The following is a 56340-nucleotide window of genomic DNA, read 5'->3' as shown; positions in this document are numbered from 1 at the left end:
GCGCCAAGGCCGGCATCCCGCTGACGCTACGCATGCAGGACGGCTACGACCACTCGTATTTCTTCATTTCCAGTTTCATGGACGACCATCTGAGATGGCATGCGGAACGGCTTTCGCAAGCCGTGATTTGAGATTTACGGAGCTCGACATCTCGATAGAGCCGTTAAGCCTTGCGCAATCTATGCAGTCTATCCTGGCTTGCAGATTGTCGAGGGAACATGAAACGCAAGCCGCTTCTGCTTTTTGCCTTCCCGTTTCTCATTCTTGCGATCCTGGCTGGGGAGCGCATGGCGACCTTCCTGCTGGGCGCCTATCCGGCCAGCCCCACCGCATGGTGGCTATGGCTTGAGCTGCGCCCCTTGTCGGCGATGCTTTGGCAGCAGGTCGATGTCTGCCTGGGCAGCTCGATGGCTGTCGATGCCGCCATCCTTGCCGCCGCATCGATCGTCTGCTGGATAGCGTGCCACACCAGAAGGTCGGCGTTCTTCTTCCTCGCCAACCACGTCGCCCTGATTTTCGCCGGGCTGATGATCGCGGTCGGCAGTCATCCGGAAACGGCGAGCACGATCGCCGCGTTCACGTCGCCGAGTGGTCTTCCATTCTCGCTGACGGTCGATTTCACCTTGAAGAACAGCCTGGTGCTGCTTCTGGGCGTCTCGGCCTGTGCATACTGCCACATCGCCTTCCTTGGCGAAGCGCGGGCGCGGACCGAAGCCCGGTCCATCCGCAGCCTGGCCCTGCAGCGCGATCTCTAAACCGCAGTCTAGTTGATCCTGCGGTAATAGACCTTGCCGTCAGGCTGCTCCATGCGCTGGTAGTTGGAGCTTGGGGCAGGGGGCGCCGCCGGTGCGATCCTCTTCCTGGGCGCACGCGGCGCTTCGATGACGCTCGGTTCGCTCTCGCCGTCGAGGGCTTCGGGCGCTTGCGCCAGCGTGCTGGTGGTGATCTCGGACGGTTCCGCCGCACTCGACATGGCCTCGCCGCCGGCGACCGGTATATTCTTGGCCAACCGGGCAATGCTGCCATTGATCTCGTTGAAGCTGCCTTGCAGTTGGCTGTCCAGTTTCTCGAACCGGCTCTGGAAGCCGTTGTTGACCGTGTCGAGCCGTGCCGCGATCCGCTGCTCGAACGCTCCGAGTTGTTCCAGCCGCGCTTCGACGAAACGCAGATCGCTCATGCCGCGATAGAGATAGATCGCGGCCGCCATGTTGATCCCGGTGATCAGCAAGGCACCGCTGGCGATGAGAATGCCAACCGTCTTTGTCTTGCTGGGTCTCTCGATGGCGCCCTGTTCGCGCTGCTCATGGTTTCCGATGTCGATCGCCGGCATGTCCGGTTCGCTGATCGTCGTCATTGGACCACCACCTTTGCGCCGACCGCGACGCGCTTGAAAAGATCGATCACATCCGTGTTGGTGAGCCGAAAACAGCCTGACGTTCCGTCGAAGCCAACCCCCGACGGATCGTTGGTGCCGTGGATCCGGTAGAGCGTGTCGCGACCGTCCCGGGACAGATAGAGCGCCCTTGCGCCGAGCGGATTGTAGGGGCCGGCTGGCACCATTTTCGGCAGCTCCGGCTGGCGGGCCCTCATTTCCTGTGGCGGGCGCCATTCCGGCCATTTGGTCTTCGCCCCCACCTTGACGACGCCCGTCCAGCCGAACCCGTCGCGCCCGACGCTGATCTGGTAGCGCAGCGCCTGGCCCTGGCGGGTCACCAGGTAAAGCGCCTTCTCGTCCTTGCGGATGATGATCGTTCCCGGCTGCTCGGTGGTCGCCAAGGCAACGGCCTTGCGCAGGCTGGGCCCCATCGCCGGCAGCGGCGGCCGCTCGACCGATCGCGCTTCGGCGAAGTCCTGGACGGACAGCGCCAGCGCCGCGCCGAGCACGCAGGTGCCGGCCAGCCGCCCAGCGATCCGATATCTCGCGATCCGATATCTATCGGGCAGCGTCATCGAGCCGCTCTTTGAACATCCGCTTCAGATCCTTGTTGAAGCGCGCCCGCCCATCGACTTCCGATGGCGGGATGGCTCTGTTCAGCGCGTCGGTCAGAAGCGCGTTGTCCAGCGCCACCGACTTGATGTGCGGCGCCTTGAATATCTTTTCGAGCTCGCTGCGCGAAAAGTGGTTCCCGAACCATTTGCGCTTGTGCTTGTTGGCGACCAGCGTGATGCTGACCGCGTTGCCGCGCAGCTCGCGGATCTTCTTGTAGAGCCGCTTGCCTTGCCGCAGCGAAGCGACATTGAGTTCGAAGACGATGAAGATCTCGTCGCTCGTCGACAGCACGGAATTGTGCCAGGGCGTTTCGAGATTGGGCAGGTCGATGACGATGTCGTCGAAGCGGTAGGCGACGAGGTCCAGAAGCCGGAAGACGAAATCGCTGCCATGCGGCTCGAAGGGCAGTTGCGGCCGCTCGAACGCATAGAGGGTGAGGCCGGACGGGCGCGAAAGCTTGATGACATCCATCAGTTCGACATCGAGCCGTTCCGGCTGGCCGATGATGCCGGCAAGATCGAACTGGTTGAACAAATTGAGATAGGCGCCGCAATTGGCGGCCTGGAAATCGAGATCGACCAGACAGGTGGATGCCGCGCGCTCGGTCGATTTCGAAGCCAGGAATTCGGCCGCCGACAGCGCCAGCGTCGTTGCACCTGCGCCACCGCTGGCGCCGACAAAGGTGATGATCCGGCTTTTCGTTCCCTGGTTGCCGGTGTCGTGGAAGGTCACCGCGTTGAGCAGCTCCTTGCCGTCAAGCGGCTTGTGCAGCCAGTCCGAGGCGTTCATGCGCACCAGCACGCGCGTCTGCTCCGACGTCAGCTCGTCGGAAACCGCGATCAGCGGCACATCAGCCCACAGCGCGCGCGCCTCGACAATGCCCGGCCTGCCGAGCAACTCGCCATTGCCGAGATCGAGGATGACGATGCTCGGGCGCGTGTCCGCCGGCGGCCCCTTGAGAAAATCACCCGTCTCGGAAACCCTGACATCATAGATCGCCAACGCATCGAGGCGTGTCGCCACATCGAGCTTGAACTGCGGATCCGACGAAAACAGCGCCACCTGCTTTCGCTTGGTCGGTGTAACCTTGGTGTTGATGGCATTCATGGCGCGGTGCTCTTCATGTCTTCGCCCGTGACCGTGCTCAGCATGGAGGGCATGGTGATGTCTGCGAATCCGAGCAGTCCGCCCAGAAAGAAGAACTGGAAGGTCATGTTCTGAAGGCTTACGGTTATTGTCGGGACCGACCCGCTTGTACGGGTTTGATAACCGAGCCCGGTCGCGGTATAGCGGATGAGCACATTGGCCGGCTGTAGCCTGGAAAAGAATTGGCACATACCCGGCCGTTCACTCGCTGCACGCGTCGGACATATGCCCGCTCCCGCCGCATCTCCGCGAAAGATCCGATTGAAGTTCGCCGCAGTAAAGGTTCCGGCCACACATCCCGAGCCGACGCAACTACATGTGCTGGTAGCGCCGTTGCACAAATAGTCGTAGTTCCCAACGGGAATGGGGTTGCCTGGCGTTGTCGCGACGCCGGCCGCGGCGATCTCAGGCGCTACGGGGGTCGAAATGGAAGCCATGCGCGCGCCTATTTCCACGGCCTTGGTCGCGGCATTCCACTGATACAATGCGTAGCCGAAATCAACGAAGCCGAGGGTGAGCACCAGCAGCAGGACCATGCTGATAGCGAACTCCACGATCATGGCGCCGGCTTCGTCTGTTCTGAAACGGAATAGATGACGCATCTCACCACCCCATGTACCGTTCTTCGTGGGCAGCAGAAAAGGTGATCGGCCCAAGACCGAGATAATTAAGCAAAGAGGTTCCCGTATAAGTGAAGGAAGTCGAGAGTTGGACCACTCGGACATTCGACGATGAGCTTTTGTAGTTCTGCAAACCATCGACATCTGTAGTCACTGGTATGACGCGGTAATTGAGATTGACCGTAATCGCGTTCGGTAGCCAACTTGTGACGCGGCTGGCGATGCTGCAATTGCCACCGCAATTATACGTTCCAGTTGCGGCGATGTTGGCGGCGTAGGTGGCGCAATCCAGCGCTGTATTGAATGTCTGGTTGCAACGTGCTGCGTAACGAGCACCGTCGTTGAGGCCAGCTTCGATCAGAAGCTTCTGGTGCAGAAGATTGCCAAACTCGAAAACGCCAGCCGAAAGGCTGATCATCAAAGGGGTGATCAGCGTCATCTCGACGAGCACCGCGCCTCGCTCCTCGAGACCGAACCTGCGCAGAATTGAGCCTAACGCCGCCAGCATCACATCACCTGTAAAGCTGCACTTCGTCGCGCACCCGATTCGCCAGTGTGCCTCTGCCAAGTGTACCGTTGATATCGACGATTTCGGCCCGGACTTCACCGTTAGCCACTGCTTCGGTCAGAAAGACGCTTGCGAAACCCATCGCCGGCACGGCGCCGCTCTGCCCCTTCAATTGGTCTACGACGGCCTGGGAGCTGCAATCGACGATGGCAGCCTGGAACAGCCGGCGATCGGTCCCGCCAGTCGTCGGCGCGCAGCCCGGCGTACCCTTCTCACCGCCTAGTGACGTAGTGCCGACGAGATTGTGGTCTATCTCGTATTTATAAAGATCATAGCGGGACGGAGGGTTGGCATTGCTGTAGGCGTTGCCGTTTGCATCCTTGAAATCGGCCAGTCCCGCTGTCAGCTTGTTGACGCTGACATAGCCGTCATAATCCCAGCTCCCGTTGCCGATTTGGCCGGTGAAGCCCAGGTCCTGGGTCAGCCCACGGAATTTCGTTGTATCCGTCTGCAGGGTTCCGACACAGGGGCCCGTCATCTTGTACCCCTTTCGTATGTTTGGTGCCGGCGGCCACCGGCTGTCATTCTTGGAAGGGAACCCGTTGCCGTTTCCGTACCTGTCGAAGCGGGTATTGAAGGCATCCGTGACCTTATTGCTCAAAGTGCCGGTTTGCGTATAGATCAGCCTGGTGTTCACGCATTCGGGCACTTGACCGATTGCTACGTCAGTCGCGAGGTCGGTCTCGCCATAGCCGTGAGCATCCTTTGGCCGAAGGAAGCCGATATTCCCCGGTCCCCAATTGTTGCCGCCGGCGACAAGCTTGAGGCTCTTCCTCAACAGGCTCGCCGAACTCGCAATCTGGTTGAGATCCTGGCCTGGAAACGGATTGCATATGAACGTCGGCACCATCGAGCAAACAGTGGCGCCGGCATTGCCGGCGACAGCCGTCGACCCGATGTTCATGCTATTACTTGCGCTGTCCCCGGTCAGAAACGAAGCCGGAAACATGTTGGCGAAGCCGGTGGGGTTCACCGTTACCTCGACAAAACTCGCCAGTTTGGGATCTGTCGTGGCCCAGTTCGTGCCGTTCGCGTCGGTCCCGTTCGCATTTAGCGCGGTGCTGTCGTTGGCCGGAATTCCGGTTAAAAAAGTGACGGTTAAATCAGGTTGCCGAGCCAGCGTATGGGTGCCGGAGGTCGAAAATCTGCTTCCGTTGGTCAGGAGATTGTCGATGGCCCGGTATCCTCGGGTAATCGCATCCGCTCGTCCGTCCAATTCCGCCGCTGCGGCTAAGGCGAAAGCATCGGCGCCCTTCTGAAGGTCGTTGTGCAGGCTGTTGGCCCGGGACATATCGATGACCAGCAGAGCAAAACCGATGATCACCGGCAGCATGATGGCGACGAGAATCATCGCTATCCCCCGCTCATCGCCCCAAAATGCACGAATGGTCCTCAACATGACCGTACTCTCTGTTCCCATTGCGCCAGGATCCCTCGTTTTACCTGACGCGTCGAAACCGCATCCTTCTGTGCCTTAGTTTGTCGGTGTGCCGACATTGACCGTGATCGCTGGCGGTGGTGGTGGCGGTGGCGGAAATTTGTAGCTGTGGGCAACGGCGGCAGCGCGCGTGCCGTCGCCTTCGATGTGTGTGTTCCTGGAGGCCGGATTGAGCGGATCGACCGTCTGCAGCAGCGAATTGAACTTCTGCGTGTCGCCGGCGGCCAAGGTCACCGAGTCGTAATGGTTCAGATAGTCCGCGGCGCAGCCAGACAGCGCACCGGCGCACAGGATGAGGATCAAGACGCTATTTCTTGACATAGAGCATCTTGTCCTTCGATTTGAAGTCGAGCATGTGGCCATAAGGGCCGGTGACACCATCGCCAGTTTCGTATTTTCGGATCATGTCCTTGTTCACCTCGAGCTGGCCGAGCACGAAGAATTCCGGATCATTGGCGGGCCGTGTCTTGTCGAAAGGCGTCGCCAACTGCTCGCCGGGCTTCACCGGCCGCACGATGTGTGGCGTCACGATCACGACCAGCTCGGTCTCTTCCTTCTGGTTGCTCGAATTGCGGAACAGCGTCCCGATGACAGGCACCTGGCCGAGCCACGGCACCTGGTTCTGCTGCTTGATGGTCTTGCTGGACAGTAGGCCGCCGACCGCGAAGCTCTGGCCGTCGCGCAGCTCGACGACGGTGTCGAGCTTGCGGTTGGTGAAGATCGGGTCGCCCGCAGTGGTGAAGCCGGTCAGGTCGCTCACCTCCGGCGCCAGTTTCATATGGATCTTGTCGTCGGCGAGCACGACCGGCGTGAACAGAAGATTGACGCCGAACTGCTTGTACTCGATCTGGATCAGGCCATCGGCGGTGACGCTACGGATCGGGACCTGGCCGCCGGCATTGAAGCTGGCCGTCTCGCCTGAAAGAGTGGTCAGATTGGGTTCGGCTAGCGTGCGCACCACACCTTTAGCCTCAAGCGCCTCGATGATCAGATCGACCTTGATGTTGCTGTCGATGACGCGGGTGATCAGTGCCGCAAAGGGATTGCTGTTCGAAAGGAGGCCGCTGACAATATTACCCGCTCCGGCCACCACATTGTCTTCGTCGACGGCGGCAATGCCTGTTCCGGTCCGGGTTGTGCCGCTGCCGTTTGTGCTCCGGATCGACACGCCGAGATCGCGGCCGGCGTTGCGCTTGGCTTCCAGCACGCGCACTTCCAGGTTGACCTGCTGGCTGTCATCGACCGTAACGGAGTTGATGATGGCGTCAGGACCATATTGCTGCGCAACTTGCATGATGGCCTCCAGCGTCGCGCCGTCCTTGACATGGCCGCCGAGCCTGACCTTGCCGTTGATCGAGCCGATTTCGATGCGCGACCTGGGTGCCACCTGCCGGATCGCCTGCGCCATGTCGCTGACGTCGACGCCGACCTCGATCTGGAGGGCGCCAAGCGAGCGCTTGTCCGTCGAAAACAAATTGACCGTCGTGGTGCCGGCGCCCTTGCCGATGACATAGAGCGTGCGGTCGGTCATCGGCTGGGCATCGGCGATCTTCTCGTCGCCGACGACGATATCGCCCAGATTGGCACTCACCTGGACCGTTACCGATTGCGACATCGGCAGGAAAATCCGATGGACGCTGGGTGTCGATACATCGATGAAGCGGTCGGCTGCATCTGCAGCAAAGCCCGAAAGCAACAGCGCCGCCAGACAAGACAACGCGGCCGCCGCCACCCTCAACCTAGACCCCTGCATCCCCGTCTCCCCAATTGCTGCCGATGGCAGCCTCGTTTTATTAGCCGCACTCTATCATGGTTGTCGCGGCACGTCATATGTCTCGAGTTTCACGCCCCGAAAGACGCCGACCGTTGCCCGTGCCGGCGGCGTGGGGGTCACATATTTGACCACTTCCTTGACGACAGGCTGTGGTGCGGGTGACGTCACCACCACCGGAGCGGGCTTCACCTTACCCAGTTCGTCGAGGCGGCTTCCCACCCGCTCCACGGCCTGGGTCAACCCGGCTATCTTGTCCTCGGCGCGCTTGCGCTCGGCTGCGGCCTCCGCTTCCGCCGCTGCCCTCTTGTCGAGCTCCGCCTGTCTGGCGGCGACGTCGGCCGGCGTTTCGCCGATCAGGTCGGAAAGTGTTATTCGTTCGGTCGTCTCGCCCTTGTTGGCCGCGGCTTGCCGAAGTGCCAGCGACAATTGGCCGGCGCCAGCCGCCAGGGTCAGCTTTTGAGCATCCTTGGTGCTGGCCTCCAGCGTTACCGACTTCACAACTGTCGGGCTCTCCTTGCTCACATCGGCCACCTGGTCGATCGCGAGTACCTTCATGCTCTGCAGCAGCACATCGACGAAACTCTTGTCCGCGCCATCGTCGCCGCGCACTGTTCGTGTCAGCAAGACATCGACCCGGTCGCCCGGGAAAACGAAGCCGGCGACGCCGAGCACGTCGTTGACGCGGATGGAAACGGCCTTCATCCCTTCGCCAAGCACCGCCGAAAGTGTGGCACGCTGGCCTGGCCCAGTGATCTTGCTGGCGAGGACAGGTTCGTTGGCGCTAATGGTCTGCAGCGCCTGCCTGATGCCTTCGCCGGCCAGAGCCTCCTTCGTTGTCTTGAAGGCGCCGGTTGGAACCGCGCCCGCCGGCCATGCGACTTCGCGCAATTTGTCTGCGCTCAGCGTATCGCCGAATTTCAGTGGTATTGCCGCAACCACGACTGTGCTGGCTTGGACGATCCCCGTTTGCGCGATGGCGCTTCGCTGGCCAGCCAGCCAGATATTGACCAGAACTACGGCCAGGACGCCGAACACGCCGGCGAGCACGATCATGACAAGTGTGTTGGCGCGCATAAGCCCAAACCCCGAAAAAGGCAGCAGAACGGCCGAGTGACCTGAGTGATTTCAGGCCCGGATCTGATCCGGGCCTGAATCGGTAGTTGATCAGCTGCCGACGCCGGTTGCGGCATCGCACCCGCCGACGCCGGTGAGAGTGCTGGCGGCCTGCAGGTCACCGCAGAGGTCGCTGAACCGACCGCTCACCCAGCCGCCGATGGCGATGACGGTAAGAATCGATGCAGTGGCGATAATGCCGATAAGGATGGAATATTCGACCATGGCAGCGCCGTTTTCATCGTCGCGGAACTGCCGGGTCATCGTCATGAGCTTGTTCATGTCAATTTCTCCCTTGGAGGTTTGAACCCGACGAGACAGAGCAAAGGATGAAATCCATACCCAAGCATCCCCCGTCATCTCGATCCTAGGTCCCGAGAAAATGCAGAGTCAACGACATTAAGGGTTCCTTAACTTTCCTGTACATGATTCGGCAAGAATATTGCAAATCGAAATCTTCTCAAGGGTTTGATTTTTATCATTTTTCAATCGCCCTTAACCATCCGTTCACAATTTCGCCATGGGTGCGGCGAAATTAGGGAAGCATTAGCTATAACGCATATTCCTTTATATCTAGTGGGTTAGCGACCTTCCGGAGCGGTTTGGCGCCGAGAAACAGACGGATGCGGAAAGCGAGGTCGACGCTCTGACCGCGACCGGGCAGCCATATCAAATAAACCCGTTATTTCAGGCTTCTGATCTTAACTATGTAGAAAGTATTGGCTGTGCGCGAGCCATCCGGGCGCTTGTGCCCCTGGTGGTTAACAGTTAGTTTCCCCTAATATGAGTCCGAGGGGAGTATAAGCAATTATGCTGGGGCGGTTCATCAAAGGGCCAGGCGAGCAGCAGGCAGTGACAAAGGTCGAGCCGCTGGCGGTGCCGCCTGTTGCTCTAGCCCTTTCGCCAGCCGCTGATATTGAATCGCATGGCGACGATTTCCTGACGCTCAAGGTCGAGCTTCATCGCCACCTTATCGATCGGTTCAATCTGACCGCTCTTGAAAATGCCTCCAAGGATGAAATCCTGAACGAGATCCGTCCGATCGTTCGCGAGTTCGTTCGCGGCCGCAACGTGCCGCTGAATGCACGCGAGCTCGATCAGCTGACCAGCGACACCGCCGACGAGATGCTGGGTCTCGGGCCGATTGAGCCACTGCTCAAGGACGAATCAATTACCGACGTCATGATCAACACCCATAAGCGCGTCTTCATTGAGCGGCGTGGCGTGATCGAGGAGACGGCGATCCGTTTCCGCGACGAGGCGCATTTGTTGCGCGTCATAAACAAAATCGTTTCCGCCATCGGCAGGCGTGTCGATGAATCGTCGCCGATGGTCGATGCACGGCTGGAAGACGGCTCACGCGTCAACATCGCGGTGCGGCCGGTCTCGGTCGACGGCCCGCTGGTGTCGATCCGCAAGTTCTCGAAAAATCCCTATTCGCTCGAGCGTTTGATGGCATTCAATTCAATCCGCCCGCCGATGATCGACCTGCTGCGGATCGCCGTGCAGGCACGCAAATCGATCCTGGTTTCGGGAGGCACCGGCAGCGGCAAGACGACCTTGCTCAATGCATTGTCGAGTTACATCCCGTCCAGGGAGCGGCTGATCACCATCGAGGATGCGGCGGAACTGCAATTGCAGCAGCCGCATGTCGGCCGGCTGGAAACGCGCCCGCCCAATGTCGAGGGGAAGGGCGAAGTTCGCCAGCGCGAGTTGCTGAAGAATGCGTTGCGCATGCGGCCGGATCGTATCATCGTCGGCGAGGTTCGCGGCGAGGAGGCCTTCGACATGCTGCAGGCGATGAACACCGGGCACGAAGGCTCGATGACCACCATTCATGCCAACACGCCGCGCGACGCGATCTCGCGGCTCGAACAGATGGTCGGCATGGCCGGCATGCCGATGACGCACGACTCGATCCGGGCGCAGATCGCTTCCGCCATCGACATCATCGTGCAGACACAGCGTCTTTCGGACGGCGGCCGGCGTGTCACCTCCATATCGGAACTGACCGGCATGGAGGGCAATGTCGTCCAGCTTCAGGAAATCTATCATTTCGTTCGCCGTGAGGTCACGGCCGAAGGCAAAGTCATCGGAGATTTTCGCGCAACCGGTGTCCGTCCGCGCTTCGCTCCCGAGGCCGCGACTCTTGGCCATCATTTTGCCAAGGATGCCTTCAATCCGCAGGTTGCCCTCTGATGCCGACGGGTCAAACTCTGCTTTACTTCATCTACATGCTGGCGGCGGCTTCGGTCATTCTCGCCGGAGAAGCCCTTTATCTTTCATTTGCCGGACGCCGCTCCCGGTTTATGGCAATCAATCGCCGGCTGAAGCGGCTCGCTGGCGACGTTCCGGCCGAACAAACGTTACAGGGGTTGCTTCGAGAGCGCGGCCTCACGGACTCCGGCGACTTTCTTTTTGGACTGGTCTGGTTGAACAGGCTCTACACCCAGTCCGGCATCACCGGAAATCCGCTGACGTTCGCGGCGACGTTCCTGCTTGCGGGGCTGGCGATGGCGTTGCTGCTGGCAACCCTCCTCAATTTCTCTATCTTGGCGTCGCTCATTATCTTTCTGGTCGTAGGGCTTGTCTTGCCGCTTCTCGTTCTCCGGCGCGCCCGCAACAAGCGCATCCTGAAGTTTGCCAAACAGTTGCCGGATGCGCTCGACATGATTGTTCGTTCCCTGCGCGCCGGGCACCCCGCTTCGGTCGCGATCGGTCTGGTCGGGCGCGAAATGCCGGATCCGCTCGGCACCGAGTTCGGCATCGTCTCCGATGAGATCACCTTCGGCCTCAGCATCGAGCAAGCCGTGCGAAAGCTTTCGCAGCGTGTCGGCTTCGAGGGCCTTCAACTGCTGTCCGTATCGTTGTCGATCCAGGCCAAGACGGGCGGCAATTTGACCGAAATTTTGGCTAATCTTTCTTCGGTTCTGCGTGAACGGCAGAAATTGCGAATGAAAATCAGGGCGCTTTCGGCCGAGGGGCGCATCTCTGCATGGATCATCTCTTTGTTTCCTATCGCGATGTTCTTGATACTTCAGCTCGTTGCCCCGACCTACTACGGTACGATCTGGGGTAACCCGATGATCTTTCCAGTGTTCCTGATTTTCGGGCTGTGGGCGCTGCTTGGCGACTTCATCATGTACCGGATGGTTACTTTCGATTTTTGACTGGAGCGACGGATAAAATTGCTTTCGAACATTCAGGACCTGGGCTTCTTGGTGTCTATTGCCGTCTTCGTGGCGGCGGTGTCCCTTTTCCTGTTCGGTGCGCTTGTCTTCTTGCCGGCTCTGCAAACACGAAAGCTCGTCGCGCAGAGCTTGATGGAAGGAATTACAGACCGCCGATCCATGCTTGGACAAGACCAACTTGCCAAGATTGCGGCGCAACGGCCGGTCGACGCATACTTCAAGTCGGTTGAGAAGGAGCGGGATGAACCAAACGCCCTGGAAGCGAAACTGTTTCGCGCCGGCTTTTATCAATCAAGCGCGCCGCTGGTTTATACGCTGTCCCGCCTGGTTGCGGTCTGCGTCGGTTTTCTCGCAATGTATGCACTCCTGTCACGGGTTCTGCCGCCGCACCTGCCAGGTTTCATCGCCCTTGCCGCTTCTGCTCTGTTCGGCCTCGCCTGCATCGTGCTTCCCGCCATTCTGCTCGACCGTTTCGAGAACAGCCAGAAACTGATCTATCGTCGGGCTTTCCCCGACTTCATGGATATGATGATCACCTGCGCCGATGCCGGCATGAGCCTGGAGGCGGCGGTCGAACGCGTCAGCCATGAAATGGCCGCCACGCACAAGTGGCTGGGGATACAGTTGTCGATCATGAACCTGCAACTGCGCGCCGGCAAGCCATTGCGGGAGGCGCTACGCGAACTTTCAGATCGCATCGGACTTGACGAGGCGCGGGCTTTGGCCGTGCTGTTCCGGCAATCGGAAGAACTGGGCACAAGCCTTACCGATGCTTTGCGTGTTTATAGCGCCGAAATGCGTGGGCAAAGAATCCTCAGTGCAGAGGAACGCGCCAATTCTTTGCCGGTGAAAATGATGATTCCGTTGGGGCTTTGTATCTTCCCTGTGGTTATGATGGTTATCATGCTACCGGTGATCATCCGCATGAGGGGCATTTTCTTCTAATTGCGTGTATGATCTGATTCTAATATGAGGTCCGAGACCCTTGGGGGATTCTGTATGAAGAGGGCTATCGCGGCGGCGTTCTGCCTGTTGACGGTTTTGCTTGCCGGCTGCCAGACGGACGCCACCGATGGTGTCGTCCGCACCAACGAGCCGTCGAAAGGCGACCTAACGTCCTTTGGCGATGCTTTCGACGGGCTGAAGACGGTCAGCGACGTCGAATATTACGCCTCCGACCAGGCTGTTGCCGAAGCCAAGAACCAGTTCCGCGCCGAAAACTACGGCAATGCCGGCGCGCTGTTTTTCAAGGCGACGCAGCTGGCGCCCAATGATGGCAATGCCTGGATGGGATTGGCCGCCTGCACCGACCGGATCCACCGCTTCGACTTGTCCGACCGGGCCTATGCCCGTGCGGCCAAGCTGGTCGGCGCGACGCCTGAATATTACAACAATGTCGGCTATTCCTATCTGCTGCGTGGCAAGCTGCAGGACGCCCGCTCGAACTTTCTCAAGGCTTATGAACTGGCACCCAACGATCCGACAGTAGCCAACAATCTGAAACTTCTGTCGTCCAGCGTGCAGAACATCGAGCGATAAGATGTTGCTTGCCGCATCGCTGCTGCTGAAGGCGCTTGCCATCCCATTGCTGGCAAGGATTGCCTGGCTCGACTTCACCACGCAGAAAATATCCAACCGTGATGTGCTGCTGCTTTTGTGCCTCGGAATTGGATCGCTTCAGTTCATGTCGATCCTGGCCGGATCCTGGTGGGACATGGGCTTGAGCGCGGTTGCCGGCCTCGTGCTGTTTCTTGCGTTGTTCCCGTTCTGGATCTTGCGCAAGATCGGTGCTGGCGACGTCAAGCTGATGGCGGTCGCCCCTTTCCTGACCGGCGGCAACGACCTCGTCGTGTTTTCCGTGCTGCTACTGGTTTTCGCCCTCGTCACTGCAGCGGCCATGAAAAATCCATTTCTGCTGCCCGCAGGCGCCTTTCGCCTCTACGTCCAACATCTCGACCGCAAGGGCGTTGTGCCGTTCGGCGTGCCAATCTCGGTCGCCGCGATCTGTACGATAGCGTTCCTGATCTGCGAAAGTTTGGTGTTGGCGAGCAGCTCAGGAATTCTGAATCAGCTGAACTGAACCTCGGCAGCGCGGGCAGCCGCCATCGACCAGAATATTCCGGTGGTGATAGTCGATAGGACGGTGCTTGCGCGATTGAATGCTAAGGGTTTCAAACGGATATAGGCTTGGCGTCCTTGATCTGGTCTTTGCAAATACTTCGCTTCGTTGCTGCGCTGATGGTCGTATATGTCCATGCAGCCCAGACTGCCGTTAAGGTCACCGGATCGAATGGTCTGTTATCTCATGATTTTCAGGTAGTCGGCTTCGCAGGCGTAGACATCTTCTTCGTCATATCGGGGGTGATTATTGCCAAGACGGCACCTGGTCTGACTTGGCAATCTTTCGCTTGGAGACGGTTCCGGCGCATTGTTCCGCTCTACCTACTGGTCAGCATCCCGTATGCGATCGTCGCCTACAAAACCGGCTTCGGCTGGCGGGACGCTGTGGCGACGCTTTTGCTGTGGCCCGCTACCGATCAAATGACCGCGCCGGCATTGCCAGCGGCCTGGACGCTGTGCTTCGAAATGCTGTTCTACGCCGCCGCGACCATCGTTCTCATCGACCGGCGATTGCTGTCGGGTCTCGTCGGTGTCTTCGGCCTCGCAATGATGTTTCGCTCGGCGGGTCCGGTGCTGCAGTTTCTTGGCAACCCGCTGATCATCGAGTTCGGCCTTGGCATTGCTCTCGCCTATGCACCTAGGTTCAAACTGGCGGTGTGGTGCCTGCCGGTCGGCGCCGCGGCGATGATAGCCGCCGGATTCATTGGGATAGCGCCGGGAGGGGGGACGCTGGAGTTCCTCAAGGGCGATGGCGGCTTCCAGCGCGTGCTGGTCTGCGGTCTCCCGGCGGCGATGATCGTTTTCGGCACGATGCAGATCGACGCGAAGCCGAGCGTCTGGACGGTTCTCGGTGATGCCTCTTATATGCTCTATCTGATCCACACTCTGCCGATAACGCTGCTTCTGATGGTGTGGACCGTTTTTCCGGTTCCTCCGGACCTTATCATCGTGATCGGCACAGCCACATCAGTTCTTTTCGCCTGGCGGATGTACATTCGGTTCGAGTTGCCGCTACGCAAATTCCTGCGCCGGCATGATCCCCATCTGAAGACTGGCCGCCATCCATCCGGCTTGGCATTACGGGATTGACGGATATGCTTCGATGCTGGCGATGCCGATCATATGGTTCGTTGCTGGACTCATAGCGAAACCTTGGCCGCGCTCGACGCGAATCGAAATCCCATCCCATAGTCGGTAGCCGGTCAGAGCAACGAACGCGGGTTAACGGGTTCCTTCGGAGCCTTCGCCGGCGCGTAGGCTGACGAAAACGAAAAACCGCCTGCGCGGCGGGTCACTGGCGCAAATCAGCACCATGGACAAATATGTACCATAGCTGAGGGCACGGAGTCAAGAAAAAATTCCTATCATGAACGGCGCCGCCGACACCGCCGAACTGGCTGTCGTCAGGTTTTTCGTCAACCTGAGTTCGGACCCCGGGGGACCTTGCCGATCGATCAGGTCGATGGCTAAATGAACGATCACAGGGAGAAGGCAGCATGGCACTTCACCTTTCGGCGGATGCCCCGGTCTCAGTCGCCCCGCAGAAATATCTCTTTGGCCCGTTCATCGACTTTTTCATGCTTGGCGGGAGCGCGTTCCTGATCCTGCCGGTCCTGTATTTTGTGCCTCTCAAATACGAAGGTCTCGTGGCGCTGACGGCGTTTCTGCTGTCGCATCTCATAAACCAGCCGCACTTTGCCCATTCGTACCAGATTTTCTATCGCAATTTCGCGCGCAAGGTGCGCGGTGACGGGTACGCCAGGAACCTCCAGCTTCGCTACATTTTCGCGGGCATTTTCGTCCCGCTGATCATGTGCGCTTTCTTTGCCTATGGCTCCGTGACCGGGAACGCTCGCCTGCTGGGATATGCAACCAATGCGATGGGCTTTTTCGTTGGCTGGCATTACGTCAAGCAAGGCTACGGCATGCTGATGGTGGACGCGGTCTTGAAGCGCAAATTCTTCAGCGATCAGGACAAGAAGGTGCTGCTGTTCAACGGCTATGCCGTGTGGCTGTTCGCTTGGCTCCAGACAAACGCGGTGATCACCGAAAGGCAGTTCTGGGGCCTGGAATACTACACATTCGCGGTCCCGCCATGGCTCCTCAACATCGCGCTCGCGGTCGCCGCTGCTTCCTCGGCGGCCACCGTCGTGATGTTCGTCAATCGGTGGCGCAAGCATGGTGGCGCGCTGCCCTATAACGGCGTCGTCGCCTATGTCGTCACCCTTTATGCCTGGATCCTGTTCGTGACGATAAATCCGCTCTGGCTGCTCGTGGTGCCGGCGCTCCATTCGTTGCAGTACCTCGCGGTGGTCTGGCGTTACCAGACCAATGTCGAGCGCGACCGCGCGGATGCCGCCAGGGATCCGGAATTCAAGCTCCTGTCCATTCTCGGACCGTTGTACAGGCTGCGGGTGCTGATGTTCATCGTCGCCGGCACAATTCTCGGCGCTCTTGGTTTCTGGCTCGTGCCGATGGCGCTGACCGCCCTGGTTCCCTATGACAAACAGGTGCTCGGCTCGTCGCTTTTCCCCTTCATAGCGTGGATATTCATCAACGTGCACCACTACTTCCTGGACAACGTGATGTGGCGCCGCGGCAACCCGGAAGTGTCGAAATATCTGTTCCGCTAGCCACGTAACCCTCCGCCCGCGAGATGTTCAGTCCCGCAGCAGGTCGAACATCAGCTTGAAGAAGCGGTCCGCATCGACCTCATATGCGATGCGGGCATTGTCCTTTTCACCGCGCTCGCTCCAGAAATCGGCGATGGTCGCGCCGAAGGCGTAGGTGCCGGACAGATCGACGCCGATATGGGCAGGGCGCGTGCGCACCAATGTCGGGTCGATGGCGAGCGCCAGCGCGAGCGGATCGTGCATGGCGCCGCCGACGCCCATCGAGTTGCGGTGCAGCTTCTCGTAGAACAGCAGCCAGTCGTTGACGAGCCGGCCGAGCGGCGTGTCAATGGTGGCGAGTTCGGCATATTGCGGCGCCTCGATCAGCACCTGCATGGTGACGTCGAGGCCGACCATCAGGATCGGCACGCCGCTGTCGAGGACGATCTTCAGCGCCTCGGGGTCGCAGAACGCATTGAACTCGGTCGGCGTGATGATCTCGCTCTTGCGGTAGAACACGCCGCCCATCCAGATCAGCTCCTTGATCTTGGGCAGCACGTCGCGATGCTTGAGGATCATCAGGCCGATATTGCTGAGCGGGCCGGTGGCGACGACCAGGATCGGTTCGGGGGCGGCGCGCAGCTTGTCGGCCAGGAAATCGACCGCATGCCGGTCAACCGGCTTGATCGTCGCCTGCGGCAGGTAGGGCGAACCCTCGAGGCCGCTCGGGCCATCGGCGGTGCCGAGCACCAGCGGGCGGGCCAGCGGACGGTGGCAGCCCCGTGCGACGGGCACGTCGCCGGCGCCGATATACTCCAGGATGCGCAAGGCGTTGGCGGTCGTCTTTTCGACCTCCGCATTGCCGCAGGTGGTGGTGACGCCAACGAGTTCGATGGCCGGCGAGCGATGCGCCATGACCAGCGCAATGGCGTCGTCATGGCCAGGGTCGCAGTCGAACAGGATGGGAGTTGGCTTGATCATCATGTCGTCTTTCACGCCCCCCGCTCATAGCGCGCTATGGTTTTCTTGAAGCTGTCGAGGAAACGCCGGCCGTCGAGGCCGGTGCAGATGCGGGTGGTCCTGGGTCCGCCGCCGGGCAACAATTGCCGGCCGCGATAGGCCACGGTCTGGCCGCGCGCCAGCCTGCCGTCGAGCACGACGTCGGCAAACAGCGGCTCGGTCATCGTCGCCAGGCCAGGATCGAAAGCCAGCGCCACGGTGATCACATCGTCCATCGGGAAACCGACAAGGTCGAAGAATTCGCGCCAGATGTCGATGTAGATCGGAAAGCTGTCGGCGATCATCTCCAGGACGGGATTGTCCTTCGCGACGGCCTGCATGTCGGCGATGTCGTCGCGTGTCAGCATCGAATCGGCGACGCGGTTGTCCTCGCAGATGTCGAGCGGGACGAGAATCTTCTCGACATCGGCGTTCAGCACGATGCGCGAGGCTTCCGGGTCGGCCCAGATGTTGTATTCCGACAAGGGCGTGATGTTGCCCGGTGTCTGGAAATTGCCGCCGAGTACGATCAGCCGCTTCAGTGCGCCGGTCAATCGTGGCTCCTGGAGCAGGGCCATCGCCGCGTTGGTCAACGGGCCGGTGGTCACCAGCGCGATCTCGCCCGGATTGGCCATGACCGTGCCGATGATGAAATCGACCGCGTGTCCTGATGTGGCTTGCCGCACGGGCGTCGGCGCCGGCGGGTTGAACTTCTTCAGGCGATCGCCGAAACGGGCAACAAGCCGTTTTTCGAAATGGACCGGCGCCTCCATGTCGGCCTTGGCGTTGCCGACGATCGGCCGCCACGCGCCGGCGTGAACGGGGATGTCGTCGCGCCCGCCGAGCGTCAGCGTATTGAGGACGACGTTGGTGACCTGCTCGATCGGGCCGGCCGCGCCCGTCACGGTGGTCACGCCCTCGAGCCGGAGCTTCGGATTCACCGCCGCAAACAGCACGGCGAGAATATCGTCGCCGGCCGAATCCACGTCGAGGATTATGCGTTCCATGGAGGGTTCCTTCACTGGGGATTTCTGCCGCCGGGCTCGGCGTTCTTGTCCACCGACAGCAGTTTCCGCATCGACTCCAGCGTTTCCGCGATGACCCTTGGACGCGCCCGGTAAGACAGCGCAAACAGGGCGATCAGCGCGACGACGTAGGGGACGGTGAGAACCAGATAGGACGGATAGCCGAACGTCTGCAGGCGCAACGAAAAGGCATCCGCGAAGCCGAACAGCAGGCAGCCGGCCAGAACTTTCAGCGGATCGCCGTTGGAAAAGATCAGGATCGCGACCGCCATGAAACCGCGGCCCGATGACATGTTTTCGGTGAACATGGTGATGTAGCCGAGTGACAGATGCGCGCCGGCGAGGCCCGCCAGCAATCCGCACAGCAGGGACGCGGTGTAGCGGACGCGGGTGATCGAGATGCCGAGCGCCTCGGCGGCTTCCGGCTTTTCGCCGACGACGCGGATATAGAGGCCGAGCCGCGTCCGGTTGTAGCACAGGACCAGCAACGGCACGGCGATGAAGGCGACGTAGACGAGTGGCGTGAAGCCGGAGACCAGCGGCGCCCATGAACCGAGAAGGTCGCGGGCACCGGGCAGCTGGACTTTCGGCAGGCCGACGATGCCGTGCCCGACGATCGATCCGCGCGTGCCGAAGATCGCTTTCATCAGCGAGATCGTCATGCCGCCGGCCAGGATGTTGAGCGCCAGCCCGACGACCACTTCATTGGCTTTGAAACTCACCACCAGAACAGCAAAAACCAGGGCGAAGACGAGCGCCGCCGCGACGCCGCAGGCGACGCCCGCCAGTGCGGAACCCGTCCAGATCGAACCGAGGACGGCGAAGAAGGCGCCGACCAGCATCTGCCCTTCGAGGCCGATGTTGAAGATGCCGGCCTTGGTGGTGAACGAGCCGCCAAGCGCGACCAGAAGGATGGGCGCGGTGGTGCGAAGCGTGGCTGCGATCAGCGCGATGTTGACCAGTCTGTCTAGAATTTCCATCGCCGCTCCCCTGCCTGGCTGTCGCCGCGCCTTCTCACAAGCACCTGGGCCGACACGCTGAGGATGATCAGCGCCTGGATCACGGTGATGATCTCGCGCGACGCACTTGTATCGACCTCGAGCAGCAGCGATCCGTTGCGCAGGGCGCCGAAGAACAGCGCGGTGAAGATGGTGGCGACCGGCGAGCCATTGGCGAGCAGGGCGGCGATCAGCCCATCGAAGCCGAAACCGGGCGCAAACCCTTCCATGAAGCGGTGATGGACGCCGAGCGTCTCGACGCCACCGGCCAGCCCGCCGACAGCGCCCGAAAGGAGCAGGACCAGGAAACCCTGCCGTTTCACGTTGACGCCGCCATATTCGGCGAATTTCGGCGCCGAACCGACCATCGTAACGCTGTAGCCCCACCGGGTGTAGCGGAACACAAGGGCTGCGCCGACCGCTAGCACCAGGCCAATGACCAGGCCCCAGTTCAACCGCGAGAAGGTGAAGATCTCCGGCAGATAGGATGTGGGCAGGATCGGCGGCGTCTCCGACCAGCCGCCCGGCCGTTTGAAAAGGAAAATGGTGAAATAGGAGGTAAGCAGCACCGCCACGTAGTTCGACAGGATCGTCGAGACGACCTCGTTGGTGTTGTAGCGGGCGCGGAAGTAGGCGGGGATGGCGACCCAGGCCGCGCCTGCCACGATCGCGAGCGCCAGCGCCGCCAGCGTGTGAATGCCCGCGGGCAGAGGCATGGCAAAGCCGACCCAGGCGGCAGCGAAGCCGCCGAGGAACAGCTGTCCCTCGATGCCGACGTTGAACATGCCGCCGCGCAAGCCGATGCAGGCAGCGACACCGCAGATCAGGATCGGCGTCGTCTGCAGCAACGTCCCGGCAATCTTCTCCTGATCGCCGAAGGCGCCGCGCAATAGGGTCATGAACACACGCACTGGGCTTTCGCCAACCATGAGGATGATGATCGCACCCATCAGCAGCGCCACACCGATGGCGATGATCTGGCCGGAAACGGCACGCAAGTGGTCTTTCATCATGCGGTCTCTGCGGCGAAGTCCGGCGCGGCCACGCCTGCCATCATCATGCCGATGCGCTCCTCGTCGGCGTCATCGCCGGCGACCTCGCCCATGATCCGCCCGTTGAACATCACCAGGATACGGTCGGCAAGGGCGGCCAGTTCATCGAGCTGCACGGAAATCAGCAGGATCGCGCGGCCGGCGGCGCGCTGGCGCATGATCTCGTCATGAATGGCCTCCTGGGCGCCGATGTCGACGCCACGCGTCGGCTGATCGATCAGCAGGAAATCGGCGCCATTGGTGAATTCACGTGCCAAAACGACCTTCTGGATGTTTCCGCCGGAAAGCCGCTTGACGGCATCGCCCGGTCCGCGCGCGCGAATATCGAAGTCCTTGATCAGCGTTTCGGCATTTTGCCCGATGGCGTTCCAGTTGAGCACGCCGCCGCGGCTCCATGGTGCGCGATGCTGGCGGCCTATCAGGATGTTGGCCGATATCGAAGCGTTGCGGTCGACCCCGCGGACCATGCGGTCGCCTGGAACATGGGCAAGGCCTGCCTCGCGGATCGCGGCGGGCGAGAGGGCGGTGAGGTTCTGCCCCTTCAGCCAAGCCCCGCCATGGCTTGCCGGCCGCAGGCCCGAAAGCACTTCCGCCAGCTCTGTCTGACCATTGCCGGCCACACCCGCGATCCCCACCACCTCGCCGGAGCGGACCGTGAAACTGGCGTCGCGAAGGGCCGGCAGCAGGCGATCGTCGCGCGCCCAGAGATCCTTCACTTCGAGGACCACGTCGCCGTGCAGCGACGCGCGCGGCCGTCGGTCGAAGCTGACCTCGCGGCCGACCATCATGTGCACCAACTCGTCTTTGCTGAGCTCGGCCGTCAGTCGCGTCGCCACCTTCCTGCCATTGCGCAGTACCGTCACCGTGTCGGACACTTCCGTCACCTCTTCCAGGTGGTGCGAAATGAAGATCACCGTCATGCCCTCCGCCACGAAGCTGCGCAGCGTCTGAAACAGTTCACGGCTCTCTTGCGGCGTTAGCACCGCGGTAGGTTCGTCGAGGATGACGGTGCGCGCGCCGCGCACCAGAACCTTCAGGATTTCGATGCGTTGCTCTATGCCGACCGAAAGAAGCCCGACGCGCTCGGTCGGATCGACCTGCAAGCCGAAGCGCTTCGACAGTTCGCGCGTGCGTGCAATCTGTGCAGCGTGGTCGATCAGCCCGTGGCGACGGATTTCCATGCCGAGAAAGACGTTGTCGGCGACCGAGAGCGAGGGAACCAGCTTAAAATGCTGGTGAACCATGCCAAGCCCGGCCTTTATCGCCACGGACGGGTCGGCGATCACGATCTCCTCGCCGTTCAACCGGATCGAGCCTTCGTCTGGCTGCAGGAGGCCGAACAGGATGTTCATCAGCGTCGTCTTGCCGGCGCCGTTCTCGCCGATGATGGCGTGGATCTCGCCGCGGCGGACCGCAAGGTCGATGCCGTCATTGGCGACGAACGCGCCAAAACGCTTGGTGATGCCAGTCAACTCGACGGCCATTGCGGCAGTGCTATGGAGGGTCGGCGACCCCGGCGTGTTGGACAACATGGCTCTCGCAGATTGGACGCTGATCCGCCGCGGCAAGCCGCGGCGGATCAGTGTAGCGCTTTCTTGGGAGGGAGGCGCTTTTGTTGGTTTACTTCGCCTTGGCGATCGCGATCTTGCCGTCGAGGATGCCCTTCTTGATCTCATCCAGCTTGGCTGTCACGTCAGCCGGGATCTTGGAGGCGATGTCATCGCAGATCTTGACTTCGACACCACCCGAAGCGAGGTCGAACGTGCGTGTGCCGGCGGTGATCTTGTGGCCTTCGACCTCGTCTTTGATCAGCGTATAGACGGCGATGTCGCCGCGCTTCAGCATGCTGGCCAGCACATTGCCAGGGGCCGAGCCGCACATGTCGATGTCGACGCCGATCGAATATTTGTCGACTGCGGCACTTGCCTGCATGACGCCTTCACCCGTCGGGCCGGCAACGTTGTAGACGATGTCGGAGCCTTGGCCGTAAAGCGCCTGGGCAAGCTCGCTGCCCTTGGCGGGATCGTCAAAGGTTCCGGCGAACACGGAGTTCACCTTCACATCGGGCGCGGCGTATTTGGCGCCTTGTTCGTAACCACCGAGGAAGTTGCGGATCACCGGGATATCGCGGCCGCCGACGAAGCCGATGGCTTTGCCGTCGCCGATCTTGTCGAAGGCGGTGCCCTTGGCTTCGATCATGCCGGCGAGCGCGCCGGCGACGAAGGATCCCTGTTCCTCGGCGAAGTTGGCGTAGATCATCTTGGGGTTGTCGAGGACGCCATCGATGAACACGAAGCGTTGGTCGGGATATTCCGCGCTGACCTTCTGCAGCGAGTCCACCAATTCCCAGCCCATCACGAAGATGAGGTCATACTGTTTGCCCTTGGCAAGGTTCTCGAACTGCTGCTGGTAGTCGAGCGCGCGATTGCCGGTATCGACCAGCTTGAGGTCGATGCCGAAATCGGTCTTGGCCTTGTTGAGGCCGTTGACGATCGAAACGCCGAAGCCCTGAGCAAAATATCCTGAGATGGCGGCCACGGAAACCTTGGCCTGTGCGGCGGCCGACCCGAACGAAATGGCAAGCATCGTGCCGGCCAGAAATAAACTCTTGAGCGCCCTTTTCATGTCATTCCCCTTCAGCTTTTTTCAGCTTTTGAAGCCACGCTTTGACCACCCCACGTGTCGCCGGGACAGCGGCGAGTTCGTTGATGGTCATATGAGTTTAGGAGCGGCTCAACAGGCTGTCAATCGCCATCCGATGCAGTTTTCTTGGCCCTTCGCTCACTTGCTGAACGTCTGCGCTTGACAAATATCGACGATGCATAATTGTTGATACTCTAACGAGTTTTCATGAACGACGGGACGAAGGAAGCGAACAATGCCGGCTGTGTTGGTCAGGAAATTTCTGGTTCAGGTCGAAGAGATCTTCCATGAGGGCGGGCCCCAGGCGGCACGCCCGCTGAAGCGTGGCGCGGTCGTTGCCGTCATCGCCAACCCTTTTTCCGGACGCTATGTCGAAGAGATCACTGGCTTCATGGAAGACCTGAAGCCGCTCGGTCTCGATATGGCCCGGCGCCTGATCGACGCCATTGGTGACGGCGGCCAGGCCATCGAAGGCTATGGCAAGGGTGCCATCGTCGGCGCCGCAGGCGAGCTTGAACACGGCGCGCTCTGGCACAATCCGGGCGGCTACGCGATGCGCGAACTGCTCGGCAACGCCAAGGCCATCGTGCCCTCGACCAAGAAGGTCGGCGGCCCCGGAACGCGCATCGACATCCCGATAACGCACATAAATGCCTCCTATGTGCGCAGCCATTTCGATGCGATCGAGATCGGCATTGCCGATGCGCCGCGCAGCGACGAAATGGCGGTCATCCTGGCGATGACGACCGGCGCGCGTGTTCATGCACGCGGCGGCGGCCTTCCCGCCGCCGACATCAAGGGTGAGGACGGATTGCGATGAGCCCGGAAATCCGCCGCATTATCACCATCGTCGAGGAAACCCGGATCGAAGGCGGTCGTCCAGTCGATGTGCCGACGCGACGTGCCGCGGCCATTGCGGTGATCCGCAACCCTTATGCGGGCACCTATGTCGAGGACCTGTCGGCGCTGAGCGCTGTCGGCGAAGCGTTGGGAGACATTTTGCCCAAGCGCGCTGTCGCTGCTCTCGGCATTGCCGGTGACCGGGTCGAGAGCTTCGGCAAGGCGGCGGCCGTCGGTGCTGACGGCGAACTCGAACATGCCGCTGCCCTCCTTCATCCAAAACTCGGTGCCCCGTTCCGCGATGTGCTCGGCAAGGGTGCCGCACTCATTCCCTCATCGAAGAAGCGCGGCGGCCTCGGCGTGTCGCTCGACATTCCGCTCGGCCACAAAGATGCGGCGCGGGTGCGCAGCCATTTCGATGGCATGGAGGTTCGCGTTCCCGACGCACCGCGTGCCGACGAGATCGTCGTCGCCATTGCCGTCACCGATTCCGGCCGGCCGCACCCGCGCGTCGGCGGGCTGACCAAGGACAAGATCGTCGGCGAGGATGGCGTCAGCTAGAGTAATTCCAGGAAAAGTGCACGACGGTTTTCCCGAGAAAAGCGCATGTCGCTTTCCCTTGGGAATTGCGTAAAAACAAAGTCCGTGAAGGTCGTCGCCATTACACAGCTCTGACCTCCGGCACCCGCATCGCCGGCGGGGTGTTGCGGCTCCGGCCGGTCCGCACCACGCCATCGATGACCACCATTCCGATGCCTGGAAGATTGCCCAGCGCCACGCTGTCGAGCAGCCCGTCGCCGGCACCGCCGATCGCCTGATCCATGAAGATCAGGTCGGCGGCGCGACCAACCTCGATCATGCCGCGATCATCCAGCCCGCGCACGCGCGCCGTGTTGCCGCTGGCAAAACAGAACGCTACTTCCGGCGCGATACCACCCAGCGAAGCCAGCATGGTCAGGGTCCGCAGGATGCCGAGCGGCTGCACGCCGGATCCGGCCGGGCTGTCCGTGCCGAGGACGACGCGCGCAAGTTCGCCGCGCTGCCTTGCCAGGTCGAGCACGAACAGTCCGGTGCGCAAATTGCCGTTGTGGACGATTTCAAGCGCCCTCGAACCCTTCTCGCAGATCTGCCGTATTTCCGCGTCGGGCAGGGCGGTTGGCCCGCCATTGACGTGGGCGACGATGTCGGCGTCGACCTCCAGCACGACATCCGCGCCGATGCGGCCGGAGCCGGGCAGCGACGGGCCCCCTGTATGGGTCATGGAGGTCATGCCGTATTTGCGTGCCCAGGCTATCATCTGCCGGCCGGTCGGCCCGTCCTTGACGCCGCCAAGCCCGACCTCGCCGACAAGCGTCACCCCGGCTTCGGCGAGAGTGCGGAAATCCTCCTCGGTAAGGCCGGGTTCCAGGATCGGTGCCCCGGCCAGGATCTTCATGCCGTTCGGACGGAAATTGGAGAAGGTGCGCTGGGCAGCGATCGCCAGCGCCTTCAGCCCGACCAGGTCGCGCGGGCGGCCTGGCGTGTGGACTTCGCCCGCCGAGACGATGGTAGTGACGCCGCCATGCACGGTCGAATCCATCCAGCCGATCTGGTTCTGGCGCGGTGTCCAGTCGCCGGCCACCGGATGGGCGTGGTTGTCGATAAGCCCCGGCGCGACCGCGCAGCCCATCGCATCGATGATCGTCGCCGCGCTGCCGTCAACATCGCCTGCCTTGCCAATGCCGGCGATGCGGCCATCGGCCACGACGATGGTGTCGGCGTCGATGATCGGTTGAGCGAGATTGCCGCTCAGCATGAGACCGATGTTGCGGACAACGAGTGTGTTGGCAGACGACTGGGGGTCGGATGACATCGATTCTCACTTCTGCTGTTATGGAAAAAGGTCTGGACGCCGCTTATTTGCCGCCGTCGCCATTCGACGGATCGTCGTCATTGATACGCTGGAGCAGGCGAAGCAGCGTCGCCTGCTCAGCCGGTGAGAGCGGCGACAGGAACCGCCGTCCAACTTCGACGCTGCGTTCGAGCCGCTCGAGCGTGTAGTCGGTTCCCTTGCTGGTCAGCGCGATCATCGTCAGACGTTGGTCGGTGTCGGAAGCGCTGCGCGTGATCAGCCCGTGTTTGAGCAGCTTGCGCATGACGATGCTGATGGTCGATGGGTCCATCGCCGTCAGCCGGCCGAGATGGTTCTGCGAGACTTCGCCATGCTTTAGGATCGTGGCGAGTGCCGCGAACTGGGTTGGCGAAAGGTCTTCGCCGGCCATGACCTGCTGGAAGCGCAGCGTCGCGCGCTGATGCGCCCGGCGGATGACGTGCGCCGGGTGGCGGTCCAGTTCGTAGCCGGTCTCAGCGTATTGCTGCAGCACTTGCTCACGGCTCAGAGACGCCGCATTGCCGCTTGGCCCTTTCGACGTCCCGCCGTTTTTGGGCTGCGGTTTCTTTTTAGTCGTCACGCCGGACTCCTATCGCCGCTGTCTCGGATGCCTGCCGCCGGCCTGAAGGGGTTCAAGCCGCAACACTCGCCGGTTGAAGCGACGTCCCGTCGCGAAGGGCTGCGACGACATCAGCCGAATCGCTGACCACGCCGAAATGCGTCGCTATGTCGTAGAGCGAACTTTCCTGCTCGCGCGGCCCGGTCGCCGCGCAGCAATCGCTGGGCACCACCACCTCATAACCCTGGAAAAAGGCGTCATGGACGGTCGAGCGCACACAGATGTTGGTGACCACGCCGAAGATGACCAACTGATCGATCTGCATATCTTTCAGCGTCAGGTCGAGGTCGGTTTGAAAGAAGGCGGAGTAGCGCCGCTTGATCACGTGGATCTCATCATCGCGGGCGCCGAGGTCCTCGATGATTTCCGGTCCCCAGCTTCCCTCCACGCAATGCGGCGTGCGCTTCAGCCATTCGCGCTCGCGTCGCATGCCGGGCCGATGGCTGTCGTGAACCCAGATCACCGGCACGCCGACGGCGCGCGCCGCCTCGATGACGGCCAGCTGCGGGGCGACCAGTGTCTCGTATCCGGGCAGGACCATGGCCCCGCCGGGCTTGCAGAATTCATTGACCATATCGATGACGACAACGGCCGCACGGCGTGGATCGAGCCGCACCGCGTCATCGTGCCGATGTGAGGAAAAACTGTCCACGGGCATGGCGATCTCCTTTGACCGATCGTTGATGCTCATACAAAAAACCCTGGCGGATGCCAAGTCAATCCCGTTCGACGCAAAGCATGCTCGTCGGCCTTGCGCACCGCGCTCCGACAAGGGTATGCGCTATTTGTCCAGCGCGAAATGGCCTTGACAAGGCTCTTCAATCATGTGCTCGATTTGTATGACCATCAACGATATTCAAGCCGCTGAATTGCGGATCCGAGGTCGAGATATGAAGACGATCGTCACCGGAGCCAGTGGCCTGCTTGGCCGCCATGTGGCCGAGGCCCTGGTTGCGGCCGGCCACGATGTGCTGGGCATTGATACCGTGGTGCCTTCTGGAGTCGCATGGTGCCACGCAACCGCCGATTTGACCGATCTGGGATCGACGCTGCAGCTGGTGCGTGATTGCGATGCCGTGGTGCATGTCGCGGCCATTCCGCGACCGACCGGCCGGGCCGGTGGCGAGGTGTTCAAGACCAATGTCGCGACCGCCTACAATGTGGTCGAGGCAGCTGCCATGGCCGGCGCCAGCCGCTTCATCTATGCCTCGTCCTTCAGCGTTTTCGGCTATCCCTTTTTCGAGAAGCCGGTACGGCCGCCCTATCTGCCGGTCGACCTGAACCACCCGGTCGGCGCGCAGGACCCATACGGCCTGTCGAAATGGCTGGGCGAAGAAATCGTCGACGCGGCGGTGCGTCGCGGCGCCTTTTCGGCGGTCAGTATCCGCATGCCGTGGATCCAGACGCCAGGTTCCTTTTTCGCTGGCGTCGGTCCGCGCCGTGTCACCGCCGACAGTGCCCGCGACCTGTGGAGCTATCTCGACGCGCGCGATGCCGGGCAGGGTTTTCTGCGGGCGCTTGAATGGCAAGGCGAAGGCCATCTGCGCGTCATCTTGAGCGCTGACGACACCTTCATGGAAGAGGAAACCGAAGCGCTCGTGCGCCGGGTCTACCCTGATGTCCCTCTGTCGCGGCCGATCGCCGGCTTTGGCACCGTACTCGACACGGTCCATGCGCGCGAAACGATTGGCTTCGAGGCAAGCCATTCGTGGCGTTCCTATCCGAAGCCGGAGGCCGGCCAATGAAACGGTTCGACAAGCAGAATGTTCTCGTCACCGGCGGCGCCGGCGCGATTGGCGGCGCCGCGGTGCGACGTTTCCGCGACGAAGGCGCACGGGTTGCCATTGTCGACCGCAATGGCACGGCGGCGCGGCAACTGGCCCGCTCTCTCGGCGAGGACGTCCTGGCGATCGAGGCCGACGTCACCGACGAAGCGGATGTGCAGCGCGCCGTCGCAACGACCGTCGAGACGTTCGGCGGCCTCGACGTGGTGTTCAACAATGCCGGTATTTCCGGCGCCATCGCTCCCGTCCACGACCTGCCGGTCGAGGACTGGGATACGATCATCCGCATCAATCTGCGCGGCATCTTCCTCGTTCTGCAGGCATCGCTTCGGGCGATGATCAAGGCCGGGACCGGTGGCTCGATCGTCAACATGGGCTCGTCCATGGCCGGTTGGGACGTCCTTTCGGGCGGTGCGGGTTATGTTGCTTCCAAACACGGTGTGGTCGGTCTGACGCGGGTCGCGGCACTCGATGCGGCGCCCTATGGCATACGTGTGAATGCCATCTGTCCCGGCGTGATCGAGACGACGCTTGGCGTGCCGGCTTCCGGTGACGGCGATTTCAAGAGCAGTGTCCAGCATTTCGCCGATCGCATTCCGTTGCGCCGCATCGGCCAGCCGGACGATGTCGCCGCCGCGGTGGCCTTCCTGGCCTCCGACGAGGCAAGGCACGTCACTGGCGTGGATTGGCTGATCGACGGTGGCCAGACCTTGCAGAGCTGGGCTAACGCGCCGGCCGGCGGCGCGTTTCCGAAGTTTCGCTAAAGTCTCAATTTCGCTAAAGTCTCTTGGGCGGCATTGCCTGGATGATCCGAACGGCAAGGTCGAGGTCGGCGAGACCGCCCGAAAGCGGCGTGCGCGGCTTCGCGCCGGCATGGATGCAATCGGCGAAATGCAGCCACTCGCGGCGGAACGACGTATCCGGAACGCCAGGTATCACACGTTCGGACGCGGTTTCGCCTGCCGCTTCGCGTAGCCGGACGGTCGCCGAGGCATTGCGGTAGTAGGGGTTCTGGAATTCGATCCGCACCTCGTCGTGCTCGCCATGCACGTGGACCCACTCGTCCCACCATTCATACTGGGCAAGTGCCATGTCGAAGAGGCAAGGGACGCCGCCATAGTCGAGTACGGCCAGCAACTGGTTCGGACCGGTCTGTTGTGCATGGACGACGCGGTCCGGCGTGCCGAAAGCGCCGCGCATGACGGCAAGATCGTGGCTGCTGAGGCCCAGCAGCAAGAGATAGAGGTCGCGATAACCGGCATGATCGGCACCGAGTGCCGCTTCGACGCGCCGGGCGACGGCATCGCGCCCCGCCGCGAGCATATCGGCCGGCACGTCGGTGATGCGGGTCTGCGTATAGAGCTGGCCATAGCGGTCGAAGCGGCCGGCGAAATCATGGACATGGATCGACTTCGGTCGGCCGATGGCGGCAATGCGCTCGAGGCCGATCTCATAGCCGGGGTCGTAGAATTTCATGTAGCCGACAAGGGCGACGAGGCCGCTCCGCTCGGCCTGCTCGACCAGCGGCCGCGCCTCCTCAGGGGTGAAGGCAAGCGGCTTCTCGACGATCAGGTGCTTGCCGGCGCGGATTGCGTCGGCGACGATCCCGCCATGGTCGTAGGTGCAGATCACCACCGCATCGACATTGGGATCGGCAAGCAGCGCGTGATGATCCGTATACCTTGCGGTGACGCCATAATGTTCCGCGACCTTGTCGACCGTGCCGGGGGAGATGTCGCACAGAGCGGCGATGCGAAACGCCGGCAATTCCATGAGATAGGGCAAGTGCATCAGCTGGGCGATCTCGCCGCAACCGATGACGCCAACGCCGATGACGCGATCCTGCATGTCAACCCTTCACGGCGCCGGCGGTCAGGCCGGCGATGAACTGCCGTTGCATGGCGACAAAGACGACGATCACCGGCAGTGTCGTGATCGTCAACGCGGCGAAGTAGAGGCTCCACAGCGAGTCGTACTGCTGGAAGAAGCTGACCAACCCGAGCGGAATGGTCTGCACCGACGGGTCGCGCAGCAGCAGGAAAGCCAGGAAGAAATCGTTCCAGATCTCGATGAAGCCGAAGATGAGGATCAGCGCGACACCAGGCCGGACCAATGGCAGCATGATGTGGATCAGGATCTCCAGCCGGCTTGCGCCATCGACGCGCGCGGCGTCTTCGAGGTCGGCCGGCAGCGTGACGAAGAAGCTGCGCAGGATGAAGACCGAAAGCGGCAGCGATGTCGCGGCATAGATGAAGGCAATGCCGAGCCGGTTGTTGATCAGGCCGAGATCTCGCGCCACCATGAACAGCGGAATCGCCATCACTTGCGGCGGCACCAGCATGGCGGCCACCGCGACGACAACCACAAGACCACGCCCGGGGAAACGAAGACGCGCGACGGCATAGGCGCAAGGCGTCGCGACGGCGACCAGGATGATCAATGCCGACCCGGTGACGAAGACGCTGTTGACGATGCGCGATCCCATGCCGGCGATACGCCAGGCATCGGCATAGTTCTGCAACACCAGGCTCGATGGCGGGCCCCAGACATTGCCGAGCATTTCCTGCTTGGTCTTGAGCGAGCCGAACAGCACCCAAAGCAGCGGATAAAGCGTCTCGAAGAGCACGAGGATGAGCGCGGCATAGATGCCGGCAAGTTCAAGGATGCCGCGCATGCCGAGGCGCTGCATGAGCCCGCGACGGCGATGACCGGCCGCGCCATCGTCGAGCGAAATCGGAGGATTGGCGGCGGCTCTCATCAGATATCAAGCCTTTGCCGCCGCATCAGGGCCAGCAGGCCGACGCTGGCCAGGCCGACGATCATGAAGAGCACATAACCGATCGCCGCGGCGTAGCTCATGGCGCCATCCTGGAACGCCTTGCTCATCATGTAGGTGAGCACCACTTCGGTGGCGTGGTTCGGACCGCCCTTGGTCAAGACATAGACGATGTCGAAATTGCGCACGAAAGCGCCGGAAAGGCCAAGGATGGTGTTGATGAAGACGATCGGCATCATCATCGGAACGGTGACGTGCCGGAAGCGCTGCAGGGGGCCGGCGCCGTCCATCTTCGCCGATTCATAGAGCTCCGAGGGGATCGTCTGCAGCCCTGCCAAATAGATGACGGCATGGAAGCCGAGCCATTTCCAGACATCGACGACGATGATCGAGTAAAGCGCGATGTCGGCGTCGCCAAGCCAGGATCGTTTCAGCCCGCCGAGGCCGACGAGATCGAGCCCGCTGTTGAGCAGCCCGAAGACCGGATTGTAGATCCAGGACCAGAGCAGGCCGACGGCGACGAAGGACATCGTCACCGGGATGAAGGCGGCGGCGCGAAAGAAGGTGCGACCGAGCAGAGCCCGGTTCAGAAGCAGCGCCAGCCCGAGGCCAAGCACATTTTTCAGGATGACGACGGCAACGACGAAAATCAAATTGTTGCGCAGCGCGCCAAGGAAGATGCGATCATGTGCGAGGCGCCAGTAGTTGGAAAAGCCTGCCCAGGTCGGATCGGAAAACCCGTCCCAATTGTGCAAGCTGAGCCAGAAGCCGTTGACGAACGGCCAGAGATAGAAAAGACCGAAGAGGATCGCGGCGGGCAGGATCATCACGAAGGCCGTAGCCCCGTCCCCGGCATCGAAGCGCCAGGTGCCGGATCGGCTCGAAACAGGGGCCGCCCCCTGCGGTCGCGTGCTCATATGGCCTTCGTGCTTTGCGGGGTGAGCACCAGCCCGAGCGTGTCCCTGACATAGGCGATGCTCTCGAGCGTGCTTTGCTCCGCTGTCTTCTTGGACGCATCCAGCTCTATGATGGCGAGGCCATCATAGTTTGCCTCCAGCAGGACGTCGACGATTCCGGCAAGATCAACGACGCCGGCGCCGAGTTCGCAAAAGGCGCCATAGCGGTCATAGCCCTTCAGCTCCGGGTCCACCCTGGTGTCCTTGAAGTGCATGTAGCGCACGGCCGAAATGTAGGTTTTGACCGCGTCGACCGGATCGGAATTGGTGTGCGCAAGATGCGCCGGGTCGATGCACAGGCCGGCCAGGTTGGTATCCAGTTCATCCATCATGCGATCGAGCTGGTCGCGGCGCTCGATGAAGGTATCGAGATGCGGGTGATAGACCGTCTCGATGCCAAGGTCCTTTGTCCGCCTGCCGATATCCTCGAGCGCCCGGCAAAAGGCGCGGTAGTCGTCGGCTGTGTGTGGCCCGGCAATGGCTTCCGAAGGACCGCCGCCGAGAACCAGTACCGGTGAGCCGAAGCCCTTCAGCAGCCTGGTCAGCGCGACGAGCACGTCACGTTCATGGGGCCAGGCGACAGGGTTGGTGAAGATCGCATTGACGTAGAAGGAGGAGAGCTTGATGCCATACTCGCTCTGGCCTTCCGACAGCAGCGCGTAACGCCGCAAGATGTCGGTGTCGGTGGTGACACCCATCGGCGCCTGATTGCCGAGCTGCATGTATTTGCGCGCATACTGGTCCGACAGGCTGGTGAATGCGAGGATCTCGAACCAGCCAAAGCCCTGGTCGGCCAGGAACTTGATGGCCGGCCTGAGCGGAAGGCCGGTCAGGTCCCAGCTGTTCAGATGATAACCGATCGAGAAGCGCTGCCGTTCGGCGCGATTTGTCGTCATGGGTTCTCTCCGATTGATGAGGCTGCCCGACGCGGGCAGCTTCATTTTCTTGCCTGGCGCATCAGCTTCGCTGGATGCGCGCCCGCTTGCAGGGGCTTATTTGGGCGGCCAGCTGCCCTGGGCCTTCAGGTCGTCGAAGGTGGTCTGGATCGATGCGGCGGCGTCTTCGGGCGTGGTCGTGCCACCGACGATGCCGGCGATTGCCGAAGCCGTGGCGGTCGCGACTTCCGACGGCCAGATCCAGTCGAGGAACTTGATCGTGTTCGGGAAGGCTTGCTTGCGCAGTTCGACGGCATAGGCATCGTCGACCTGCGGCACGCCCTTGATCGAGGCCGCGATCGGCTGTTCCGGCGCGAGATAGAGCTTCGCGACCTCGGGCCTTGTCAGATATTCGATGAACTTGACCGCGGCATCGAGCTTTTCGGGCGGGATCGAAGAGGCGACGCACATGCCGTTGTCGGCACCGCCGCCATGGCCCGGCGCGCCCGGCGTTCCGTCCATCTTCGGAAAGGCGAAGACGCCCCATTTGAAGTCCTTGACGCTCGACTGGAGCGACGGGATTTCCCAGGTGCCGCCATAATACATGGCGCTCTTGCCGGCGGCGAAGGCCGCACGCATGCCGTCCTGGTCGACAGAGAGCGAATCCTTGGAAAGGATGCCGTCATCGACCCATTGCTTGATCAGCTTGAACCCTTCGACATCAGGGGCATCGGTGAATTTCGCCGTGCCTTCAAGGTTCTTCTGCGTCTTGCCGACCGGGTCGCCCGAGGCCTGCGAAAAGGTTTCGAAGTACCACATCGGCCACATGACGGTGTTCGAGCCCTGATGCAGGAGAGGGATCACGCCCGCGGCCTTGAACTTCGGCACGGCCGCCTTCAGGTTGTCATAGGTCGGCGGGACGGGGATGCCGAGCTTCTGAAAGAGATCGACATTGTAGAAGATCGTCGATGTCGAAAGCGTCGAAACCGGCACGCCGTAGACCTGCCCGCTGACCGTGAAGGCGCCAAGCGCCGCGGCGTCGATCCTGTCCTGGAACGGCTTGATCTTGTCGGTAATCGGCATCACCAGTTTGCGCCTGACATAGGCCCCATTTGTGTAGAAGGCCGGGCAGGCGATCAGATCCATTTCCTGGTTTGCCAGCTTGGCGGTCATCACGCGCTGAATGGAATCGGTCTGTGGTCCCTGGGCATCCCACTCGACCGCGGCGACATCGGGATTGGCCTTGAGGAAGCCGTCGATAACCTGCTGCTGGATCTTCTTCTGCTCGTCCGGCGGTTGACGCGGCGCGAGTTCGTCGAGCGCCGAGCCACCGAAAATCTTGAGCGTGATCCCGTCGGCGTGGCCGATGCCGGGCAGTGTGATCAGGCCGAGGCTTAAAAGTGCGGTGGCAAGGATGGGGGCGGCGGGACGTTGTTTCGGACGATGGGTCACTCTCTGCTGAAGGGGCATCTGGCTCTCCTTTACGCCAATGCCGAGGGGCAACCTCGGGACCAAGATCGTTGATGGTCATATGATCTTGGTCGCCTGTTGATGTTTTTGTCAATCGGCAGGAGTGCCTATTATTTCATCGATCTCGTTGGCCTTGAAAATGGCTTGAGGTACCTCGACATCGGCATCCGTGACGTTCTCACCACGCGCGGACTTCTCCAGGATCGGGGTGTGGATCGAGCCCGGGCTGACGGAATTGACGCGGATGCCGGCGCGCGCATGGTCGAGGGCCAGAGCGCACGTCAGCGTGTGGATGACGCCCCTAGTTGTGGCATAGGCGGCGACGTTCTGCTGGCAGGCAAAAGCCCTGCACCGAAGCCACGTTGACGATGGCGCCGCCGCCCCTGCGCGATGATCGCCGCACCGCCTGCAGCGAGGCGTCTAGCGGTTGCGAGGCCAATCCCGGTTGTCCCCCATTACCAAGGCCATCGTCGTCTCGACATGGCGGCTTCGACGCCGTCCAGTAAGGCCATCGAGTAATGGATTGTCACAAACGCCGCGATCTTTAGGAAAAATCTCCACGCGCGATCGTCCGAAGTACACTAAATCCATAGACAAAGATTAGTCGCCATGTGGCGCGCGTTTGTCTGGGTTGTCATATGGCAAAATCTCCCATCATTCTCAACGGCTTCACCATGAACGCCGTCTCCCATGTCGCCTACGGACTTTGGCGTCATCCGGCCGACCAGGCGTATCGCCACGCCGAACTCGACTACTGGATCGAGCTTGCCAGGGCGCTGGAGGAGGGCGGCTTCGACTGCTTGTTCATCGCCGATGCACTGGGTCACCTCGACGTCTATGGCGGTGGATACGATGCCTCGCTGGCAAAAGGCGTTCAGTCTCCGGTCAACGATCCGCTGTTGCTGGTCTCAGCCCTTGCCGGCGCGACAGACCGGTTGGGTTTTGGCGTCACCGTTTCGACGACCTACGAAAAGCCGTATCTGCTGGCACGCAAATTCACCACGCTCGATCACCTGACCAAGGGGCGTATCGCCTGGAACGTCGTCACCTCGCAGCTCGACAGCGCCGCGCGCAATCTCGGCCTCGACAAGCAGGTGGCGCATGATGAGCGCTACGAGATCGCCGACGAATTCATGGAGGTCGCCTACAAGCTCTGGCAGGGCTCCTGGGAAGACGGAGCGCTGGTGCGCGATCGCGGCAGCGCGGCCAACCCGGACGGTCTCTATACCGATCCGGCAAAAGTCCATTCGATCGGTCATTCCGGACGCTATTTCAACGTGCCGGGCCCGCATCTTTCGGAGCCGAGTTCGCAAAGGGTTCCGGTGCTGTTCCAGGCCGGCGGCTCGCCACGCGGCCAGCGCTTTGCCGCCCGGCATGCGGAGGTGGTGTTCGTCGCCGGCGCCGACGTCGACGGCATCAGGCGCAATGTTGCACAGGTAAAGCAGCTCGCCCGCGACGAGGGCAGGGCTCCCGGCAGCATCAAGTTCATATCCGCGGTCTCTGTGATCACGGACGAGACCGATTCGGCCGCGGCCGCCAAGCTCGCCGACTACAGATCGTACTACGATGTCGAAGGCGCCCTGGTGCACTATTCGGCGACGACGGGCATCGACTTTTCCAGGCACGATCTCGACCAGCCCATCCGTTACACCGAAACCGATTCCAACCGTTCGCTGCTGCGCATGTTCGACGACCCGTCATCGGGTCGCAAGTGGACCCTGCGCCAGGCGTTTTCGCCGGAGGGTGGTTTCGGGCGCGGCAAGTCCTTTGTCGGCGGCCCGAAGACCGTCGCCGACGAGCTGGAACAATGGCTGGAAGCGACCGATACCGACGGCATCAACCTGACACATGTGGTCAGCCCCGGCAGCTTCATCGACTTCTCTGCCCACGTCGTTCCCGAGCTGCGGAAGCGCGGACGAATTCGCGAGGATGTCGGTCCCTCGCTGCGGTCCAGGCTCTTCGGGCGCGACAGCCGTGTGCCCGCCGATCACCCCGCGGCACAACATGCGTCCTCGCAGGTCCGCCGGCCGGAGGCGTTGGCATCATGACGATCCACGCCGCCGTTCAGCGCGAGCAGCGCGGTGATTTTCAGGGCTGGGCCGAGCGCGCCGAGGAGGTCGCGCGCGAACTCAAGCGCACCGCCGCCGCGCGCGATCTGGCCGGCGCCGCACCGCATGCCGAGATAGACCTTTTGCGTCTGGCCGGCCTGCTGACGATCTATATCCCGAAGCGATTTGGCGGCGGTGGCGCGACGCCGGCCGAAGTGCTCAGGATCGTCCGCATCCTGGCAAAGGGCGATACATCGATAGCCCAGATCGCCATCTACCATCTGTTCGGCACGGCGATTGGTCTGGACGGCAACAACAAGACCTTGATCGAAAAACGGCTGGACGGTTTTCTCTCAAAGGGCTGGTTTCACGCCGGCATCGCTCAAGCCGCGTATGAGCCGCTTGTCAAGGCAAGGCAGGTGGACGGCGGCTTCGTGCTCGATGGCGCCAAGCCTTTCACCAGTGGTGCGCAGGTGGCCGATACGCTGCAGGTCTGGGTACGCTTTGCCAAGGGCACGCGGATTTCAGGCATCGATGCCAGCCGTCATATCGGCCAGTTCATCGTCGCAAATCCGACGCCCGGCCTCAGCTTCGGCAATGACTGGGACAATATCGGCCAGAGGCTGACGGTCAGCGGCAGCGCGACGCTCGAAAATGTCGCCGCATCCGCTGACGATCTGGTCGGGCATTGGCCGGAAGATACGGTTCATCCGCCGCATGCCACGCTGCACGTGCCGATCGTCCATGCGGCCTTCGGCGAACTCTATCTCGGCACCGCCCTTGCCGCTCTGGAAGACGCCAGGGATTACATCACCCAGCGCGGCAGGCCATGGTTGTCCTCGCCGGCGAAGAAAGCTTCCGAGGACACGCTGGTCGTCGAGCGCTTCGGCCGGCTTTCGATCGCGCTGGCTTCCGCGGAGGCACTCGCGGATGCGGCTGGCGAAGCCGTGCAGCGCGCCTTCGAGCGCGGCAGGGATCTCACCGCGGAAGAACGCGGCCGCACTGCTGCCATCGCCTATCAGTCGAAGGTGCATTCGACCGAGGTCGCCCTGGAAGTGACGTCGCGGATATTCGAGCTGACCGGCGCCCGCTCCACCGCCCGCTCGTTCGGCTTCGACCGCTACTGGCGCAATGTCCGCACCCACAGCCTGCATGATCCCGTGCACTACAAGGTGCTGGAAGTCGGTGACTTCGCGCTCAACGGCCGTGTGCCGCCGCCAACCTACTATTCGTGAGCCGAGCCATGACAAATTCCACCAGCGAGGCGGTCAAGCCTCTCATCCTCAACGGCTTCGGCATGACCGTGGTCGGCCATGTGTCGGCGGGCCTCTGGCGTCATCCGAGCGATCGCGCCAACACGTACACCAGCCTCGAATACTGGACCTCGCTGGCCAAGCTTCTCGACGACGGCGGCTTCGACGCGCTGTTCCTCGCCGACGCGCTTGGCCACCTCGATGTCTTCCGGGGTACGCCGGATGCGTCGCTGCGTACCGCCGCCCAGTCGCCGGTGAACGACCCGCTGCTGCTGGTCTCGGCAATGGCCGCGGCCACCAGGCATCTTGGGTTCGGCATCACCGTGTCGACGACCTATGAACAGCCCTATCTTCTCGCCCGCAAGTTCACCACGCTCGATCATCTGACCAAGGGCCGCATCGCCTGGAATGTCGTCACTTCGGTTCTCGAATCGGCGGCGAAGAATCTCGGCCTGGAACGCCAGATCGATCATGACGAGCGCTACGACCTCGCGCAGGAATTCCTCGATGTGACCTACAAGCTCTGGGAAGGGTCGTGGGAGGATGGGGCGGTCGTGCACGATCGCGAGAAGGGGCTCTATACCGATCCCACAAAAGTCCATCCGATCGGCCATCGCGGCAAATATTTCTCCGTGCCCGGCGCGCATCTGGCGCAGCCCAGTCCGCAGCGCACGCCGCTTCTGTTCCAGGCCGGAACCTCGCCGCGCGGGCGCGAATTCGCCGCCCGCAACGGCGAGGTGGTGTTCCTCGGCGGCACCAGCACGGCATCCATCCGCCGCTCGATCGAGGCGATCCGTGCGCGCGCCGTCGAACTTGGACGAGCACCGGACGCGATAAAGTTCATCACGGCCGTTACCGTCATCACCGGCGCCACGGACGAGGAAGCCGAGGCCAAGCACAAGGACTATCTCTCCTACACCAGCGTCGAAGCCGCACTGGCGCTGTTTTCGGCATGGACCGGTGTCGACTGGTCGCAATATCCGCTCGACCATCCACTCGAATATATCGAGACCAATGCCGGCCGCTCAGCGCTCGCCAATCTGACGCGGATCGATGCCGACCGGCGTTGGACCGTGGCCGGGATCGCCGACTATATCGGGCTCGGCGGCATCCATCCCAAGCTGGTCGGCTCGCCACAAAAGGTCGCTGACGAACTCGAGCGCATCGCCGATGAATCCGGTGTCGACGGCTTCAATCTCGCCTATGTCGTCAGCCCGGGCACATTCGAGGATTTCATCGAATTCGTGGTGCCGGAACTGCGGCGGCGCGGCCGCATCCGCGAACGGGGCGCACCCGGCACAACGATCCGCGAGCGTTTCCAGGGCGAGGGACAGCGCCTGCTGCGCGACGACCATCCGGGAGCAGCTGCGCGCAACCGCTCGAGTTGGGGTGCAACAGCCGAGGCGGCCGAGTGAGCGGGCTGCTCGCAGTCTGAAGCATGTCTGGCCTTTGGTGGCCGCGACAATGGAGCATGACGAGAAGACAATGTCGGACATTCAGATCTATCCCGGCCTCAGCGACACCGAATTCGAGACCTGGGCCGAGAAAGCCCGCGACGTGGCGCGGCAACTCGCGGCAACGGCGCTCGAACGCGACCGGGCAAACAAGGACCCGGTGGAAGAACTGGCGCTGCTGCGCGACAGTGGCCTGCTTGGTCTCGCGGCACCGCGCGAATTCGGCGGCGCCGGCGCAAACCTTGTCCAGGCGCTCAAGATCAGCCGCATCATCGCCGCCGCCGATGGCTCGATCGGGCAGCTGATCGCCTATCACTATTCCAACGGCGTCTGGACCTACATTCTGGGCACGCGCCAGCAGTGGGAAAAGACGGCACGCGGCGTCGGTTCACAAGGCTGGTTCCAGGGCGGCGTCAGCAACCCGCGCGACCAGTGGAACGAGATCGAGCACGTCGGCGGCCGCCGCTTCCTGAACGGCAAGCGCACCTTCGCCACCGGCGCGTCGGTGGCGCAAATCATCACCGTCAGCCTGTGGGACAACGGCAAACGCGCCCACTACCAGATCCCGCCGACGCGCAAGGGTATCAGCTTCGGTTCCGACTGGGACAATCTCGGCCAGAGGCTAACGGCGAGCGGCAGCGTCACTTTCGACCGTGTCGAGGTCTTCGAGGACGAGCTGCTCAGCGCCCTCGACGACTATCAGGGCGATGTCGAGTTGCGCGACGGCCTGCGCGTCCTGTTCAGCCAGCTCATCTTCATCAATTTCTATCTCGGCATCGCCGAGGGCGCCCTTGCCGCCGCCGCCGATCATGTCCGCCGCTTTGGCCGGCCTTGGCCGGAGTCCGGGCTGGAACGAGCCATCGACGATCCCTACCATCTGGTGCTGTTCGGCCGGCTCTCCGCAGGCGTAGCGGCGGGCATCGCGATAGCCGACAAGGCCGCTGCGCTCTACGAGGCGGCACTGCATGCCGGCTCATCAGTCACCGGGCAACAATGGGGCGAACTCGCAACGATCATCGACCAGGGCAAGATCGTCGCCAACGACGTCGTGCTCGACGTGACGGCACGCATCTTCGAGGCGACGGGTGCGCGCTCGACGGCCAACAAATATGGCCTCGACATCTATTGGCGCAACGCGCGCACCCACACCGTCCACGATCCGGTCTCCTACCGGGCACGCGAGGTCGGCACATATCTGCTGGCCGAAACGCTGCCCAAGCCGCGCACCTACGCGCAGCCGCCGCAGCCGGAAGCGCACAAGCCTGAAGTCGTGCCCACGCGGAAGGCGTCATGATATCGGATGTGCGCCTTCTGACCGGGAAGGCCGAACTCGCGCAGGCCGCGCGCACCTTCCGCACGGCCATGGTCGGCCTGCCGTCGCTCGGCCCGATCGACGACACCCTGATCGACAGACTGTTCGAGCCGGATCGCACCTGGGGCGCCTTTGACGGTGAGACGCTCGTCGGCACCACCGACTCCTATTCGGGACGGATCGCGGTTCCCGGCGGCGCCTGGCTGCCGCAGGCCGCTGTCACCCATGTCGGCGTGCTGCCCACCCATACGCGGCGTGGCGCCGCCACGGCGATGTTCAAGGCGCAGCTTCGCGCCGCGCGCGAACAGGGTGAGGCAGCGGCCACCTTGCGGGCCTCCGATGCGCGCATCTACGGCAATTTCGGCTATGCGATCGCCAACACGTCCGTCAGCTTCGAGGTCGACACGCAGCGCGCGCGTCTGCGGGTAGGCCTGATGTCCAGGGACCAGGTTCGGCTGATCGATAGTGACGATGCCTGGGCAGTACAGGCGCGCATCTATGCAGGCCAGTCGGCTCCGCGCGCAGGCGTCATCACGCGCTCGTCCTATTGGTGGGATTTCCAGGCGTTGCGGCAGGCCAACAGCGGCGCGCCGGCCTATGTCGCCATTCACGGCGAGAAAGGCTCGGAAACCGGGTTCGTGCGCTATCACCCTGTCCGCCTCGACAGCTGGTTCACCAGCTCGGAACGCACCATCGTGGTCGACGATATCGTGGCCTACAGTCCGGCCGCCTATATCGCGCTGGTCGCGCATCTGCTGGCGGTCGACCTGCCGCATCGCATCGTCTTCTGGAGCCGTCCCGCGGACGATCTGCTGCCATGGCTGTTCGAGGATTTTCGGAGCGTCCGCGTATCGGCTGTGCGCGACGAAACATGGCTGCGGCTCCTGGACGTGGAAAAGGCCCTGACCGCTAGAACCTATGCCGGACGGGACAGCGTCGTGCTGGAAGTCTCCGACGCCATCCTGCCCGAGAACACGACCCGGTTGCGCCTCTCGCCAGAGGGGGCCGAGCGCACCAATCTGTCCGCCGCCGTGGTGACCGATGTGGCTACGGTTTCGGCGGCCTATCTCGGCGGCGTGAAATGGTGGCAGCTCGCACAGACGGGGCGCCTCGATGCCTTCGACAGCGCCGCGGTCGAAACGCTCGACACGCTGTTCACGACACCGGTCTTGCCGCATTCCGGAACAATGTTTTGACAGGTGGTGCTAATATAAAATGCAATTTGAAAGCTGCATTGAAAAATAGACAATTTTATCTCTAAATTATAATCACTTACTGTAATGGTGGTAAAAAGAATTTCTTTGTAAACTGGAGAGAAGTAATGGCAACAAAAATTGCGCGCAATCTATTCAAGGGTGTTGCCGCTGGCCTGATGGTATTTTCTGCACTTGGTGCCTCCACACAGGCGGAAGATCTGAAGCCTGGTGGGGTTCTGCGGATTGCTTCGATCCAGTCCGACCTCGATGCGTTCGATCCGCTTACCGGCTACAGCATCGATTCCTGGGAAATCCTGCGCGCGACGACGCGTCAGCTGGTGACCTATCCGGGCTCACCCGCCGGCCTCAAGGAGGACACCACACTCGTACCGGATCTCGCCAAGTCCTGGGACATCAGCGACGACGGCAAGGTCTACACTTTCCATCTAAAGGACGACGTTTTCTTCTCGGGCTCGACCGAACGCAAGATCGTCGCCGGCGATTTCGTCTATGGCGTCAAGCGCTTCTGCGATCCCAACAAGCAGGTCGCCGCCATCAACTATTTCAACCTCGTGATCTCCGGCTTCGTCGACTATTGCAAGGAATTCGCGAAAGTGCCGACGGGAGATCTTGCGGCGACGAAGGCTTTCACCGACACGCATGAGATTGCCGGTGTCTCGGCTCCCGATGAGCACACGCTGGTCATCAAGTCGGACACCAAGAACTACGATTTCCTCAACATCCTTTCGATGAACTTCGTGTCGCCGGTGGCGCCGGAGATCGCGTCCAAATATTTCCCGGACTCGCTGGAGTCGCGCAAGAACCTGCCGTCCAGCGGCCCTTACTATGTCGACACCTACGAGCAGGGTCAGAAGCTGGTCCTAAAGAAGGCAAAGAATTTCAAGCCGGGGTCCGACCAGGCGCGCAAGGCCTATGCCGATGAGATCGATATCGACTTCACCGCCAACAGCGAGGACAGCGTCGTCCAGAAGATCATCGCCGGCGAGGCCGATCTGTCGCTTTATCTCGATATCCCGCCCATCCCGACGATCCAGCGCTTCCTGTCGCAGAAGAGCCCCAACATCCATGTGACGAACAGTGGATCGGCGAACTTCATCACCTTCAACCAGCGACCGGAGGTCAAGAGCGACGGAGCCGAGGCGCTGCGCAAACTGAAGGTCCGGCAGGCGCTGACCTATGCGGTGAACCGCGAGCATCTGGCGCAGACCCAAGCCGGTTCGATCGGCGCTGTGCCGCTCACCCAGATCATCACCTCCACCATCCTCGGTTTCGAGAAGTTCGATCCGTACCCGACCGAGAGCTACAGGGGCGATCCGGCCAAGGCCAAGCAATTGCTTGCCGAGGCGGGCTATCCGAATGGCATTGCCTTTGACGCCATCTATCGTGGCAACGCACAGTTCGAAGCCATCGCGGTGACCGCGAAGGAGGATCTGGAGGCGGCGGGCATCACGCTCAACCTGATCCCGATCCCGCCGACGCAATGGTACGCCTTCATCCAGGATCCGAAGAGCCGTTGGGATCTTTCCCTGGGCGGCACCTTCTCTCCCGACTGGCAGGGACCGAGCACGCGCATGCTGCTCGGCGGCTGGCTGAACTCGGACGCGGCGCCCTGCGGCACCGGCAATGTCCACGCCATCTGCTACAGCAATCCGGAGCTCAACAAGTTCGCGGCGCAGGCTTATCCGTCCGACGATCCGGGGCCGATCTGGACGAAGGCCGACCAACTGGTCTCGGCCGACCTGCCGTGGATCCCTTTGTTCGAGAAGCGCAAGGTCGTGGTCACCTCCGATCGTCTCGCCAACTGGGTGTGGTCGTCGCTGGCGGTCAATGCCGACATCACCAACATCGCTCTCAAGCAGTAGCAAGGCCGGACCGGTAAAGGAGGCGCGCGTGGCCATCTTCTCTGTCGCCGATCTGCGCGTCGCGTTCGGCGGCGTGGACGTGGTGCATGGCGTCTCGTTCTCCGTCGAGCCGGGCAGGACGCTCGCCATCGTCGGTGAATCGGGCTCGGGCAAGAGCGTGTCGCTGCTCGGCGCCACCGGCCTTCTGCCACCGGCCGCGGGCGTCCTCGGCAGCGTCCTGCACAAGGGTGATGAGATACTGGGCCTCGGCGCCGGCGACCTGCGCAGGCGGCGAGGCGCCGACATCGGCTTCATCTTCCAGGATCCGCTCAGCAACCTTCATCCACTGAAGACCATCGGCCAGCAGATCGCCGAAGCGATCACCGCCCACCGCAGGGTGGGACGCGGGGAATTGCGTCAGCGCGTTCTAGATCTTCTGGCCGATGTCGGCATCCTCGATCCTTCGGCCCGTGTGAACGACTATCCCAGGCAGTTCTCCGGCGGCATGCGCCAGCGTGTGATGATCGCCGCGGCGATCGCGCTCAATCCCGGCCTCATCATCGCCGACGAACCGACAACGGCGCTCGACGTGACCGTGCAGGCGTCGATCCTCGATCTGCTGAAGCGAATTCAGCAGGACCATGGCACGGCAATGATCTTCGTCAGCCACGATCTGGCCGTCGTTTCGGACATTGCCGACGATGTCCTGGTGATGCGTGCGGGACATGTGGTGGAGCAGGCGCCGGCCGAGCTGATCTACCGGGCACCGCGCCAGGCGTATACCAGGGAGCTGCTCGGCGCAGCGCGGCTTGGCGGACTGGCTGCCCGCGTGGCTCGGCCATCCTTGCCTGTGGCGCCCGACCTGCTTTCCGTCGCGGCAGTCGCGCGTTCCTTCGCAGGCCGCTCCGCTGCGGGCGCTCTGATCAGGCCAGTCCTTAAGGATATCTCGTTCAGCATCCGCGAGAACGAGATTGTCGGCCTCGTCGGCGAATCCGGTTCCGGCAAGTCGACGATCGGCCGGCTGGTCGCCGGCCTCGACCAGCCGGACGAAGGCAGCATCTCGTTGCGTGAGCGTAGCTATTCCCGTCCGGGTGCCGGCGGCGTCGCTTTCGACCGGCAATTGCGGTCGGACATACAGGTCATCTTCCAAGACCCCTATGCAAGCCTCAACCCGCGGCGGCGCATCCGGTCCATTCTGGCGGAACCCTTCATTATCGGCACCAGACTGGACGCGGTGGCGATCCGCAGGCGCGTCGAAGACCTGGTGCGCGACGTTGAGCTTCCCGACGACGTGCTGGACCGTTTCCCGGCCCAGCTTTCAGGTGGCCAGCGGCAGCGCGTCGCCATCGCGCGCGCCATTGCGCTCGAACCGTCGCTGATCGTCGCCGACGAGCCGGTATCGGCACTCGACATCACGACACAGGCGAAGATCATCACATTGCTGCAGACCATTCGCCGGCAGCGAGGCCTGTCGCTGCTGTTCATCTCGCACGATCTGGGTGTCGTGTCGGAACTGTGCGACCGCGTCATCGTGCTGGAGAAGGGCGTCATCGTGGAAGCCGGCGAGACAGCCCGTGTCTTCGGCGCTCCCCGGCACCCCTACACAATCCGGCTGATAGACGCGATCCCCGGCAAGGCTTTGCAGCGCAACCCGGTTCCCGAGCGGATCGCCGCGCATGCCTGAGATCCGTGCCCTGGCGTCCGTCCAGGATCATGTCCTGCTAGGACATGGCGAGGTCGTGAAATCATACAGGTCGCTGCTTCTCCATGCACTGCTGCGCGAGCGTTCCTTCCGCATTGGCGCGCTGATCATAGGCTTTGTCACCGCCGGTGCGCTGCTGGCGCCCGTGGTCGCATGGCTGTTGGGGCACGGGGTGACCGAGCAGTTCCGCGATACCGCATTGACCGAGATGGGGCTGCCGACCGGCCCCACGCTCGAATTTCCACTTGGCGCCGACGGCAATGGCCGCGATGTGCTGGTGAGGACGCTCTACGGCGCGCGCGTATCGCTGGCCATCGCCATCCCGGCGACCACGCTTGCCATGATCATCGGCACCGCCATCGGCCTCGTCAGCGGATTTCTTGCCGGCCGTGTCGACCGCATCATTTCGCAGGCCGTGGACGTCGCTTTGTCCTTCCCGTTCATCGTCACCGCGCTCAGCCTCCTGTCGCTCAACCGGGGCACCGACGGCAAGCCGCTGGTTGCGCCCTCGTTGGTGGTCGTCCTGATCATAACCCTGTTCTCCTGGACGTATTTCTCCCGCCTGACGCGTGGCCTTGTGCTTGTCTTGCGCCACAGCGCGTTGGTGGAGGCCGCGCAGACTATCGGCGCCTCGAAGACCAGGATCATCGTGCGCGAAATCCTGCCCAACATCGCGCCGGTGATCCTGGTCTACTGGGCGGTGCAACTGCCGACCAACATCATTGCCGAAGCGACGCTCTCCTTCCTCGGCGTCGGCGTGCAGGCGCCGCAGCCGAGTTGGGGCAACATGATCGCCGAGGCGCAGCGCTCTTCCCTCTACCAGTTGCAGCCCTGGTTCCTGCTCGGTCCCGGCATCGCCCTGTTTCTGACCGTGGCTGGATTCAACACGCTGAGCGCCGGCCTGCGCAACGTCCTCGATCCCCATCGCCGCAGCGGGTGACGCGATGATCCGGCATACAGGCGGGCTGATCTTCAGAGCGCTTTCGACGCTCCTCATCGTGCTGGTGACCGCGTTCTTCATCACCCGCATAGCCTATCGCAATCCGGCCGCCATGCTGGCGCCGCGCAACGCCAGCCAGCAGGCGATCGATGCCATAGCGCACGCGCTGCGGCTCAACGAGCCATGGTATCTGCAGCTGTGGTACTATCTCTACCGCGGCCCTGATATCCAGGGCGCGCCGATGGGGCTTGCTCACTGGCCGCCGGCGCTGGGCTACTCCTTCCGCAAGCAGACACCGGTGACCGATCTCATCCTGTCCAAGGTGCCAGTGACGCTATCGCTCGCCCTTGGTGCAGTCGTCATCTGGATGACGTTTTCGATCCTGCTTGGCGTGATTGCCGCGCGCCGGCAAGGCTCCTGGCTGGACAGGCTGATATCGGGCTTCGCCTATGTAAGCCTGTCGGTGCCGACGTTCCTCTCCGGCATCCTGATTTCCTACTTCCTGTTCTTCCAGCTCTCCAACTATGGGGTCTTCTGGTTTCCAAGCAGCGGTTACGTTCCGCTGACGGAAAATCCATTCGAATGGGCCCGCCATCTGGCGCTGCCGTGGTTGACGTTGGCGCTTGCCGAGATCGGCATTTTCCAGCAGCTGGTTCGCGCCAGCATGCTCGAGATCCTTGGCGAGGACTACATAAGGACCGCGCGCGCCAAGGGTGTTCCGGAATGGCGGGTCTACTACGATCATGCGTTGAAGGCCGCCCTCAATCCGGTGATCACGCTCGGCGGTCTGGAACTCGCCGTCATCATGGGCGGTGCGATCGTCACCGAGACGATCTTCGGGCTGGATGGCGTCGGCCGGCTGGCCATCAACTCGGCACTTGAAGGCGATTTTCCGGTCGTCATCGGCACGACGGTCTTCGCCGCGGTATCGTTCGTGTTCTCTACGTTCGCCGTCGATATCATAACCAGATGGCGCGACCCGGCGGGCCTGTCGTGACCGCCCGCCATCAGGCAATTCGCTCTCATTTCAGCACGGATATTGGGAAAAATATTCGCTCTGCCCGATATCGGTGAAGCGCGTTCCCTTATCATAATCCCCTTTGTCTATAATCTTAGTGCACAAACTGGCGCCGCAGTTCGCTAGAGGCAGGTCAGGCGCGCCATCCTGCGGAACCACACTATCCCGCGGGGCGACATCTCAGGCCCCGCGATCAATCATTCTACAAGGTGGATTCACGATGATCTCCCGCCTGTTGCGAACCATCATGCTGTCCCTGGCAGTCACGCTCCTGACGCTGACCGGACTTGCGGCACAGGAGGCAGGCGGGACGCTCAACCTGATCGTCCAGCCCGAGCCGCCGACGGTCAATGTCGGCGTCAACCGCCTCGGCCCGACGACCTATGTCGGCAACAAGATCTATGAGAGCCTGTTGACCTATTCGCCCGATCTGAAGCCGCTGCCGCGTCTGGCGCAAAGCTGGTCGATTTCCGATGACGGCCTGGTCTACACCTTCAACCTGCGCCATGACGTCAAATGGCACGACGGCCAGCCGTTCACGGCCAAGGACGTGGTGTTCAGCTTCCAGAAATTTCTGCCCGCACTTCAGGCCCGCTCGCGGCTCAATCTGGCGGAGGTGAAGGATATCGCCACGCCGGACGACTACACCGTGGTGTTCACGCTCAAGGCGCCGTACCCGGCCTTCATCTATGTGCACAACACCGCCGTGCTGCCGGCCCACCTCTATGAAGGGGTGACGGACTTTCGCACTGCCGAGGCAAACAGCAAATTCATCGGCACCGGCCCGTTCAAATTCGCGGAGTGGAAGAAGGGCTCGTTTATCCACCTTGTCCGCAACCCCGACTATTGGGACGCCGGCAAGCCCCATCTGAATGACATCTTCTTCCATGTCATCCCTGACGCCAACAGCCGCGCCGTCGCCTTCGAAACCGGCCAGGTGGATGTGCTGCGCGCGGGCGACGTCGAGAATTTCGACATCACGCGGTTGGCCGGGCTCGATGGCGTGCAACTGACCGAAGCAGGCTGGGAATTTCTTCAACCGGTCGGCTACATCCACCTCAACAATCGCCACAAGCCCCTCGATGATGCGCGTGTGCGCCAGGCGATCGCGCATGCGATCGATCGCCAGTTCATCATCGACACGATCTTTGGCGGATTCGGCCACGAGACCAACGGTCCGCTGTCGCGCCTGTCGCGGTTCAAGGACTCATCGGTCGAAACGAAATATGAATTCGATCCGGCCAAGGCAAATGCCATCCTCGACGAGGTTGGCCTGAAACCCGACGGTAACGGTGTGCGTTTCGAACTGCAGTTCGTTCCTCTGCCCTATGGCGAGCTGTGGCAGCGCGAGGCGGAATATATCCGGGAGGCGCTGTCGCCTGTCGGCATCAAGGTCAACATCGTGGCAACCGATGTGCCGGGCTGGTTCAAGCGGCTCACCACCTTCGACTATGATCTTGCCGAGAACTTTGTCTACACCACGCCCGACCCGGCGATCGGCATCAGCTACGCCTATACCACGCTCGAAGGCGACAATGCGGGCACGACCGGCGGCAACGTGCATGGCTATTCCAACCCGGCCGTCGACAAGCTTCTTGCCGATGCCGCGCATGAGAATGATTTCGACAAGCGCAAGACGCTCTATTCGCAAGCCCAGAAGATCATTTCCGTCGACGTACCGCTCATCTGGACGCACGACATCGTCTTTCCGACGCTTTACCGAACCAAGGTCCGCAACCTGATCACCACCGGTCTCGGCACCGACGAGAATTTCGCCGATGTCTGGCTGGCGAAATAGCCGCGGAGCCGGATGAGATGGGTCGTCTTGGCTTCCTGACGGGACGGGCTGCCCGCGCGGTTCTCATTCTGTTTGGCGTTATCGTCCTCAACTTCGTACTGCTTCGGCTGGCACCCGGAGATGCGGCATCGGTACTGGCCGGAGATCAGGGCGCGGCCGACCCGGCCTTTGTCGAGGAACTGCGCCATGACCTCGGGCTCGATCGTTCTGTTCCCGAGCAATTGTGGATCTACACCAAGTCGCTGGCGCGTCTCGACTTCGGCCAGTCCTATCGGGACCAGCGTCCTGTCATTGACATCATCGCCGAACGTCTGCCGGCGACACTGCTGCTGACATTGACGGCATTTGGTTTTGCGCTGGCGGCCGGCATTACGCTCGGGTCGATCGCCGCCCGGCACGCCGGCAGTCTGCTCGACACCGTGCTCACCGGCATTTCGGTGATGTTCTTTGCCATGCCGCTGTTCTGGACCGGCCTGATGGCGATCCTGCTGTTTTCGGTCTGGCTGAACTGGCTGCCATCCTACGGCATGCAGACGGTGGGCGAGGGCGGGTCGGATCTCTCCCTTGTCGCGGATGTCGCCGTTCATCTCATTCTTCCGGCGCTGACGCTCGGCCTGTTCTACATGGCCATCTACATGCGCGTGACGCGCGCCTCGGTGCTCGACGTGCTCGATCGCGATTTCGTCCGCACCGCCAGGGCCAAGGGTCTGAAACCGGGTCTGATCTGGCGCCAGCATGTTCTGAGGAACGCGCTGCTGCCGATCATCACCTTCGCCTCCTTGCAGGCCGGCCAACTGATCGGCGGGTCGATCCTGATCGAGACGGTGTTCGCCTGGCCAGGCGTCGGGCGTCTCGCCTTCGATGCCCTCATGCAGCGCGACTACAACCTCCTGCTGGCGATCTTCTTCATCACCTCGGCAATCGTCGTCGTCATCAATCTAGTCGCGGATTTTCTCTACGTTGCCGCCGATCCGCGCATCGAACTGGGGGCTTGAGGCCATGGCCCTTCTGCGAAACTCGTTCCTCAGGCATCCGGGCGCCGTCGCCGGCGCGCTGATCCTGATCGCGATCCTGCTGATGGCGATCTTCGCCGGTGTTCTCTTTCCCGGCGATCCCTGGCGCATGGTTGCGCGCCCGAACCTGCCGCCCTTCAGCCCGGGTCATCTGTTCGGCACCGACATGCTCGGCCGTGATCTTGCCGCCGGCATCGCCCACGGGGCACAGGTCACGCTGCTGATCGCTTTGGCGGTGACGCTGCTCGCCGTCGCCTTCGGCACGGCGATAGGTGCTGTCGCCGGCTATTTTGGCGGCTGGGTCGACGACGTCGCCATGCGGTTCACCGAGTTCTTCCAGACCATCCCGAGTTTCCTGCTCACGGTCGTCATCGTGGCGATCGTCGCGCCTTCGTTGACCTCGATCATCCTGGCCATCGCAATCGTCAGCTGGCCGCAGATCGCACGGCTGGTCCGGGCCGAGGTGCTCAGCCTCGTGAACCAGGACTTCGTGCCGGCGGCACGGGTTGGCGGGCTGTCGACAGCCCGCATCATCTGCGGGCACATCCTTCCCAACGTGCTGTCGCCGGTGATCGTTGCCGCTTCGCTGATGACGGCGACGGTCATCCTGATCGAGTCCGGTATCAGCTTCCTTGGTCTGGGCAATCGCGAGTTCGTCTCCTGGGGTTATCTGCTCGGCACCGGCAGGACCGCCTTTCGCGTCAACTGGTGGCTGTCGACCATTCCGGGCCTGGCGATTTTCCTCACCGTACTTTCCCTGAACCTTGTCGGCGACGGCCTGAACCATTGGCTCAATCCTAGAAACAGCATTCGTGGCGGGCGCGCATGAGTGCCCTAGTCGAGATCGACGGCCTCTCCATTGCCTTGCCGGTCGATGCCGATCGGGCAATGGCCGTAGAAGGCGTGTCGCTGCGCATCGACCGTGGCGAAGTGCTCTGCCTGGTCGGCGAATCCGGATCCGGCAAATCCGTGCTGGCAGCTGCCATTGCCGGTCTGTTGCCGGCAAAGCAACTTCAGGTCGCCGCTGGCGCGATCCGTTTTGACGGCCGCGACATTGCCGGGATCAGCGAGGCCTCGTTCCGCCTGCTGCGCGGCAAGCGCATAGGCTTTGTCTTCCAGGAACCGATGAGTGCGCTCAATCCGGTGCTGACCATCGGGCGCCAGATCGAGGAAGCGCTCGCCGCGCATGACGGTGGTGACCGCAGGGCGCGCGCCGCTCGCGTGCTGGAGCTGGCGCGGGCAACCAGGCTTCCGGATCCCGAGACGATCATCCGCCGCTACCCGCACCAGCTTTCGGGCGGGCAGCGGCAACGGGTGATGATCGCCATGGCGATCGCCAACGACCCGGACCTGCTGATAGCCGATGAGCCAACCACCGCGCTCGACGTCACGACCCAGGCTGAAATCCTGCGGCTGATCCTTGAAATCCGCGAAAGGCTCGGCCTCGCGATCCTGTTCATTACGCATGATTTCGGAGTGGTCGCCGACATTGCCGACCGTGTCGTGGTGATGAAAGAGGGGCGGGTGGTTGAGGCCGGCCGGGCGCATGATGTCCTCGAAGCGCCGTCGCAGCCTTACACACGCCGTCTGATCGAAGCCGTTCCGGTTCTGCATGCCAATGCAACGGACAGACAGGATGCAGGGGATCCGTTTCTCGTGGTCCGCGGGCTGACCAAGACCTATCGCGATCGCCGCGCGCCATGGCGGCGGCAAATATCCGCCACCAGGGCACTCGACGGCGTCAGCCTGGCGATCGGGCGAGGCGAGACGGTCGCCTTGGTCGGTGAATCCGGTTCGGGCAAGACGACGCTCGGCCAATGCGTCGTGGGGCTGGCCGACTGGGATGAAGGCAGCCTGCGCTTTGACGGGCGTGATCTCGCCGGGACGACACGCGAACGGACTTTGCGTCCGCGTATCCAGATGGTGTTTCAGGATCCCTTCGCCTCCCTCAATCCTCGCCATCGCGTCCGCCGCATCCTGACCGAAGCCGCGATCGTCAACGGCCTTTCGCGCGAGGGAGCCGAGGAGCGCATGTCCCGTCTTCTTGTCCGAGTCGGACTTGATCCCAGTGCGGCCGGTCGATTTCCGCACGCTTTCTCGGGAGGCCAAAGGCAGCGCATCGGTCTGGCGCGAGCACTCATGCTCGAGCCCGATCTGCTCGTCGCCGACGAGCCGGTCTCGGCCTTGGATGTCTCGATACAAGCGCAGATCCTCGACCTTCTGGCGGAAATCAAACGCGACCTCGGCCTGTCGATGCTGTTCATCACGCACGACCTGCGTGTCGCCTCGGCGATCGCCGACCGCATCGTTGTCATGCAGAACGGCAAGATCGTCGAGGATGGACCGGCGAAGCAGGTTTTGACGCGACCCCAATCCGACTACGCGCGTGCGTTGCTGGCGGCGGTCCCAGGTCTGTCCTGGGAGCGCAGCCGCGAGCAGGTCAACCGGGCGGCGGCGGAATAGAGGTGCTTTGCGATCGGTGCGGCGAACGAGGAAGGTGTCGCGCCGTGGTTAGTGTTGTCTCATGGCTAAGGGATAGTCGAAGGAAACCAAGCAGACGCATCGTGCAGAGAATAGCCGCCAAAAATATTATTTTCCGTAAAAGTGATAATATGCAGCGCCGACTTTCTTTCATGCGCCCTCAGATTGGATCATCCGTTGCTTTGATCGGGACGCACGGCGTGTCACCTTAAACGCGCTATCCATATCCAGAGTGCTTGACAATGGTTGATTCTACTTCTCCTCGCCAATTGCCCATTCTGGATTTCTCCCGCTTTGACGGCGGGTCTGCTTCACGGCATTCCTTTCTGGAGGATCTGCGGTCGATCGCCCGCGACGTCGGTTTTTTCTACCTGACAGGGCATGGGATCGCCCAGTCGCAGATCGATGATGTGCTGCGCGTTTCCAGGCAATTCTTTGGGCTTCCCGAGGCTGCCAAGCTCGAAATCGAAATGGTCAACTCGCCACATTTTCGCGGCTATAACCGTGTCGGCCAGGAACGGACCAAGGGTCAGCGCAACTGGCGTGAGCAGGTCGATATAGGCTCCGAGGCGCCGGCCTTCCCTCTCGATCCAAAGCTGCCTGTCTGGACCCGGCTGGAGGGTCCAAACCAATGGCCGAACGCTCTGCCGGAGCTGCAGCCAGTGCTGCTCAACTGGCAATCGGAGCTCACCGACCTGTCGACCAGGCTGCTGCAGGCCTTTGCCATCGCGCTCGAGCAGGACAAGGACATCTTTGCCTCGATCTATCGCGGTACGCCCAATCACCTCATCAAGATCATCCGCTATCCGGGCCGCGATGCGACCGAGAGCGAGCAAGGCGTCGGCGCGCATAAGGACAGCGGTTTTCTGACCTTGCTGCTGCAAGAGAAGCAAAAGGGACTGGAGGTTGAAACCGAGAGCGGCTGGATCGACGCAGAGCCGCGCCCGGGCACGTTCGTCGTCAATATCGGCGAACTCCTCGAAATGGCGACGGACGGCTATCTGAAGGCGACGGTTCACCGCGTCGTCACGCCGCCGGCCGGTGCCGATCGGCTCTCGGTGGCATTCTTCCTGGGCGCGCCGTTCGATGCCGAGGTGCCCTTGCTGGAACTCGCTCCTCATCTGAAAGCGCAAGCCGGCGGCATCACGCGCGATCCGCAAAATCCGCTGTTCCGCAATTCCGGGCAGAACGCCCTGAAGAGCCGGCTGCGTTCACATCCCGATGTCGCCCAACGCCATCATGCCGACCTCCTCGCGGCCCAGGGCCGCGCCGAACTCATTCCCATCGCTTGAACGGAGAATTGACGATGACGCTCGAGAACCTTGCACCCGAAACGCTGGCCCTGCATGGCGGCACATACCGTTCCGACCCAGCGACAGGCGCGGTCGCGGTGCCGATTTACCAGACGACGTCGTACCAGTTCCGGGACACGGATCATGCCGACAAGCTGTTCTCGCTCGATGAGGACGGACACATCTACACGCGTGTGTCCAACCCGACACAGGACGCCTTCGAGCAGCGCATAGCGGCGATCGAAGGCGGTGTCGCGGCGCTGGCCGTTTCGTCCGGACAGGCTGCTTCCGCCTATTCGGTTCTCAACCTCGCCGGCGCCGGCGACAACATTGTCTCATCGACCGATCTCTATGGCGGGACCTGGGCACTGTTTGCCGCAACGCTGAAGCATGTCGGCGTCGAGGTTCGGTTCGTCGATCCGTCCGATCCAGAGAATTTCCGTCGCGCCACCGACGCCCGGACACGCGCCTACTACGCGGAATCGCTGCCCAATCCCAAGCTGCATGTCTTCCCGATCAAGGAAGTCGCCGACATCGGCCGGTCGCTCGGCGTGCCGCTCATCGTCGACAACACGGCAGCGCCGCTGATCCTGCGGCCGTTCGACCATGGCGCTGCCGTCGTCGTCTACTCCGCCACCAAATATATCGGCGGCCACGGCACGACGATCGGCGGCCTCATCATCGACGGTGGCAATTTTCCCTGGGAAGAGCATGCCGAGCGCTTTCCCACGCTCAACCAGTCGGATCCGAGCTACCATGGCAAGATCTGGGTGGAAGCGGTCAAGCCGCTCGGACCCGTCGCCTACATCGTGCGCATCAGGACCGTGCTGTTGCGCGATATCGGCGCCGCGATCAGCCCCTTCAGCGCGTTCCAGCTGCTGCAGGGGCTGGAGACGCTGCCGCTCCGCATTCGCCAGCATAGCGAGAATGCGATCAAGGTGGCGGAGTATCTGAAGGCCCACCCGAAAGTCTCGAACGTCATCTTCCCGCGCTACCAGTCGGGTGAAGAGAAACGGCGGGCCGACCACTATCTGCGAAACGGCAGCTTTGGCGCCTTGGTCGGTTTCGAGCTGAAGGATGGCCGCGAGGCGGGGCGCAGCTTCATCAATGGGCTGAAGCTGCTGTATCACGTTGCCAATATCGGCGACGCAAGATCGTTGGCAATCCACCCTTCGACCACGACGCATTCCCAGCTTTCACCCGAGGACCAACTCGCGACCGGCGTGACGCCCGGCTATGTCCGTTTGTCGATCGGCATCGAGCATCCCGACGACATCATCCGTGATCTCGACCAGGCGCTCGATCAGGCGGAGGGCGAGAGAGAATTGAAAGCTGCTTAGATCCACCAGGCAGAGAAATGAAGGAAACTGACCATGCCCAGAATTGTGCCGGTGCTCGATCTGAGCCGTCTCGAACAAGGGGCCTCCGAATATCGTACCTTTCTCCTGGACCTGCGTACGGCGGCCCGGGATGTCGGCTTCTTCTACCTCAGCGGCCACGGAATCTCCGCCTCGGAGATCGATGACGTGCTCGATGCCTCGCGCCGATTCTTCGCGTTGCCCGAGGCCGACAAGCTGGCGATCGAAATGGTCAAATCCCAGCAGTTTCGCGGCTACACCCGCGCCGGTGGCGAACTGACCAAGGGCGCGGCCGACTGGCGTGAGCAGCTCGACATCGGCGTCGAGCGCCAGCCCATAGCGCAAGGGCCGGGAGTCGCGCCCTGGACGCGGCTGCAAGGGCCGAACCAATGGCCCCAGGCATTGCCGGAACTCAAGCCGGCGCTGCTGGCGTGGCAGACCAAGGCGACGGCAGTGGCGATCCGCTTGCTGAAGGCCTTCGCGCTGTCGCTCGATCAGCCCGAGGACGCCTTCGACGCGATCTACCGCGACTCGCCCAACCATCGCATGAAGATCGTGCGCTATCCCGGCCGTGACGCGACCGGAGGCGACCAGGGCGTCGGCGCGCACAAGGATGGCGGCTTCCTGACCCTGCTGCTGCAGGACGACAACAAGGGGCTGCAGGTCGATTATGACGGAAGCTGGGTGAATGTCGACCCGATCCCCGGAACGCTGGTCGTCAACATCGGCGAACTGCTCGAACTGGCATCGAATGGCTACCTGCGCGCCACCGTGCACCGCGTCGTGACGCCGCCTGCCGGCGTCGAGCGGATCTCCGTTCCCTTCTTTTTCAGCGCGCGGCTCGATGCGACCATCCCGCTTCTCAGCCTTTCCGAGGAACTGGCGGCGCAGGCGCGCGGACCGGCAAGCGATCCCGACAACCCATTGTTTCGCGATGTCGGGACCAATGTGCTCAAAAGCCGGCTGCGTTCACACCCCGACGTGGCGCGCCGCCACTATGCCGATCTGCTCGAGACCGGAGCCGCGGGCTCGTAACGGGGTCGTGTCCCATCAGGTGGTGTAGCTCGGCGGTAGCGAAGCCGCTCACGAGCGCGCCGTTAGTAGCGCTGTAGCGAGTGAGCGGCGTGTCGGTG

At 62.1% G+C, this 56340-nt stretch carries 53 protein-coding genes and 1 pseudogene (1 of these 54 only partly in view); 29 read left to right on the top strand and 25 right to left on the bottom strand.

All coding sequences use genetic code 11. The annotated features are described in order from the left end of the window. Both fghA and NKI38_RS01860 read left to right on the top strand, forming a co-directional pair. Positions 1-131, top strand: the final stretch of a protein-coding gene (gene fghA, locus NKI38_RS01865) for an S-formylglutathione hydrolase (protein WP_352654328.1). 727 nt of this gene lie to the left of the window's left edge; the window shows 131 of its 858 coding nt (coding positions 728-858); its start codon lies off the left edge, out of view; it ends in the stop codon at positions 129-131. Positions 132-218: 87 nt separating this feature from the next. Next, positions 219-755 carry a hypothetical protein gene (locus tag NKI38_RS01860; protein WP_352654326.1) on the top strand — a complete coding sequence of 179 codons (537 nt, stop codon included), beginning with the start codon at positions 219-221 and terminating at the stop codon, positions 753-755. Positions 756-763: 8 nt separating this feature from the next. Here NKI38_RS01860 and NKI38_RS01855 read toward each other — a convergent pair whose 3' ends face one another. From NKI38_RS01855 to NKI38_RS01810, 10 genes are all read right to left on the bottom strand, one after another. Further along, on the bottom strand, positions 764-1354 hold the full coding sequence (locus NKI38_RS01855) for a hypothetical protein (RefSeq protein WP_352654324.1): 591 nt from the start codon (positions 1352-1354) through the stop codon (positions 764-766). Beyond that, a complete protein-coding gene (locus NKI38_RS01850) occupies positions 1351-1950 on the bottom strand; it encodes a L,D-transpeptidase (RefSeq protein WP_352654322.1) in 600 nt (199 codons plus the stop codon). Before NKI38_RS01850 ends, NKI38_RS01855 begins: the two co-directional genes overlap by 4 nt. Next, entirely contained in the window at positions 1934-3097 is a 1164-nt protein-coding gene (locus NKI38_RS01845) for a CpaE/TadZ family protein (protein ID WP_352654320.1), read from the bottom strand. The genes NKI38_RS01850 and NKI38_RS01845 overlap by 17 nt, the downstream gene beginning before the upstream one ends. After that, positions 3094-3696 carry a TadE/TadG family type IV pilus assembly protein gene (locus tag NKI38_RS01840; RefSeq protein ID WP_352654318.1) on the bottom strand — a complete coding sequence of 201 codons (603 nt, stop codon included), beginning with the start codon at positions 3694-3696 and terminating at the stop codon, positions 3094-3096. Before NKI38_RS01840 ends, NKI38_RS01845 begins: the two co-directional genes overlap by 4 nt. A gap of 43 nt (positions 3697-3739) precedes the next feature. After that, positions 3740-4264: a TadE/TadG family type IV pilus assembly protein gene (locus NKI38_RS01835; RefSeq protein ID WP_352654316.1), complete on the bottom strand. Its 525-nt coding sequence runs from the start codon at positions 4262-4264 to the stop codon at positions 3740-3742. Between the two features lie 4 nt (positions 4265-4268). Continuing rightward, on the bottom strand, positions 4269-5675 hold the full coding sequence (locus tag NKI38_RS01830) for a pilus assembly protein TadG-related protein (RefSeq protein ID WP_352654314.1): 1407 nt from the start codon (positions 5673-5675) through the stop codon (positions 4269-4271). A 123-nt stretch (positions 5676-5798) separates the two neighbouring features. Further along, positions 5799-6083 (bottom strand): hypothetical protein, encoded by a 285-nt coding sequence (locus NKI38_RS01825; protein WP_352654312.1) that lies wholly within the window; start codon positions 6081-6083, stop codon positions 5799-5801. Further along, positions 6070-7515, bottom strand: coding sequence for a type II and III secretion system protein family protein (locus NKI38_RS01820; protein ID WP_352654310.1), 1446 nt, complete (start codon positions 7513-7515; stop codon positions 6070-6072). Before NKI38_RS01820 ends, NKI38_RS01825 begins: the two co-directional genes overlap by 14 nt. A gap of 54 nt (positions 7516-7569) precedes the next feature. Then, positions 7570-8610, bottom strand: coding sequence for a Flp pilus assembly protein CpaB (gene cpaB, locus NKI38_RS01815; RefSeq protein ID WP_352654308.1), 1041 nt, complete (start codon positions 8608-8610; stop codon positions 7570-7572). 90 nt (positions 8611-8700) lie between these two features. Beyond that, positions 8701-8931 carry a Flp family type IVb pilin gene (locus NKI38_RS01810; protein WP_352654306.1) on the bottom strand — a complete coding sequence of 77 codons (231 nt, stop codon included), beginning with the start codon at positions 8929-8931 and terminating at the stop codon, positions 8701-8703. Positions 8932-9459: 528 nt separating this feature from the next. Here NKI38_RS01810 and NKI38_RS01805 point away from each other — a divergent pair. The 7 genes from NKI38_RS01805 to NKI38_RS01775 all read left to right on the top strand — a co-directional run bounded on the left by NKI38_RS01805 (position 9460) and on the right by NKI38_RS01775 (position 16594). Continuing rightward, entirely contained in the window at positions 9460-10848 is a 1389-nt protein-coding gene (locus NKI38_RS01805) for a TadA family conjugal transfer-associated ATPase (RefSeq protein WP_352654304.1), read from the top strand. Then, complete coding sequence (locus NKI38_RS01800; RefSeq protein ID WP_352654302.1) at positions 10848-11819, top strand: type II secretion system F family protein; 972 nt, start codon at positions 10848-10850, stop codon at positions 11817-11819. The genes NKI38_RS01805 and NKI38_RS01800 overlap by 1 nt, the downstream gene beginning before the upstream one ends. 18 nt (positions 11820-11837) lie before the next feature. Then, positions 11838-12785: a type II secretion system F family protein gene (locus tag NKI38_RS01795; RefSeq protein WP_352654301.1), complete on the top strand. Its 948-nt coding sequence runs from the start codon at positions 11838-11840 to the stop codon at positions 12783-12785. A gap of 54 nt (positions 12786-12839) precedes the next feature. Further along, positions 12840-13379 carry a tetratricopeptide repeat protein gene (locus NKI38_RS01790; RefSeq protein WP_352654299.1) on the top strand — a complete coding sequence of 180 codons (540 nt, stop codon included), beginning with the start codon at positions 12840-12842 and terminating at the stop codon, positions 13377-13379. Between the two features lies 1 nt (position 13380). Then, on the top strand, positions 13381-13920 hold the full coding sequence (locus NKI38_RS01785) for a prepilin peptidase (RefSeq protein ID WP_352654297.1): 540 nt from the start codon (positions 13381-13383) through the stop codon (positions 13918-13920). Positions 13921-14027: 107 nt separating this feature from the next. Further along, positions 14028-15050 (top strand): acyltransferase family protein, encoded by a 1023-nt coding sequence (locus NKI38_RS01780; RefSeq protein ID WP_352654295.1) that lies wholly within the window; start codon positions 14028-14030, stop codon positions 15048-15050. Between the two features lie 407 nt (positions 15051-15457). Continuing rightward, positions 15458-16594 (top strand): hypothetical protein, encoded by a 1137-nt coding sequence (locus tag NKI38_RS01775; protein ID WP_352654293.1) that lies wholly within the window; start codon positions 15458-15460, stop codon positions 16592-16594. 27 nt (positions 16595-16621) lie between these two features. Here NKI38_RS01775 and NKI38_RS01770 read toward each other — a convergent pair whose 3' ends face one another. The 6 genes from NKI38_RS01770 to NKI38_RS01745 form a co-directional block, all read right to left on the bottom strand. Continuing rightward, a complete protein-coding gene (locus tag NKI38_RS01770; protein ID WP_502899240.1) occupies positions 16622-17557 on the bottom strand; it encodes a nucleoside hydrolase in 936 nt (311 codons plus the stop codon). A gap of 8 nt (positions 17558-17565) precedes the next feature. Next, entirely contained in the window at positions 17566-18579 is a 1014-nt protein-coding gene (locus NKI38_RS01765) for a nucleoside hydrolase (protein ID WP_352654289.1), read from the bottom strand. 11 nt (positions 18580-18590) lie between these two features. Further along, positions 18591-19577: an ABC transporter permease gene (locus NKI38_RS01760; protein ID WP_352654287.1), complete on the bottom strand. Its 987-nt coding sequence runs from the start codon at positions 19575-19577 to the stop codon at positions 18591-18593. After that, positions 19565-20608 (bottom strand): ABC transporter permease, encoded by a 1044-nt coding sequence (locus tag NKI38_RS01755; protein ID WP_352629526.1) that lies wholly within the window; start codon positions 20606-20608, stop codon positions 19565-19567. The genes NKI38_RS01760 and NKI38_RS01755 overlap by 13 nt, the downstream gene beginning before the upstream one ends. After that, complete coding sequence (locus tag NKI38_RS01750) at positions 20605-22179, bottom strand: ABC transporter ATP-binding protein (protein WP_352654285.1); 1575 nt, start codon at positions 22177-22179, stop codon at positions 20605-20607. The genes NKI38_RS01755 and NKI38_RS01750 overlap by 4 nt, the downstream gene beginning before the upstream one ends. Before the next feature lie 88 nt (positions 22180-22267). After that, on the bottom strand, positions 22268-23272 hold the full coding sequence (locus tag NKI38_RS01745; RefSeq protein WP_352654284.1) for a BMP family lipoprotein: 1005 nt from the start codon (positions 23270-23272) through the stop codon (positions 22268-22270). Between the two features lie 253 nt (positions 23273-23525). On the opposite strand from NKI38_RS01745, the gene NKI38_RS01740 reads away from it, so the two are divergent. Together NKI38_RS01740 and NKI38_RS01735 are read left to right on the top strand one after the other, a co-directional pair. After that, entirely contained in the window at positions 23526-24110 is a 585-nt protein-coding gene (locus NKI38_RS01740) for an amino acid synthesis family protein (RefSeq protein ID WP_352654283.1), read from the top strand. Continuing rightward, positions 24107-24691, top strand: coding sequence for an amino acid synthesis family protein (locus NKI38_RS01735; RefSeq protein ID WP_352654281.1), 585 nt, complete (start codon positions 24107-24109; stop codon positions 24689-24691). The genes NKI38_RS01740 and NKI38_RS01735 overlap by 4 nt, the downstream gene beginning before the upstream one ends. A 100-nt stretch (positions 24692-24791) precedes the next feature. On the opposite strand, the gene NKI38_RS01730 is transcribed toward NKI38_RS01735, so the two are convergent. Genes NKI38_RS01730 through NKI38_RS01720 form a run of 3 tightly spaced genes read right to left on the bottom strand, consistent with a single transcriptional unit; the run spans position 24792 to position 27277 of the window. Further along, positions 24792-25982 carry an amidohydrolase family protein gene (locus NKI38_RS01730; protein ID WP_352629515.1) on the bottom strand — a complete coding sequence of 397 codons (1191 nt, stop codon included), beginning with the start codon at positions 25980-25982 and terminating at the stop codon, positions 24792-24794. A 43-nt stretch (positions 25983-26025) separates the two neighbouring features. Continuing rightward, positions 26026-26580, bottom strand: coding sequence for a MarR family winged helix-turn-helix transcriptional regulator (locus NKI38_RS01725; RefSeq protein ID WP_352654279.1), 555 nt, complete (start codon positions 26578-26580; stop codon positions 26026-26028). Positions 26581-26632: 52 nt separating this feature from the next. Then, positions 26633-27277: a cysteine hydrolase family protein gene (locus NKI38_RS01720; RefSeq protein WP_352654277.1), complete on the bottom strand. Its 645-nt coding sequence runs from the start codon at positions 27275-27277 to the stop codon at positions 26633-26635. Positions 27278-27509: 232 nt separating this feature from the next. Here NKI38_RS01720 and NKI38_RS01715 point away from each other — a divergent pair, with 232 nt between their 5' ends. Together NKI38_RS01715 and NKI38_RS01710 are read left to right on the top strand one after the other, a co-directional pair. Further along, complete coding sequence (locus NKI38_RS01715) at positions 27510-28364, top strand: NAD-dependent epimerase/dehydratase family protein (RefSeq protein ID WP_352654275.1); 855 nt, start codon at positions 27510-27512, stop codon at positions 28362-28364. After that, positions 28361-29167 (top strand): SDR family NAD(P)-dependent oxidoreductase, encoded by an 807-nt coding sequence (locus NKI38_RS01710; RefSeq protein ID WP_352654273.1) that lies wholly within the window; start codon positions 28361-28363, stop codon positions 29165-29167. The genes NKI38_RS01715 and NKI38_RS01710 overlap by 4 nt, the downstream gene beginning before the upstream one ends. Before the next feature lie 13 nt (positions 29168-29180). Here NKI38_RS01710 and NKI38_RS01705 read toward each other — a convergent pair whose 3' ends face one another. The 6 genes and pseudogenes from NKI38_RS01705 to NKI38_RS01680 form a co-directional block, all read right to left on the bottom strand. Further along, a complete protein-coding gene (locus NKI38_RS01705; protein WP_352654271.1) occupies positions 29181-30251 on the bottom strand; it encodes a Gfo/Idh/MocA family oxidoreductase in 1071 nt (356 codons plus the stop codon). Position 30252: 1 nt separating this feature from the next. Continuing rightward, positions 30253-31161, bottom strand: coding sequence for a carbohydrate ABC transporter permease (locus tag NKI38_RS01700; protein ID WP_352654269.1), 909 nt, complete (start codon positions 31159-31161; stop codon positions 30253-30255). After that, on the bottom strand, positions 31161-32096 hold the full coding sequence (locus tag NKI38_RS01695; RefSeq protein WP_352654267.1) for a carbohydrate ABC transporter permease: 936 nt from the start codon (positions 32094-32096) through the stop codon (positions 31161-31163). The genes NKI38_RS01700 and NKI38_RS01695 overlap by 1 nt, the downstream gene beginning before the upstream one ends. After that, positions 32093-33031 carry a sugar phosphate isomerase/epimerase family protein gene (locus NKI38_RS01690; protein ID WP_352654265.1) on the bottom strand — a complete coding sequence of 313 codons (939 nt, stop codon included), beginning with the start codon at positions 33029-33031 and terminating at the stop codon, positions 32093-32095. Before NKI38_RS01690 ends, NKI38_RS01695 begins: the two co-directional genes overlap by 4 nt. A 96-nt stretch (positions 33032-33127) precedes the next feature. Next, positions 33128-34480 carry an ABC transporter substrate-binding protein gene (locus NKI38_RS01685; protein WP_352654263.1) on the bottom strand — a complete coding sequence of 451 codons (1353 nt, stop codon included), beginning with the start codon at positions 34478-34480 and terminating at the stop codon, positions 33128-33130. 153 nt (positions 34481-34633) lie between these two features. Continuing rightward, positions 34634-34871, bottom strand: a pseudogene (locus NKI38_RS01680) (SDR family NAD(P)-dependent oxidoreductase); the annotation flags it as partial. A 247-nt stretch (positions 34872-35118) separates the two neighbouring features. Between NKI38_RS01680 and NKI38_RS01675 the strand changes: the two are divergent. The 16 genes from NKI38_RS01675 to NKI38_RS01600 all read left to right on the top strand — a co-directional run bounded on the left by NKI38_RS01675 (position 35119) and on the right by NKI38_RS01600 (position 56242). Beyond that, entirely contained in the window at positions 35119-36528 is a 1410-nt protein-coding gene (locus NKI38_RS01675) for an LLM class flavin-dependent oxidoreductase (protein WP_352654262.1), read from the top strand. Then, the gene (locus NKI38_RS01670) at positions 36525-37763 is read left to right on the top strand and encodes an acyl-CoA dehydrogenase family protein (RefSeq protein WP_352654260.1); all 1239 of its coding nucleotides are present in this window, start codon (positions 36525-36527) and stop codon (positions 37761-37763) included. The genes NKI38_RS01675 and NKI38_RS01670 overlap by 4 nt, the downstream gene beginning before the upstream one ends. 8 nt (positions 37764-37771) lie before the next feature. Then, positions 37772-39196 carry an LLM class flavin-dependent oxidoreductase gene (locus tag NKI38_RS01665; RefSeq protein WP_352654258.1) on the top strand — a complete coding sequence of 475 codons (1425 nt, stop codon included), beginning with the start codon at positions 37772-37774 and terminating at the stop codon, positions 39194-39196. Positions 39197-39266: 70 nt separating this feature from the next. Beyond that, positions 39267-40529, top strand: a complete 1263-nt coding sequence (locus tag NKI38_RS01660; protein WP_352654256.1) for an acyl-CoA dehydrogenase family protein — start codon at positions 39267-39269, stop codon at positions 40527-40529. Then, the gene (locus tag NKI38_RS01655; RefSeq protein WP_352654254.1) at positions 40526-41743 is read left to right on the top strand and encodes a GNAT family N-acetyltransferase; all 1218 of its coding nucleotides are present in this window, start codon (positions 40526-40528) and stop codon (positions 41741-41743) included. The genes NKI38_RS01660 and NKI38_RS01655 overlap by 4 nt, the downstream gene beginning before the upstream one ends. A gap of 125 nt (positions 41744-41868) precedes the next feature. Further along, entirely contained in the window at positions 41869-43626 is a 1758-nt protein-coding gene (locus NKI38_RS01650) for an ABC transporter substrate-binding protein (RefSeq protein WP_352654253.1), read from the top strand. A gap of 28 nt (positions 43627-43654) precedes the next feature. After that, entirely contained in the window at positions 43655-45289 is a 1635-nt protein-coding gene (locus NKI38_RS01645) for a dipeptide ABC transporter ATP-binding protein (protein ID WP_352654251.1), read from the top strand. Next, a complete protein-coding gene (locus NKI38_RS01640; protein WP_352654249.1) occupies positions 45282-46247 on the top strand; it encodes an ABC transporter permease in 966 nt (321 codons plus the stop codon). Before NKI38_RS01645 ends, NKI38_RS01640 begins: the two co-directional genes overlap by 8 nt. 4 nt (positions 46248-46251) lie before the next feature. Beyond that, on the top strand, positions 46252-47244 hold the full coding sequence (locus tag NKI38_RS01635; RefSeq protein WP_352654247.1) for an ABC transporter permease: 993 nt from the start codon (positions 46252-46254) through the stop codon (positions 47242-47244). Positions 47245-47485: 241 nt separating this feature from the next. Further along, positions 47486-49063 carry an ABC transporter substrate-binding protein gene (locus NKI38_RS01630; protein WP_352654245.1) on the top strand — a complete coding sequence of 526 codons (1578 nt, stop codon included), beginning with the start codon at positions 47486-47488 and terminating at the stop codon, positions 49061-49063. Between the two features lie 17 nt (positions 49064-49080). Next, positions 49081-50058 carry an ABC transporter permease gene (locus NKI38_RS01625; protein ID WP_352654243.1) on the top strand — a complete coding sequence of 326 codons (978 nt, stop codon included), beginning with the start codon at positions 49081-49083 and terminating at the stop codon, positions 50056-50058. 4 nt (positions 50059-50062) lie between these two features. Continuing rightward, entirely contained in the window at positions 50063-50905 is an 843-nt protein-coding gene (locus NKI38_RS01620) for an ABC transporter permease (protein WP_352654240.1), read from the top strand. Continuing rightward, positions 50902-52539: an ABC transporter ATP-binding protein gene (locus tag NKI38_RS01615; protein ID WP_352654238.1), complete on the top strand. Its 1638-nt coding sequence runs from the start codon at positions 50902-50904 to the stop codon at positions 52537-52539. Before NKI38_RS01620 ends, NKI38_RS01615 begins: the two co-directional genes overlap by 4 nt. 260 nt (positions 52540-52799) lie before the next feature. Then, positions 52800-53849, top strand: coding sequence for an isopenicillin N synthase family dioxygenase (locus tag NKI38_RS01610; protein WP_352654236.1), 1050 nt, complete (start codon positions 52800-52802; stop codon positions 53847-53849). 14 nt (positions 53850-53863) lie between these two features. Further along, positions 53864-55189: an O-acetylhomoserine aminocarboxypropyltransferase/cysteine synthase family protein gene (locus NKI38_RS01605; RefSeq protein ID WP_352654234.1), complete on the top strand. Its 1326-nt coding sequence runs from the start codon at positions 53864-53866 to the stop codon at positions 55187-55189. Positions 55190-55222: 33 nt separating this feature from the next. Beyond that, positions 55223-56242 (top strand): isopenicillin N synthase family dioxygenase, encoded by a 1020-nt coding sequence (locus NKI38_RS01600; protein WP_352654232.1) that lies wholly within the window; start codon positions 55223-55225, stop codon positions 56240-56242. Positions 56243-56340: the final 98 nt, after the last annotated feature.

Origin of the sequence: Mesorhizobium sp. M0621 (assembly GCF_040320745.1) — a bacterium.
In the GTDB taxonomy this organism is placed as follows: Bacteria; Pseudomonadota; Alphaproteobacteria; order Rhizobiales; family Rhizobiaceae; genus Mesorhizobium.
This window is presented reverse-complemented; position numbering and strand designations above follow the sequence as displayed.

Excerpts from the sequence above, each read along its gene's own strand:
- NKI38_RS01860 (WP_352654326.1), top strand. The coding sequence starts at position 219 with ATGAAACGCAAGCCGCTTCTGCTTTTTGCCTTCCCGTTTCTCATTCTT.
- NKI38_RS01855 (WP_352654324.1), bottom strand. The coding sequence starts at position 1,354 with ATGACGACGATCAGCGAACCGGACATGCCGGCGATCGACATCGGAAAC.
- NKI38_RS01850 (WP_352654322.1), bottom strand. The coding sequence starts at position 1,950 with ATGACGCTGCCCGATAGATATCGGATCGCGAGATATCGGATCGCTGGG.
- NKI38_RS01845 (WP_352654320.1), bottom strand. The coding sequence starts at position 3,097 with ATGAATGCCATCAACACCAAGGTTACACCGACCAAGCGAAAGCAGGTG.
- NKI38_RS01840 (WP_352654318.1), bottom strand. The coding sequence starts at position 3,696 with ATGATCGTGGAGTTCGCTATCAGCATGGTCCTGCTGCTGGTGCTCACC.
- NKI38_RS01835 (WP_352654316.1), bottom strand. The coding sequence starts at position 4,264 with ATGCTGGCGGCGTTAGGCTCAATTCTGCGCAGGTTCGGTCTCGAGGAG.
- NKI38_RS01830 (WP_352654314.1), bottom strand. The coding sequence starts at position 5,675 with ATGATTCTCGTCGCCATCATGCTGCCGGTGATCATCGGTTTTGCTCTG.
- NKI38_RS01825 (WP_352654312.1), bottom strand. The coding sequence starts at position 6,083 with ATGTCAAGAAATAGCGTCTTGATCCTCATCCTGTGCGCCGGTGCGCTG.
- NKI38_RS01820 (WP_352654310.1), bottom strand. The coding sequence starts at position 7,515 with ATGCAGGGGTCTAGGTTGAGGGTGGCGGCGGCCGCGTTGTCTTGTCTG.
- cpaB (WP_352654308.1), bottom strand. The coding sequence starts at position 8,610 with ATGCGCGCCAACACACTTGTCATGATCGTGCTCGCCGGCGTGTTCGGC.
- NKI38_RS01810 (WP_352654306.1), bottom strand. The coding sequence starts at position 8,931 with ATGAACAAGCTCATGACGATGACCCGGCAGTTCCGCGACGATGAAAAC.
- NKI38_RS01805 (WP_352654304.1), top strand. The coding sequence starts at position 9,460 with ATGCTGGGGCGGTTCATCAAAGGGCCAGGCGAGCAGCAGGCAGTGACA.
- NKI38_RS01800 (WP_352654302.1), top strand. The coding sequence starts at position 10,848 with ATGCCGACGGGTCAAACTCTGCTTTACTTCATCTACATGCTGGCGGCG.
- NKI38_RS01790 (WP_352654299.1), top strand. The coding sequence starts at position 12,840 with ATGAAGAGGGCTATCGCGGCGGCGTTCTGCCTGTTGACGGTTTTGCTT.
- NKI38_RS01785 (WP_352654297.1), top strand. The coding sequence starts at position 13,381 with ATGTTGCTTGCCGCATCGCTGCTGCTGAAGGCGCTTGCCATCCCATTG.
- NKI38_RS01775 (WP_352654293.1), top strand. The coding sequence starts at position 15,458 with ATGGCACTTCACCTTTCGGCGGATGCCCCGGTCTCAGTCGCCCCGCAG.
- NKI38_RS01770 (WP_502899240.1), bottom strand. The coding sequence starts at position 17,557 with ATGATGATCAAGCCAACTCCCATCCTGTTCGACTGCGACCCTGGCCAT.
- NKI38_RS01765 (WP_352654289.1), bottom strand. The coding sequence starts at position 18,579 with ATGGAACGCATAATCCTCGACGTGGATTCGGCCGGCGACGATATTCTC.
- NKI38_RS01760 (WP_352654287.1), bottom strand. The coding sequence starts at position 19,577 with ATGGAAATTCTAGACAGACTGGTCAACATCGCGCTGATCGCAGCCACG.
- NKI38_RS01755 (WP_352629526.1), bottom strand. The coding sequence starts at position 20,608 with ATGATGAAAGACCACTTGCGTGCCGTTTCCGGCCAGATCATCGCCATC.
- NKI38_RS01750 (WP_352654285.1), bottom strand. The coding sequence starts at position 22,179 with ATGTTGTCCAACACGCCGGGGTCGCCGACCCTCCATAGCACTGCCGCA.
- NKI38_RS01745 (WP_352654284.1), bottom strand. The coding sequence starts at position 23,272 with ATGAAAAGGGCGCTCAAGAGTTTATTTCTGGCCGGCACGATGCTTGCC.
- NKI38_RS01740 (WP_352654283.1), top strand. The coding sequence starts at position 23,526 with ATGCCGGCTGTGTTGGTCAGGAAATTTCTGGTTCAGGTCGAAGAGATC.
- NKI38_RS01735 (WP_352654281.1), top strand. The coding sequence starts at position 24,107 with ATGAGCCCGGAAATCCGCCGCATTATCACCATCGTCGAGGAAACCCGG.
- NKI38_RS01730 (WP_352629515.1), bottom strand. The coding sequence starts at position 25,982 with ATGTCATCCGACCCCCAGTCGTCTGCCAACACACTCGTTGTCCGCAAC.
- NKI38_RS01720 (WP_352654277.1), bottom strand. The coding sequence starts at position 27,277 with ATGCCCGTGGACAGTTTTTCCTCACATCGGCACGATGACGCGGTGCGG.
- NKI38_RS01715 (WP_352654275.1), top strand. The coding sequence starts at position 27,510 with ATGAAGACGATCGTCACCGGAGCCAGTGGCCTGCTTGGCCGCCATGTG.
- NKI38_RS01710 (WP_352654273.1), top strand. The coding sequence starts at position 28,361 with ATGAAACGGTTCGACAAGCAGAATGTTCTCGTCACCGGCGGCGCCGGC.
- NKI38_RS01705 (WP_352654271.1), bottom strand. The coding sequence starts at position 30,251 with ATGCAGGATCGCGTCATCGGCGTTGGCGTCATCGGTTGCGGCGAGATC.
- NKI38_RS01700 (WP_352654269.1), bottom strand. The coding sequence starts at position 31,161 with ATGAGAGCCGCCGCCAATCCTCCGATTTCGCTCGACGATGGCGCGGCC.
- NKI38_RS01695 (WP_352654267.1), bottom strand. The coding sequence starts at position 32,096 with ATGAGCACGCGACCGCAGGGGGCGGCCCCTGTTTCGAGCCGATCCGGC.
- NKI38_RS01690 (WP_352654265.1), bottom strand. The coding sequence starts at position 33,031 with ATGACGACAAATCGCGCCGAACGGCAGCGCTTCTCGATCGGTTATCAT.
- NKI38_RS01685 (WP_352654263.1), bottom strand. The coding sequence starts at position 34,480 with ATGCCCCTTCAGCAGAGAGTGACCCATCGTCCGAAACAACGTCCCGCC.
- NKI38_RS01675 (WP_352654262.1), top strand. The coding sequence starts at position 35,119 with ATGGCAAAATCTCCCATCATTCTCAACGGCTTCACCATGAACGCCGTC.
- NKI38_RS01670 (WP_352654260.1), top strand. The coding sequence starts at position 36,525 with ATGACGATCCACGCCGCCGTTCAGCGCGAGCAGCGCGGTGATTTTCAG.
- NKI38_RS01665 (WP_352654258.1), top strand. The coding sequence starts at position 37,772 with ATGACAAATTCCACCAGCGAGGCGGTCAAGCCTCTCATCCTCAACGGC.
- NKI38_RS01660 (WP_352654256.1), top strand. The coding sequence starts at position 39,267 with ATGTCGGACATTCAGATCTATCCCGGCCTCAGCGACACCGAATTCGAG.
- NKI38_RS01655 (WP_352654254.1), top strand. The coding sequence starts at position 40,526 with ATGATATCGGATGTGCGCCTTCTGACCGGGAAGGCCGAACTCGCGCAG.
- NKI38_RS01650 (WP_352654253.1), top strand. The coding sequence starts at position 41,869 with ATGGCAACAAAAATTGCGCGCAATCTATTCAAGGGTGTTGCCGCTGGC.
- NKI38_RS01640 (WP_352654249.1), top strand. The coding sequence starts at position 45,282 with ATGCCTGAGATCCGTGCCCTGGCGTCCGTCCAGGATCATGTCCTGCTA.
- NKI38_RS01635 (WP_352654247.1), top strand. The coding sequence starts at position 46,252 with ATGATCCGGCATACAGGCGGGCTGATCTTCAGAGCGCTTTCGACGCTC.
- NKI38_RS01630 (WP_352654245.1), top strand. The coding sequence starts at position 47,486 with ATGATCTCCCGCCTGTTGCGAACCATCATGCTGTCCCTGGCAGTCACG.
- NKI38_RS01625 (WP_352654243.1), top strand. The coding sequence starts at position 49,081 with ATGGGTCGTCTTGGCTTCCTGACGGGACGGGCTGCCCGCGCGGTTCTC.
- NKI38_RS01620 (WP_352654240.1), top strand. The coding sequence starts at position 50,063 with ATGGCCCTTCTGCGAAACTCGTTCCTCAGGCATCCGGGCGCCGTCGCC.
- NKI38_RS01615 (WP_352654238.1), top strand. The coding sequence starts at position 50,902 with ATGAGTGCCCTAGTCGAGATCGACGGCCTCTCCATTGCCTTGCCGGTC.
- NKI38_RS01610 (WP_352654236.1), top strand. The coding sequence starts at position 52,800 with ATGGTTGATTCTACTTCTCCTCGCCAATTGCCCATTCTGGATTTCTCC.
- NKI38_RS01605 (WP_352654234.1), top strand. The coding sequence starts at position 53,864 with ATGACGCTCGAGAACCTTGCACCCGAAACGCTGGCCCTGCATGGCGGC.
- NKI38_RS01600 (WP_352654232.1), top strand. The coding sequence starts at position 55,223 with ATGCCCAGAATTGTGCCGGTGCTCGATCTGAGCCGTCTCGAACAAGGG.